Raw genomic sequence first — 56,096 nt, forward strand, 5'->3', positions numbered from 1 at the left:
CTGGGCGGCAGCTCCTCGATCAACGGCACCATGTATATTCGCGGCCATGCGGCGGACTATGATCGCTGGCGCGATATGGGACTCCCCGGCTGGGGCTTCGACGACGTGCTGCCCTATTTCCGCCGCTCGGAGACCAATTGGCGCGGCGCGGGAGCCGACCATGGCGGTATGGGCGAACTGCACGTCACCGCGATGAAGCCGGACCCGGTGCTGTTCCCGGCGTTCATGCGCACCGCGCGCAATCTGGGCTATGACGAGGAACCGGATTTCAACGTGCCGCGCCCGGAGGGGTTCGGCATTCCCGATTGCACGATCCGCGCGGGGCGTCGGCACAGCACGGTGCGGGCGTTCATCGACCCGGTGCGTGGCCGCCCCAATTTGCGGATCGAGACCCATGCGCTCGCCTCGCGCGTCATCATGGAGCATGGCCGGGCGGTCGGGGTCGAGTATCGCAAGGGCGGGACCGTGCGTCAGGTGCGGGCGCGCCGCGAGGTGATCCTGTGCGGCGGCGCGATCAACTCGCCGCAACTGCTCATGCTCTCCGGCATCGGCCCGGCGGCGCATCTGGCTGACATGGGCGTGCCGGTGCTGCGCGATCTGCCGGGCGTGGGCGCCAATCTGCAGGATCATCCGATCGCGCTCAGCTTCTGGCAGGCCGCCGCGCCGGTGACCTTTGACGACCAGTTGCGGCTCGACCGGATCGCCCTGCACGCGGCGCGCTGGGCCCTGTTCGGCACCGGCAATATGGCGCAGAGCCCCATGTCGGTTCAGGGCTTCCTGCGCTCTGGGCCGTTGCAGGATCGGCCGGATCTTCAGTTTCAGATCGTCCACGCAAGCTACGCGGCGCGGCCCTGGTTCCCCGGCTGGCGAAAAGGCGCGGGGCATCAGTTCTCGGCCGGCACGCTGCTGCTCAATCCGCAGAGCCGGGGCAGCATCGCGCTCCGCTCCGCCGATCCAGAGGCGCTGCCGAAAATCCACCTGAATTTCTTGAGCGAACAGGGCGATCTTGATCGGCTCTTATGGTCGATGCACTTCATGCGCCGTTTCTTCGCGACAGCGCCGGCGCGGGATCTGGTCGCCGCAGAAGTCGCGCCCGGCTCGGATGCAGCGGATGATGCGGCGCTGGAAGGCTGGCTGCGCGCAACGGCGCGGAGCGGGGGCCATCCCGCCTGCACCTGCGCCATGGGGACCGACGATGCCGCCGTACTGGATGCGCAGTTGCGGGTGCGCGGCATCGAGAGCCTGCGGGTGGTCGATGCCTCCTCCATGCCGGCGCTGATCCGAGGCAATACCAACGCCCCCGTAATCATGATCGCGGAAAAGGCGGCTGACCTCATTCTGGGCAAGACGGCGCCGGCCGAGCCAGCGCAACGGTGATGGACGAGCAAGAACGGCCAGACCGGATGAACCGGCGGCGACAGGGTGAGAGGATGGGACCGAGATGAGCCAGAGCGATGCAATTCTGCCGGCGGATGCACAAGCGGGCCCGCCGGTGCCTGCCAGGACGGCCAGCGGATTTCAGATCTACATCGTCGGCCTGCTGAGCTTCATCATCATGGTCATCGATGGCTATGATATCGGGTCGATGCCCGTCATCGTGCCGCATCTGGCGCAGCTTTGGGGGGAGTCACCGGCCTTGTTCGCACCGGCCCTATCCGCCGTGGTCATTGGCTTGGGTCTCGGCGCCTTCTTTCTCGGACCGCTGGGCGACAAGGTCGGGCGGCGCACGACGACCGTGGTGGCGCTTGGCGTCATCAGCTTCGCGACGCTCGGCACGTCATGGTCGCAGACGGTCAGTCAGCTCTTCTGGTGGCGCTTGCTCACCGGCACGGCGCTGGGCGCCTGTCTGCCCAATGTGCTGGCGATCCTCGCGGAGGTGATGCCAGCCAAGCGGCGGGCGAGCGCGATGACCATCGTCGGGTGCGGCATCCCCGTCGGGGCAGCCGGCGCCGGTATCGTGGTGCCGTGGCTCACGACCGGGCGCGGGTGGGAAGCGGCGTTCACCGTCCCGGCGACCTTCATGTTCGTGATCACGATTCTTCTCGCGCTGTTTCTCACGCGCCTGCCGGCGGCTCCCGTAGCGGCCAAACCGGCGCGTGAGCGGGCATGGCACTGGACGGACATTCCCATCTTGGCGCCGCTAGGGCGCGGCTATCTGCTTCGCACCACGCTGTTTTCCGCGCTGTTCTGCTTCAACGCTTTGTCCATGTACATGCTGGCGAGTTGGCTGCCGACGGTGCTGCGCGGGGTGGGCTTCAGCTTCGAGACCTCGGCCCATATGGCTTCCATCGTGCAGATCGGTGGGCTGGTCGGCGGCCTCATTCTGGCTACGCAGATCGACCGTCACCGCACGATCCCGGCGCTGCTGGCAGGCTATGCGCTGGTGTCCCTCGGCTTGGTGGCGCTGGCGGTGCTGGCGCCGGCGTTCGCCACCTGGGGCCTCCTCATGCTGATTATCGGCATGGGCGTCGGCGGCGCCCATATCGCCCTGACGGCCGTGGCCGCGAGCATCTACCCGATCACGATGCTGTCGGCCGCCATCGGTCTGGCAGTTGCTGTCGCGCGCGTGGGTGCCATGGCGGGGCCGCTTGTGGGCGGGGCGCTGATCGCTGCCAACATGTCCGCCGGCATGTTCTTTCTGGCGCTGCTGGTGCCGGTCGGCTGCTGCATCCTGTGCGTGCTCGCCTTCTCCAAGGCGCGGATCGCGACCGCGCCCTCCGCTCAGGAGGAGGCTGCAGCCTGAGCGGCCTCTTTCGTATCTGCGCCTTCTGAACTCTCAGAGGCCTCGGCAGCGCTCCCTCGCGGCGGGTGTTCGCTCGTCAGCAGATCGAGGAAGCGCTTGAGCCACCAGCGGATGTCCTGCGTTTCTACGCTGTCCATCATCGCGCGCCAGCGGCTCTTGCGCTCTTCAAGCGGCATGAGCAGCGCCTGGTGCAGCGCGTCGGCCAGTTCTTCCGGGCTGAACGGGTTGACCAGGAGGGCATCCTGCAATTGCTCGGCGGCGCCCGCATAACGCGAGAGGATGAGGACGCCGGGATTTTCCGGGTCTTGCGCCGCGACATATTCCTTCGCGACAAGGTTCATCCCATCCCGCAATGGTGTCACGAGCGCAGCGCGCGCGGAGCGGTACATGCCGGAGAGGGCAAGCCGGTCATAGCCACGGTTCACATAGCGCAACGGCACCCAATGGGCGGTGGCGAACTCGCCATTGATATGGCCCGAGAGCGCATCGAGTTCGCGGCGGATGTCCTGATAGCTGGCGACCTGCTCGCGCGATGGCGGCGCGATCTGGAGGAAGGTGACCTTTTCCTGAAACTCGGGATGGTCCTGCAACAGGCGGCTGTACCCGTGAAAACGCTGCTCCATGCCCTTGGAATAGTCCAGCCGGTCGACCCCCATGATGAGGTCGCGGCCTTCGAGACTGCGCAGGATGCTTTCGCGCGCTTCATCGGCTTCCGGGGTGGTCGCGCTTTTGGCAAAGTCCCCCGCATCGATTCCGATCGGGCAGGCAACGACCCGCACGGTCCGGTCGCCGATGCGGATCACACCGTCCGATATTTCCGCCTCGGGGAACTGGTCGTGGACGTAATAGAGAAAGGAATCGAGCCAGGCCTGGCACTGGAAGCCCAGCAGATCATAGGCGAACAACGCATTCACCAGCTTGGCGTGGCTCGGCAGGGAGGTCAGCAGGCGCGCAACGGGCCAGGGCGTGTGGAGGAAGAAGCCGGTGCGGTTGGTGACATCGCGCTTGCGCAGTTCCGCGCCGAGCGGGATGAGGTGATAGTCGTGGACCCAGATCAGGTCTTGAGGCGTGACCAAAGGCATCAGGGTGTCGGCAAACCGTTCGTTCACCCGCGCATAACCGCCCGCGAAGTTGCGCTCGAATTCTGCCAGATCGGTCCGGTCGTGAAAGAGCGGCCAGAGGGTGCGATTGGCAAAGCCGTTATAATATTCGTCGATATCCTGCGGTTCGAGATCGACGGTGGCAGTGGTGACGCCATCGCTCTTGCTGAAATTCACATGACCGGTGAACGTCTCGGTTTCATTGCCCGACCAGCCGAACCAGATGCCGTTTGTCTCGCGCAGCGCCGAGGACAGCGCGACCGCAAGGCCGCCCTGATTGGCTTGTCCTTCCCCCGTCGGCGGGCTGACGCGGTTCGACACGATGACGAGGCGAGTCATCTGATGGTACTCCACGGCTTACTGAGCAGAACGGCGCAGTTGATTAATCCAACCAACGAATAGGTTTGGGGATAGTTGCCCCACAGCTCACCCGTGGCTGGGTCGATATCCTCCGAGAGCAGGCCGGCGGCGGTGCGGCGGCTGAGCATTTCCTCGAACAGCACCCGCGCCTCGTCCACCCGTCCGGTGGCGTGCAGCGCCTCGATCAGCCAGAAAGTGCAGACGTTGAAGGCGGTCGAGGGCAGGCCGAAATCGTCTTCGGTGGCATAGCGCAGCATGTGGCTGCCGCGCCGCAGCCCCTGCTCGACGGCCTCGAGCGTGGTCTTGAACCGCGGGTCGCCGGGCGAGAGAAACCGAAGGTCCAGCAACTGGATGATGCTGGCATCCAGATCGTCGCCCCCGAATGTCGCGGACATGCGGCCCGTGTCTTCCCGCCACGCCGCATCGATAATGGTCTGGCGCATGCTATCGGCCCGGCCCTGCCAGAAGGCGGCCCGTTCCGGCAGATCGAGTGCGGCGGCGGCATTGGCCAGCCGGTCGCACGCCGCCCAGCACATCGCGGCGGAGTAGGTGTGGACATGGCTGCGGGTGCGCAGCTCCCACAGGCCGGCATCGGGCTTGTCATAGACGTCCCACGCGCGCTCGCCGACAGCTTCGAGCGCGTGGAAATCATCCGTCCCGCCCATGCGCAGCAGCCGCCGGTCGAAGAAGCTCTGGGTGCTGGAGAGGACGATCTGGCCATAGGCATCGTGCTGGATCTGCTCGGCCGCCTGATTGCCGACGCGCACCGGCCCCATGCCGCGATAGCCGGCGAGCCCCGGCGCGATCCATTCGGTCAGCGTGGCTTCGCCGCCCACGCCGTACAGGGGCTGAATATGGCCCCCGCGCGCGTTGTCGACGAGGTTGCGCAGATATTCGAGATAGCTCTCCAGAACATCGAGCGCCCCGAGCCGGTTGAGCGCCTGCACGGTGTAATAAGCGTCGCGAATCCAGCAGTAGCGATAATCCCAGTTGCGCCCGCTATCGGCATGTTCGGGCAGCGATGTGGTCAGCGCCGCGACAATCGCGCCGGTTTCCTCATGCTGGCACAGCTTGAGCGTGATCGCGGCGCGAATGACCGCTTTCTGCCACTCCACGGGCGTGGCGAGGCCGCGCACCCAGCCTTGCCATTCACGGATCGTCCGGTCGAGCATGGTGTCCAGCGTGATGCGCAGGTCGTCGGCAAAGCTCTCGTCCGGCCCCAAGAAGAAGTGCAGCGGGCGTTCGACCCGGAACAGCCGCTCGTCCTCGATCCAGCCGACCGGCGCCGTCGTCGTCAGGCGCAGGGTCATGTCCGAGAGCATGTAGCGAATGTGATTGGTGCCGCGCGTGCGGTGCGGGTCGCGCGCGCCCCAGTCGCGCGCCGGGCGCAGGCGGATGCGGATCCGCGGACTGCCCGCCACCGGCTTGACGATGCGGGCATAAGCGACCGGACGGAACATGCGCCCGCTCCGGTGGAAACGCGGGCAGAAGTCGATGACCTCAATGGCGTTGCCATGCTTGTCCTCATGCCGCGTCACCAGCACCGGTGTGTTGCGGACATAATGCTGCGCAGTCTCCACGCAGTCTTCCAGGTCGATTTCCCAAAAGCCGCGTGCGCCCTCGGCAGCGCGCGGGGCCGGGTCGAGCAGGGAGGAGAAGGCCGGGTCGCCATCCACCCGGGGCACGCAGCCCCAGACAAAGCGGCCAGCCCGGTCGATCAGGGCGGAGACCTGGCAATTGCCGATGGGCCAGAGGTCGAGTGTAGCAGTCATCAAAGCAGGTCCTCCAGCCAGGCATGTACGGCGCGCGGATTGGCAAGCTTGTATTGGGCTGCGGTCGGCCGCCGATCGCCCACGATCACCCCGATGCCGCCAAGCGCTTGCGCGGCGAGAAACGCGGCCTCGTCTGTCTCGTCATCGCCAAGGAACCACGGCGAGGTGCCTGCCATGGGCGCGCGGCTCATCAGGGTGCGCACGGCCTTGCCCTTGTCGCCGCCGGGCATCCGCAGTTCCGTCATCATCTTGCCGGGCTGGTAATGGAGGCCGAGGTCGTCAGCGAGGCGGGTGGCGAGGGCGGTGGCTTCCGCCTCGATCTGCGGCGCCATGCGGAAATGCAGCGCGACGCCATAGCTCTTGTCCTCGACGATCACGCCCTCATGCCGGCCGGCGAAGGCGCGAAAGTCCGCAGCGGCCTCGTCCAGTCCCTTGGGCCGCACCGGATGCGCCGCGACGCCGCGCCAGCGATGCTCGCTGCCATGGCTGCCGGAAACCGCGAGATCCTGCGCGATGGGGCCGAGAATGGCATCGATCTGGGCGATGGAGCGCCCACTCACGACCGCTAGACGCCCGTCGAGCCGCGTCGTCAGCCGGGTGAGCAGGCTGCGCAGACGCTCGTCTGCGATCACCTCTTCGGGATGGTCGATCAGCTCGAAGAGCGTGCCGTCCAGATCCAGAAACAGGCTGAGATGGTCGAGGGTGTCGATTGAGGGCGCTGGAAGATCGACTGCGGACGGATGCGAAATGGTGATTCCCCTGTCATGCTTTGCGTCATGGTTTGCGTCATGGTTGGGTCCGCCGTGATTGGGTTCGGCGTAGCTCTCGTTGCGAACGCCCGCACATGGGGGCGGGTTCCGGTCTCGCGGCCTGGCCGAAGCGCGGCCGGGTCGCGTTCGTCGTCCGCGCATGATAGCGAGGCGCATGCTCAAGCCAACCCCATCCGCCATTTTGTTCGTCTGTCTCGGCAATATCTGCCGGTCGCCCTTGGCCGAGGCGGCCTTCCGCCACGAGGCGTCGCTGGCCGGCCTCGATGTGACGGCGGACTCGGCGGGCACGGGCGACTGGCATGTCGGGCGGCCGCCCGATCCGCGCGCGCAGGCCACCGCGCTGCGCCATGGCATCGACATCTCGACCTACCGCGCGCGGCAGATAGCCCCGGCGGATTTCCAGCGCTTCGACATGATCCTTGCGCTGGATGCGGACAATCTCGCCAACATCCGGCGCCTCGCGCCCGCAGGGCATCGCGCTCATGTCGGCCTGTTGCTGGACATGGTGCCGGCGCGGGAGGGGCAGGCCGTGGCCGACCCCTATTTTGGCGATGAAGCCGGGTTCGATGTGACCTGGCGGGATGTGCAGGCGGCGGCGCGCGCGCTGGTCAGCCGGTTTTGATCTGCGCGTAGAGGCGGTCGATGTCGGCCGGGCGGGCAAGGTCGGTGCCCGGCGTCAGCACCGCCGCAGTGCCACCGGCAATGCCATAGCGAAAGGCGTCCTCCACCGGCCAGTCGCTGGCCAGCGCATAGACCATCGCGGCGACGAAGCTGTCCCCGGCGCCGACCGCGCTTTTCGCGTCGATGGGGATGGCGGGGTGATAGAGGGTGCTCTCTGCCGTCGCCAGCACCGCGCCTTCATGGCCAAGAGTGACCGCGACATAGCGCGCGCGGCCCGATCGCACGATTTCCTGCGCTGCCGCCGCAATGGCGTCCGGACCTTTCAGGTCGCGCCCGACGAGCTGCTGCAATTCCCCCTGGCTCGGCTTGATCAGCAGCACATGCTCGCCGCTCAGGCCGCCGCGCAGACCGGCGCCTGAACTGTCGAGCACGAAGCCGATGCCGCGCGGCGCCAGCGCGGCGGCAAGCTGCCCGTAGAAATCCTCCGGCACCCCGGGCGGCAGCGACCCGCTGGCCACGAAATAATCGCACGCCACCTGACTGAGCTGGTCGAGCGCCAGCCGCCATTCGGCTTCCTCCACCACCGGTCCCGGCGGCGTGAAGCGATATTCCTTCCCGCTGTCCTTCTCCAGCACCGATGTCGCGACGCGGGTCTCGCCTTGAATGGGGATTCGCGCGCGCACCAGTTGATGCCGGTCGAGCAAGCCATCCAGCGCTACGCCCGTCGCCCCGCCGGACAGGTAATGCACCCGCGCATTGCCGCCCAGCCGCACGAACACGCGGGCGACGTTGATGCCGCCACCGCCGGGATTATGATATTCGCCAGCCGTCCGCATCTTGTGCGTGGCGAAGACCTTGTCGACCTCGTAGGCCACATCGATGGTGGGATTGAGGGTGAGCGTGGCGATGTTCTTCATGCGCATGGGCTAGCAGGATGCGCGCGGCGATCAAAGCCGTGCCGCGCTGTGCGGCAGCCGGTTGCATTGGCGGAGCAGGCGCGGCACGATGACGAGCAGGGCGTTTACGTGCCTGGCAGCGCGAATTATGACAAGATAAGTTCGATTCGAATTGTTAGTTAGGTCAACTAAAGTTAGACATTGAACCAACGGAGCGGGTGAGGCGACATTCGGCGCAAGATCGAATGAGCATCACCGGTTTGCTGGACTCCATCTGGGGTTCGGAAGGGAGAGTATGGCTGGAGATGCTGCGGACGGCCCGAATGACCATGGCCTGGATGATGGCGGCCCGCCACCACCTGCCGGGCCGGTGAGGCAGCGCCTCGGGGTGCTTCGGCAACTCCTGCTGGCGCTTCTCTGCCTTCCGCTGCTGCTGACGATCAGTTCCGCCAGCGTTCAGGCCGTGCCGGGCGGCAATGAGCTGATCTCCAGCCATGCTTATGCGGTGTTCGGCACGCCGAAATACGGCCCCGGCTTCAAGCATTTCGACTATGCCGATCCCAAGGCGCCCAAGGGCGGCACGCTGCGGGTGGCCTATATTGGCGGCTTCGACAGTCTCAATCTCATGGCCCTGCTTGGCACGCCGCCCATCGGCATGATGCAGGTCTATGAGCCGCTGATGCGGCGCAGTTCGGACGAGCCGGCGATGCGCTACGCGCTGGTCGCCGAGTCGATCACCTATCCCAAAGATATTTCATGGATGGATTTCCATCTCGATCCCCGCGCGCGCTGGCATGATGGCGTGCCGATCACGCCCGAGGACATCATCTTCACCATCGATCAGGCCAAGGGCCTGGTGACGCCCTCTCTCAAGCGCCTTGAACAGGCCGTGACGCGTGCGGAAAAGCGTGGGCCGCACACGGTGCGCGTCTATTTCACCCAGCCCAATAATCCCACACTGCCGACGGTGGTGATGGATATGTGGCTGCTCCCCCGCCATTATTACGCGAAGCACGCGCTCAACGCCGCCTCGCTCGACCGCCCCTTGGGCAGCGGCCCCTACAAGGTCGGCCGCTTCAGCCAGGGGCGCTGGATCGAATATGAGCGCGTGAAGGATTATTGGGCCAAGGATCTGGCGGTCAACAAGGGCCGCTACAATTTCGACATCATCCGGCACGATTATTACCGGGACCAGACGGTGGCCTATGAGGCCTTCCTCGCCGGCAATGTCGACTTCCGGCAGGAAACGAGCGCAGTGCGCTGGGCGAGCGAGAAGCAATTGCCGGCCTTCCGCGCGGGCCAGATCAAGCGACAGGTCATCGATTACCGCAGCCCATCCTTCTATCTGGGCATCGTCATGAACACGCGGCGCCCCGCGCTGGCGGATCGCCAATTGCGGCGCGCGCTGATGCTGGCCTATGATTTTGAGTGGGTGCGCCGGACCCTGCTCGCCGGGCATCATGGCCGCCTGCACAGCTTCTACACCAACAGCGAGTTCGCGGCCGAGGGCCTGCCCCAGGGGCGGGAGCTGGAACTGCTCCAATCCGTGCGGGACGAGGTGCCGGGCGAGGTGTTCACCAAGGCGCCGGACTTGCCGGTCGGCGGGAACTGGCGCAATCGCCGGGCCAATCTCATCGAGGCGGTGCGGATCCTGCGGGCGGCGGGCTATCGCTATCAGGACGGCCGGCTGATCGACAAGACAACCGGTCGCCCCATGGCGCTCGAGCTGATCAGCTATTCCCCACTGATGGACCGGCAGGTTTCGCTCTTTGTCGAGAATGCGCGGCAATTGGGCATCGCCATCAGTTTCCGCTCGTTCGACAGTGCGCAATTCCGGCATCGGCTGCGGCATTATGATTATGACCTGCTGCTCAACATCCCGATGTTCCCCGGCCATGAAACGCCGAGCATCGGCCAGACATTGATCTGGGGGTCGCACGCTGCGGATCAGCCGCAATCGCTGAACTATCCGGGCGTCAAGAATCCCGCAGTCGACAAGATGCTGGCGCAGATGATCACCGCGACGGACCGGGAGACCGTGGTCGGCGCCATGCGGGCGCTCGATCGCATCCTGCTGTGGAATTTCTATGCCATTCCCTTCCAGCATGATTACCCGGCGCCGGTGGGGCAGATGCCGATCACCTATTGGGACCGGTTCGGCATGCCGAAAAAGCAGCCCGCCTATAATTTCCCGATCATGACGCTGGACACATGGTGGGCCGACCCCGGCAAGACGGCCGGGCACGCACAAGGACAGTCCTCATGACGGCGCTCTGGTCCTATGTCGCCCGCCGGCTCCTGCTGATGGTGCCAACGCTGATCGGTATCGTCACGATCACCTTCATCATCATCCAGTTCGTGCCCGGCGGCCCGATCGACCAGATTCAGGCGCGGTTCGCCGGCACCGCGATGGACGCGACGGCCACCATCGGCGGCAGCGTGGACACCGGGGCGAGCAGTGGCATCATGCCCACCGGCGAGCTGGACCCGGCGATGGTGAAGGAGCTTGAGAAGCTCTACGGTTTCGACAAGCCCGTGCTCTATCGCTACTTCAAGATGCTCGGCGATTTCGCGCGGTTCGAGTTCGGCAACAGCTATTACAAGGACCAGCCGGTGATCGATCTGATCATCGAGAAACTGCCGGTTTCGATCTCGCTGGGCCTCTGGACCACGCTCATCACCTATCTCGTCGCCATTCCGCTCGGCATCCGCAAGGCCGTGCGTGCGGGCACTGCGTTCGATGCCTGGTCGAGCTTCTTCGTGACCATCGGCTATGCCATTCCGGGCTTCCTGTTCGCGGTGCTGCTGGTCGTGCTGTTCGCGGGCGGCACGTTCTGGAGCATCTTCCCGGCGCGGGGCCTTGTCTCGGACAATTGGGAGGAGCTCTCGCTCATCGGCAAGGTGCTCGATTATCTCTGGCACATCACCCTGCCGGTGGCCGCGATGGTCATCGGCGCCTTCGCCAACCTCACCATGCTCACCAAGAATTCGATCCTCGATGAAGTGGGCAAGCAATATGTGACCACGGCGCGAGCCAAGGGCCTCTCCGAGAACGGCGTCCTCTATGGCCATGTCTTCCGCAACGCGATGCTCATCGTCATCGCCGGCTTTCCGGCCGCCTTCGTCAGCGTGCTGTTCACCTCCTCGCTGCTGATCGAGGTGATCTTCTCGCTGGATGGCCTCGGGCTGCTGGGCTTCGAGGCAACGATCAACCGGGATTACCCGGTGATGCTGGGCTCGCTGTTCATCTTTTCGCTGCTCGGCCTGCTGACCAATCTGCTCGGTGACGTCACCTATGTGCTGGTCGACCCCCGCATCGATTTCGAAAGGCGGGACGTCTGATGAACGCCGAAACGCCCGTCGCAGCCCCGGCCGTTCATCCCCGGCCTGTGCGCCCGATCAGCCGGATGAGCCCGCTCACGCGCCGGCGCTGGGCCAATTTCAAGGCCAACAAGCGCGGCTATTGGAGCCTGTGGATATTCCTTGCGCTCTATGTGGTGACGCTGTGCGCCGAGCTGATCGCCAATGATAAGCCCATCTTGCTGAGCTATCGTGGCGAGATCTATGCGCCCGTTCTGCGCGCCTATCCGGAGACCACGTTCGGCGGCGTGTTCGAGACGGAGGCCAATTATCAGGACCCCGCCGTGCGGGCGATGATCGCTGAGGGCGACGGCTGGGCGATCTGGCCGATCATCCCCTACAGCTACCGGACGATCGATTACGATATCCCCGTCACCGCGCCGTCGCCGCCCTCCGCACGCCATTGGCTGGGCACAGACGACCAAGCGCGCGATGTGCTGGCGCGCATCATCTACGGCTTCCGCCTCTCGGTGACCTTCGGCCTGCTGCTCACCTTTTTCAGCTCCATCATCGGCATCACCGCCGGCGCCATACAGGGCTATTTCGGCGGGTGGACCGACCTCATTTTCCAGCGCTGCATCGAGATCGTGCAGAGCCTGCCGATGCTCTACCTGCTCATCATCATGGCCAGCTTCCTCACGCCCAGCTTCTTCACGCTGCTCGGTGCGCTGCTGCTGGTGAGCTGGATGACGCTGGTGCACGTCGTGCGCGCCGAGTTCCTGCGCGCGCGCAATCTCGATTATGTCCGCGCCGCCCGGGCGCTTGGCCTTGGTAACCGCACGATCATGTTCCGGCACATCCTGCCCAATGCGATGGTGGCGACCATTACGTTCCTGCCGTTCATCGTCTCCTCGTCGATCACGATCCTCACGGCGCTGGATTTTCTCGGCTTCGGCATGCCGCGCGGATCGCCCTCCATTGGCGAACTGCTCAACCAGGCGAAGAACAATCTCTATGCACCGTGGCTCGGCATCGCGGGGTTCGCCGTCATGGCCACCATGCTCTCGCTGCTCATCTTCATCGGCGAAGCGGCGCGGGATGCCTTCGATCCAAGGAAATCGACATGAGCGCCACGGACACGCCCCTGCTTGCGGTCGACAGGCTGTGCTGCTCGTTCCGCTCGGAAGGCCGCATCGTCGAGGCGGTGAAGGACGTGTCATTCACGCTGGAGAAGGGCCAGACGCTGGCGCTGGTCGGCGAGTCCGGCTCGGGCAAGTCCACCGCTGCCATGTCGATCCTGCAATTGCTGCCTTATCCGGTGGCGTTCCATCCGTCCGGCTCGATCCGGCTGGACGGGCAGGAGATCGTCGGCGCCAGCGAACGCACGATGCAGACGCTGCGCGGCGCCCGCATCGCACTGATCCCGCAAGAGCCGCTGACTGCGCTCAACCCGCTGCACACCATCGACCGGCAGATCATCGAGGCGATGAAGCTGCACGATCCCGCGATCAGCCGGGCGGCGGCGGTTTCCAAGACCATCGATCTGCTCAAGCTGGTTGGCTTGCGCGATGCCGAGAACCGCCTCAAATCCTATCCCCACCAGCTCTCCGGCGGGCAGCGCCAGCGCATCATGATCGCGATGGCGCTGGCCAACGAGCCGGACCTGCTGATTGCCGACGAGCCGACCACCGCGCTCGACGTGACCGTGCAGGCGCAGGTGCTCGATCTGCTCAAGGATCTGCAGCAGCGCCTCGGCATGGCGATGCTGCTCATCACCCATGATCTGGGCGTCGTGCGGAAGATGGCCGAGCGCGTCTGCGTGATGACGCAGGGCGAGGTGGTGGAAGCGGGTGACACCAGCGCAGTGTTCGACAATCCCCAGCATGCCTACACCCGTAAGCTGCTGGACGCGACGCCGCGCGGCGAACCGCTTAAGATCGAGGGCGATCCCGCGCCGCTGGTGCGCACCGAGGATCTGAAGGTCCATTTCCCGATCAAGGGCTGGTTCGGCAAGCCGCGCGCCTTTGTGAAAGCCGTGGATGGCGTGACGCTCTCGATCCCGCGCGGGCATACGCTCGGCGTCGTCGGCGAGTCCGGCTCGGGCAAGAGCACGCTCGGCCTTGCGCTGCTGCGCATTAGCCGCTCGGAAGGGCCGATCTGGTTCGAGGACGAGCCGCTGCACGAGCGCAACTGGAAGCAGATGCGCCCCCTGCGCAAGCGGATGCAGATCGTCTTTCAGGACCCCTTCGCCAGCCTCAGCCCCAAGATGACCATTGGCCAGATCGTCGGCGAGGGGTTGCCGATCCACCGACCCGACCTGACGCCAGCGGAGCGCTACGAGGCCGTCGCGACGATGATCGAGGAAGTCGGCCTCTCGACGGCGGTGCTGGATCGCTACCCGCACGAATTCTCCGGCGGCCAGCGCCAGCGCATCGCCATCGCCCGCGCGATCATCCTGCGGCCCGATCTCGTGATCCTCGACGAGCCCACCTCCGCGCTCGACATGTCCGTGCAGGCCCAGATCGTCGACCTGCTGCGCAACCTGCAGGCGAGCCATGGCCTGACCTATCTGTTCATCAGCCACGACCTCAAGGTCGTCCGCGCCCTCGCGCACGAAGTGGTGGTGATGCGCAACGGCAAGATCGTGGAGCAGGGCTCCTCGCAGCAGATCTTCAACGCGCCGCAGACGGACTATACCCGGGACCTGATCGCAGCCGCGCTGGAGTTGCGGGCGCGGGCGGCGTGATCGGGTTAGCAAGCCCGAGCCAGATGAATGTCCGTTTTGAAGTGTGGGGCTCGCATACTTGAATGAGCGCTTTGGCGTGGTAGCAGACATTTAGCGCAGAAATAAAGGCGCACTATTGTGTTTTGAGTTCCTGCGAGAGGCATAAATGTTTAGGCGCCCCCTACTAGCAATCGCTTTATCGATGTCCCATGCCCCCAGTGCGCAGGCTGGCGTCGCATCGCCTGTGCAGCGGGCAGGCTCAGAGAATTCCGAACAGATTTGCGTATCAATATTAGTTATTGAGGAGACGCTCACTGTTGGTCGAGGTCCAGATCAACTAAAAATCACCATGGGGCGAGGAGCTTGCGAGCCTAAAGAACCGGGAGTGTCTTCTCTTCATGTCAGTTCTGCAATCGCTGAAGAAGGAAGCGACGCGGTCATAGGCGAATTCTGTCCGGTATTTCTGACGAAGATAGAGCAGCTTTGGGCGGGACGTGCGCAACATCAAAATGGCGGGATGAATAAGCACGTTCAAACAGGACCTTTTAGAATTAGCGGCCAGAGCGATCTATTTAGCTTACACAGTAGCGCCGGACGCCGAGAGGCGATCCGGTGGCTAAAAGAGACCTTAAATGCAGTTCGACCGTGCTGGAATAATTTTCGCGATGATCGCTCGCTGGGCGCTGCCGTGCGGCTTTATGACAAGCTGGGCCTCGCCCCTCTTAGATTGACCAAGTGAAAGCGAGCATTTCAAGGGGCTTCGAGTCCGGAATACCGCGCTTAACGGGACACCCTCCAAACCCAGCCGTTCGAACTCCCCCGCCACCCCAGGCAAGGATCAATGCCGTTCCGTGCATTGTTGGCAGCGCCGCCGCTCGCTAGCCTCCCGCCGTCAAAAGCGATGTGAGGGAGAAGAGGATGTCGGCATTCAATCGGGCGATGAGCCATGGCCATGCGCGTCGGCGTGGGCGCGGCGTCCTGTTGGCCGGTCTCTCGCTTCTGCTTGCCGGCACCTCGGCCTGCACCCAGACGGATACGCCCGTGGCATCGGCGTCGGCGGCTTCCGCGACTGTCGCGCAGGCAGGTCCGATCCGCGCGTTCGGCAATCTCACCGTGTTCGAATTCGCCCCGCTCTTTATCGCCGCTGAATCCTATTATCCGGCTCCCGTCACGGTCGGGCGGGGGAGCGTTGCCAATCTTGTCGGCGAGCCCGGTGCGACGCCGGATGACAGCAGCGCGCCAGCCGACATCGCGACCAATGCCGAAACGCAGGCGCTGCGCTATTCGCTGCGCAATCCGGACATGCGGATCGTCATGACCGTCACCGAGGGGCTGTACCGCATCGTCGCGCGCAAATCGGCCGGCATCAACTCGCTGGCGGATCTCAAGGGCAAGCGGATTGCGACGATTTCCGTCACTTCGTCCGGCTTCTTCACCCAGAAGATGCTGAAAACCGTCGGCCTGTCCAGTGACGATGTCACCATGGTCGGCATGAAGCTGCCCGACATGCCGCAGGCACTGGCGGATCGAAAGGTCGATGCCGTGGCGATCTGGGAGCCGGAAGTCGAGCGCGCCGCGCAGGCGATTGGCGATGATGCCATCGAGTTCAGCGGCAAGGGCGTCTATCGCGAGCTGTTCAATCTCAACACCACCGCCGGTGCGCTGGCCAACCCGCAGATGCGGCGGAACATCGTCGTGATGGTCCGCGCGATCATCGATGCCACGCACGAGGTCCGCCGCGATCCCACACGGGCGCAGGAGCTGGTGGCGCAGAACAGCGGCTATCCGCTGGAGCTGGTCAAGCAGAGCTGGTCCCACCACAACTGGCTGGCGGACTGGACGGGCGACCTGCTCGATGTGCTGGAGGAAGAAGAAGCCTGGCTCGCCAAACAGGACAAGCGCACGCCCCGCACCCGCGCGCAACTCGCGACGCTGATCGACACGAGCGTGCTGGAGGAAGCCAAGGCTCTGCCACCGCTGCCCAAGCGGAAGTGACGTAGCCAGGGCCGTGGCCCTCAGCGCGACCGCTTCAGCCGCACGATCGTCTCATCCAGCGCCGAAAGAAAGCGTGAACGGTCGGCTTTGCTGAACGGTGCCGGGCCGCCGATGATGTCGCCGCCGGCGCGCAGATCGGCCATGATGGCGCGGGTCGCGATGGCGCTGCCGATGGAGGCGGTGGTGAAGGGCTTGCCGGTCGGAGCGATCACGCTCGCGCCGGCTTTCAGGCAGCGATCGGCGAGCAGAATGTCCGCGGTGATGCAGATTGTCGTCGGGCTGGCCTGCTCGGCGATCCAGTCATCGGCCGCATCGAAGGCGTCGGACACGACCACCCGCTCGACCAGCGGATGATCGGGGATGCGGATGCGCTGGTTGCTGACGATTTTGACCGGCGTCTCATGCCGAAACGCCACCCGGTAGATTTCTTCCTTCACCGGGCAGGCATCGGCATCGACGAGGATCGCGATCATCTATCCTTGCCGGGCTTCTTGTGCGCGAAGGGCTTGGCGCCACCCTTCCACTTGTTCGGGCCCTTCTTCTTGCCGGCGCCATGCGGGCCGGGCTGGGCCTGATCGGGGCGGCCACCATGCGGCCCGCGCGCGGCGGGTGCGCGATAGGGCTTGGGCGCATGGACGGGGCGGGCATTGTCGCGGCGATTGCGGCGCGCTTCCTCGCGGGGCTTGCCGTCGGTCGGCTGGATGTCGACCTCGTCATCCTCGCTGGCGGTGCGGCGCACGGCATCGAGGAAGCGCGCAGCGACGCCGCCCGCGACCTCGAACAAGGTTTCCTGCGCGGCGATGCGGATCGCGCCGATCTCTGTGCGGCTGATGTGGCCGCGCCGGCAGAGCAGCGGCAGGATCCAGCGCGGATCGGCATTCTGATTGCGGCCGACATTCAGGCGGAACCAGGCGCTCTGCTCGAAACCGGGGCGGGGACCGCGCGGTTCGGCGGGGGCATCGCTCCCCAGCAGATCTTCGGGCTCGGGCAGGCGGGCGCGATAGGCATGGGCCAGCATCGCGGCGACATCTTCCGGGCTGCGCTCGGCGAGCAACTGGCGGCCCAGCTCATGATCCTGCTCGCTCAGCTCGACCGGCGCGCGCAGCGTATCGAGCAGGCGCTGGGTATCGGCGCGGCGAATGTCCTCGGCGGAAGGCGGCGAAATCCAGTCCGCCTGAATGCGCGCGCCGCGCAGCATCGATTCCACCCGGCGGCGGCGCGGATAGGGCACGATGAGCACGGCGGTGCCCTTCTTGCCCGCGCGCCCGGTGCGGCCGGAGCGGTGCTGCAGCGTCTCGGCATCGCGCGGAATCTCGACATGGACAACCAGGCTCAGCGTCGGCAGGTCGATCCCGCGCGCGGCCACGTCGGTTGCGACGCACACGCGTGCCCGCCGGTCGCGCAAGGATTGCAGCGCCTGATTGCGCTCATTCTGGCTATGCTCGCCGGAAAGGGCAACGACCGCGAAGCCGCGCTCGACCAGCCCGGCATGGAGGTGGCGCACATTGTCGCGCGTGGCGCAGAACAGCATCGCCGTCTCGGCTTCGTGGAAGCGCAGCAGGTTCACCACGGCATGTTCGATGTCGGCCGGCGCCACAGCCATCGCCTGATAGCTGATGTCGCCATGGCCGCGCTCCTGCGTCACCGTCGAGATGCGCAGCGCGTCGCGCTGATAGCGCCGGGCAAGCGCCACGATGGGGGCCGGCATGGTCGCGGAGAAGAGCAGGGTGCGGCGCTCCTGCGGCGTGCCGTCGAGAATTTCTTCCAGATCCTCGCGGAAGCCCATGTCGAGCATCTCGTCGGCTTCGTCCAGCACCACCGCGCGCAGGGTGGAGAGGTTGAGGGCGCCGCGTTCCAGATGGTCGCGCAGGCGGCCGGGCGTGCCGACCACGATCTGCGCGCCATGCGAGAGCGCGCGGCGCTCCTTGCTCGCATCCATGCCGCCGACGCAGGTGGCGATGCGCGCGCCGGCCTTGCCATAGAGCCAGATCAGCTCGCGGCTGACCTGCAGCGCCAGTTCACGGGTAGGCGCGATGATCAGCGCCTGCGGCAGTCCGGGCGGCGCCATGCGCTCGCCATCTTCGAGCAGGTCGGTGGCAATGGCGAGGCCGAACGCCACGGTCTTTCCCGATCCGGTCTGGGCTGAGACGATAAGGTCGCGGCCATGCGCCTGCGCCTCAAGAACTTCGGCCTGAACGGGCGTGGGGTCGGCATAGCCGCGCTCGGCAAGGGCATTGGCGAGAAGAGGGGGGAGTGTGGAAAAGGGCATGTATCTCGCTAATCAAAAAAAGAGTGGAGCGGTGGACCATCCTCGCCGCAAAACCTGTTTCAAAGGCCTCATCTGCGCGCGTCATCCTGTTTGGTGGTCCGCCTTATGCGCCCCCCATACAGATATGGAGGGCATCTGGCTTGCAAAGTTTTGCGTAGCCGGGCCGATGGCCCCTGCGGGCCGGGCTGAGGGCTAGATTTCCTCGCGGTCGAGCTTGCGGATGAAGCCGATGATACCGGTCTGCCGGTGGCGCTTGAGCCGTTCGGCCTGCAGGATCGTGAGCACCTTGGCGAAGCAGGCTTCGGCATCGTCATTGACGAGCACATAATCATAGCCGTCCCAGTGCGCGATTTCGCTGTGCGCGCGCGCCATACGCCGCTCGATGACGTCGTTGCTGTCCGTGCCGCGTCCGCGCAGCCGCGCTTCCAGCTCGATCATCGAGGGGGGCAGGATGAACACGCGGACCACATCGCCGCCGGCCAGCTGGTGGAGCTGCTGCGCGCCCTGCCAGTCGATATCGAACAGCACGTCGTGCCCGGCTTCCAGCATCCCTTCCACCGGCGCGCGCGGCGTGCCGTAGCGATGATCGAACACATGCGCCCATTCGAGGAACTGGTTGTCCGTCACCATGGCGCGGAACCGCTCGAGATCGACGAAATGATAATCCTTGCCGTCGACTTCGCCGGGCCGCATCGGCCGGGTGGTGGCGGAGACGGACATGGTCAGGCCCGGATCATGCGCCAGCAGCTTGCGCGAGATGGTGGATTTGCCGGCCCCGGAAGGGGAGGACAGCACGAAAAGCATTCCCCGGCGCTTGAAGGATGCGGGCTGGGCAAGTGGATCGGCGGAAACGGGATCGGTCATGTCGGCCATGCTTGCTCCTGCCGTGAGTCTGCCGCCACGTCAATTGGCGGACTGAGACTTGGGCGGAGGAATCGCCTCCGCGCGCCCAGTCTGAAGGGATTTTGTGCAGATCGGTCGTCTTCCAGCGGCTTCGTTAAGCGCCCGTAAAGCCAGCGGTTGCTATGGGTTATGTCATTGGAGGATGACATGATTATGCGGATTCTCCGCACCGAGCGCGGAGCAAAGGCTTTGGAACTTGGGCTGGTAACCAGCCTCACCGGTATCGCGGCATTGATCGCCGTGGCCTCACTCGGTTTGGGCTGACGAGCCTTCCGCGCTCTTAGTCCAATGTCATCTGGCGCCTTCTCTTTACCACCTCTCCACCATTTGCGGCGACGTTGAACCGACAAATGTGAGGAGTGCCCCATGCCGCGTCAGATATCACCTGCCGTTGACCGTGAGCTGACGCTCTTTGATCGGCTGCCCGCAAATGAGCGGGGCGCGACGGCGGTGGAATATGGGCTGATCGCGGCGCTGGTGTCGCTGGCCTGCGTCATGGCGTTCCTGTCGCTCGGTATCAATCTCTCCGAGCTTTTCTTCGGCATCAGCAACAGCCTGTCGGGCCGATAAGGCGCGAGAAGCGGCAGCCTGCCGGATATTTTCCACCTTCGCGCGACGAGCAATTGCGTGGCGCGAGAATGCGCTTAGGCTGTCCCCAATCATAAGCAGGAGAGCGTGCCCATGTTCGTCAAGTTCACCAGCCCGGACCGCGCCCCCGTCGCCGTCAATGCGACGCAGATTTCGTTCATCTCCAATGTCGGCGAGGGCACGCGCATTCGCTTTGGCGAAGGCCGTAGCGTGACGGTCGTCGAGCCGCTCGATGAAGTGATCGACCGGCTGAACCGGACCAACCAGCTACCCGAAAGCTAGGGGACTAGCGCGCCGAGACTTCAGCTGCCCGCGTTGAGATTGATCGGGGGAGCAAGCGGATTAGTCTCATCCGGGTTGGCTTGGTTTGCACCCGCACCGCTCGCTTCGCCCGACAAAGCGGCCGCGATCATCGCTTCCCAAATCTCTTCATTGCCTGCGCTGGCCATTGCCGCGTCCGGCTCGCGCATCGTGCGGAGCACCGCGCGCGCGTCCTCAAGGCAGTCTTCCCATTCCAGGTCCACAGACCGGCTGGCGCTCGGCTCCGTGCCATCGGCATTCTCGCTCAGCCGCAGTCCGGCGAGCACGCGCGCAATGCGCTCTATCAGGGGCGTATGGGAAATGGGCATGGGGACGTCCTCCAGCATGGTCTCGCACAGGGGCACGCGGCCGCCGCGGACGCGACATGCCCACAACAGCTTTGTGCCACTTCCATCTCGCTTGGGAGCTGGCCCTGATGAGACGCTTGTGCGCCCCGAAGGTTGCCGGACGCTCGCTCGGACGGGCGCCATTTGCTGCTGGCAGGATTAGGGGCCGCGCCTTAACGCAGTTTCGCGATCGTCAGCCCGTCCGCCTTGGCGCGGTCCTTCACCGATTCCTCGCTGCGGGTCAGTGCCTTGGCGATGGCTTTCAGCGCCATGCCCTTCTTCGCCAGCGTGTGCAGCTTGTCGATCTCGGCGGCGGTCCAGGGCTGGCGATGCCGCTCGAAGCGTCCGCCTGCGTCAGTCTTTGCCATCAGGCTGCACTCCTTTGCGATGGGCGGCCCGGTACCGCGCTCACCGCTTCTTCACGAACTCAGCGCGCAGCACCAGCCCCTTGATGCCCTCGTAGCGGCAGTCGATTTCCTGCGGGTCACCGGTGAGGCGGATCGACTTGATCAGCGTCCCGCGCTTGAGCGTCTGCCCCGCGCCCTTCACGGTCAGATCCTTGATCAGCGTGACCTGATCGCCATCGGCCAGCAGATTGCCGACCGCGTCGCGCACTTCCACCGCATCGGCCGCGCCCTGCTTGGCGGCCAGTTCGGAAGCCGGCAGCCACTCGCCGCTGGCTTCATCGAACACATAATCCTCGTCGCTAGTCTGCTCGCTCAACTGTCGTCCCCCATTTTGAGCGCGGCGATGAAGGCTTCCTGCGGAATTTGCACGGAGCCATATTCGCGCATCCGCGCCTTGCCCTTCTTCTGCTTCTCCAGCAGCTTCTTCTTGCGGGTGATGTCGCCGCCATAGCATTTGGCGGTCACGTCCTTGCGCATCGCGGCGATGGTTTCGCGCGCGATCACCTTGCCGCCGATCGCCGCCTGAATGGGGATCTTGAAGAGGTGGCGGGGGATGAGGTCCTTCAGCCGCTCGCACATATGGCGGCCGCGCTCCTCAGCCACGCCGCGATGGACGATCATGCTGAGCGCGTCGACCGGCTCGTTGTTGACGAGGATGCTCATCTTCACCAGATCGCCCTCGCGCAGGCCGATCTGCTCATAGTCGAAGCTGGCATAGCCCCGGCTGATTGACTTGAGGCGATCGTAGAAGTCGAACACCACTTCGTTGAGCGGCAGTTCATAGCTCACCTGCGCGCGGCCGCCCACATAAGTGAGGCCGGTCTGGATGCCGCGCCGGTCCTGACAGAGCTTGAGGATGCTGCCGAGATATTCGTCCGGCGTGTAGATCGTCGCCCTGATCCAGGGCTCGTCGATCTGCTCGATGCGGCTGGGGTCTGGATAGTCCGCCGGATTGTGCAGCAGAATCTCGCGCGCGTCCTCGGTCTTCGATTTGCGCAGCTGGATGCGATAGACGACCGACGGCGCGGTGGTGATGAGGTCGAGGTCATATTCCCGCGTCAGCCGCTCCTGGATGATCTCGAGGTGCAGAAGGCCGAGGAACCCGGCGCGGAAGCCGAAGCCCAGCGCCGCGCTGCTCTCCATCTCGAAGGAGAAGCTGGCATCATTGAGCCGCAGCTTGGCGATGCTCTCGCGCAGCTTCTCGAAGTCCGCCGCATCGACGGGGAAAAGCCCGCAGAACACCACCGGCTGCACTTCCTTGAAGCCGGGCAGGGGCGTGGTCGCGCCGTTCTTCACCGTGGTGATCGTGTCACCCACGCGGGTCTGCGTGATTTCCTTGATCTGCGCGGTGATGAAGCCGATCTCGCCGGGGCCAAGCTCGGGCAGCGTCTCGATCTTGGGGCGGAAGCAGCCGACGCGGTCGACCAGATGCTCGGTGCCGCCGATCATGAACTTGATGTTCTGGCCCTTCTTGAGCACGCCGTTGATGACGCGCACGAGGATGACGACGCCGAGATAGGGGTCGTACCAGCTGTCGACCAGCATCGCTTCCAGCGGCTTGTCCCGGTCGCCACTGGGGGCGGGGATTTTCTTGACGATCGCTTCCAGAATCTCGTCAATGCCGATGCCGGCCTTGGCGGAGGCGAGCACCGCTTCGCTGGCGTCGATGCCGATCACGTCCTCGATCTCCGCCTTCACCTTCTCCGGTTCGGCGGCGGGCAGGTCAATCTTATTGATGACCGGCACGATTTCATGGTCATGCTCGATGCTCTGGTACACATTGGCCAGCGTCTGCGCTTCCACGCCCTGCGCGGCATCCACGACCAGCAGCGCGCCTTCGCACGCGGCGAGGCTGCGCGAGACTTCATAGGCGAAGTCGACATGGCCCGGCGTGTCCATGAGGTTGAGCTCATAGGTCTTGCCGTCGCTCGCGGTGTAATCAAGGCGCACGGTCTGGGCCTTGATGGTGATGCCGCGTTCCTTCTCGATATCCATGTTATCGAGCACCTGCGCGGTCATCTCGCGATCCGAGAGTCCGCCAGTGCGCTGGATCAAGCGGTCGGCGAGGGTCGACTTGCCATGGTCGATATGCGCGATGATGGAAAAGTTACGGATGTGGGCGAGGTCAGTCATTGCGCGCCGATAGCAGGCGGAAGGGTTCCGGCAAAGCCTTCTGAAAGAGGGCCCGCCGCGACCATTTCATACAAGACATGAGGAGCGCCGCCTGTCATGCGCCGCCGCCGTGCAGTCGTTAACCTTGTGCCGCCATTTTGCTGTGATAAACAGCGGGCCTTGTGGTTCGGCAGGGGCGTCGACTGCATAATCCTTGTGGGTGAGGTAATACATGAAACTATCGATCAAACTGGCGCTGGCGCTGTCCGCGATCGGCCTGGTGGTGCAGCCGGCCATGGCGCAATCCTCGGGGCGCAAGGCGCAGGACAAGGGCACGCGCGACATCCCGCGTTGCACCAAGAATCTGGGCACCGTCGCCATCGTCGAGCCGGACACGCAGTGGTGGCGCGAGCTGAGCCTCGGCAGCCCCGAAGCGATCCTGCGCATCTTCATCCAGCAGTCCGGCTGCTTCACGCTCGTTAACCGCGGGCGCTCGATGCAGAACCGCGCGATGGAGCGCGCCCTGGCCGATCAGGGTGAGCTGCAAGCCGGCAGCAACATCGGGCGCGGTCAGGTGAAGGCGGCGGACTATTTCCTCCAGCCGGATATCGTGACCTCCAACAAAAATAGCGGCGGCAACGCTCTTGGCGGCATGCTGGGCGGCTTCCTGGGCCGCAGCACGTTCGGCGCGCTGGCCGGCGGCATCAACATCAAGAAGAGCGAAGCCAATGTGACGCTCTCCATCGTGAACGCGCGCACCACGGTCGAGGAAGCGATGACCGAGGGCTATTCGCGCAAGTCGGATCTGAGCTTCGGTGCCGGCGGCGGCGCGGGCTGGTGGGGCGGTTTTGCCGGCGCGGCCGGCGGCGGCTACCAGAACACGGATATCGGCCAGGTCATCGTGCTGGCCTATCTGGATGCCTATACCAAGCTGGTGACCCAGCTCGGCGGTCTGCCCGCCAATGCCTCGGCAGCGGCGCCCGCTGCACGCTGAGCGGCATCGGTACATCGATCTGAAAGGGCGGGCCGAATGGTCCGCCCTTTTCGTTTGGGCGCGCCTATCTCTCCACGGGCGTCGCTCTCCTGCGCACGGCCCTTGCCTCGCGCGCAGCCTCGGTTAGGCTGCCCTGTGCAAGACACATTTTCTGGAGAGGCCGTTCCATGCGTCATATCGCCATCATCGGGTCTGGCCCTGCCGGCTATTATACCGCGGAAGCCTGCCAGAAGCAGTTCGGCGAGGATGTGGCGATCGACATCATCGACCGGTTGCCCGTTCCCTTCGGCCTTGTTCGCACCGGCGTCGCGCCGGATCACCAGTCCATCAAGGCCGTATCCCGCCGCTATGAAGCCGTGGCTTTGACCGACACGGTGCGCTTCGTCGGCAATCTCGTCATCGGGCGTGACGTGTCGATCCCGGAGCTTCAGGGCCTTTACGATGCGGTGATCCTCGCCACCGGCGCGCCGTCGGATCGCCCGCTGGGCGTGCCCGGCGACGATCTGCCCGGCGTCATCGGCAGCGCGGCCTTTGTCGGCTGGTATAATGGCCATCCCGATCATGCCGATCTCGCACCGCGGATCGACGAGCGGGATGTGGTCATCATCGGCAACGGCAATGTCGCCCTGGATTGCGCGCGCATTCTCGCCAAGACCGCGCGCGAGCTTGAGGAGAGCGATGTCGTCGCTCATGCCTATGACATTCTCAAAAAGGCGCAGCCCCGCTCGATCACCATCTTGGGTCGGCGCGGCCCGGCGCAGATTGCGATGACGCCCAAGGAGCTGGGCGAACTCGGCCGGCTGGAGCGCGCCTCCGTCCATGTCAATCCCGCCGATCTGCCGCCGACCTCGGTGGATGAGGCGCTGGAGCCGGGGCAGCGCAAATCGCTGGCGCTGCTCCGCCAGTTCGCCGAGCCATCGCCCGAGAAGGTGGTGGCGATCCGGTTCGATTTCTTCGTCGTTTCCGAGCGGGTGGAAGGGGAGGGCCGCGTCGAGCGGCTGGTGCTGGAGCGAACCCGGCTCGATGCGCAGCAGCAGAGCATCGGCACCGGCGAGCGCGTGACCATGCCGGCCGATCTCATCATCAGCTGCATCGGCTATCGCACGCCGCCCATTCCCGACGTGCCTTATGACGAGGCGCGCGGCCGCTTCGCCAATGAGGAGGGCCGCATTCGCCCGGGCCTTTATTGCGTCGGCTGGGCGCGGCGCGGGCCGAGCGGCACCATCGGCACCAACAAGCCCGATGGCTTCCTGATCGCCGAAGCCATCGCCGCCGACCAACCCACCGCCGCCGGCAAGCAGGGCCGGGCTGGCCTGGACGCGCTGATCGCCGAGCGCGATCTGGAGATCGTCACCTTCCGCGACTGGCAGAAGATCGACGAAGCCGAAATCGCCCAAGCCCGCTTGGGTGCCCCGCGCGAGAAGTTCGTACGGATCGCGGATATGGTGAAGGCGGGGCGGGGGTAGGGGGCGCTCTCCGGCCGCCGCTTCTTTGATCCCACTAATTATACATGCCCGCACCGGTCTCACCGTTGCGGCGACTCGGCTCGCGCATACGTCGCGCCACGGCACTTCGATTTGATCCTGCGGTCGCCGCCTGCTTTGGGTCGTGATCGTTCCGTTCTCGTGAAACCCCAATAAATCCGCCCTTTGAAGGTTGATCCACTCAGGCGCCGCACATTTGAGCCTCTGTCAAAAAATCGTCACGACCCTCTTTACATAAGTAAGCACGCTCTGCATACATACCAACGCCGAACGGGGAGGGCTCAACAGGATAAACATCGCTCACGCTGCGCGTGGGCTCGAGGCGGTAACCGATGTGAGCTCTGGCCTGCGGGCATGACAGGTTTATCTGGAGGAAGCCCACAATGTTGTTTGCACGCAAGCCCGAGGCATCTTTGGCGATGTCCCAAAAAGCGTTTCTCGCCCTTCTTCTGGCTTCGACGAGCGCGCCGCTGATGGCTGCCGATGCCGCAGACACCGCCGAAGGTGGCGACATCATCGTCACCGCCCAGCATCGCGAGCAGCGCGTCACCGAAGTGCCGATCAGCCTCAGCGTCGTGTCCGGCGCGCAGGCCGCTGAATCCGGCGCGTCGAGCACGCTCGATCTCGCCCGCTTGGTGCCCGGCCTTTCCATCGGCCAGAACTCGGGCGACGGCGACTTCCCGTTCATCTCGTTGCGCGGCGTCGCCATGCGCGACTTTGCCGACACCAATGAGAGCCCGTCCGCCGTTTATGTGAACGAGTTCTACAAGGCGAACCTGATGGGTCTCGATTCCCAGATGTTCGACATCAGCCGCATCGAGGTGCTGCGCGGTCCGCAGGGCACGCTTTATGGCCGCAACGCGACCGGCGGCCTCATCCACTTCATTGCCGCAGCGCCGACCGAGCAGCTGGAAGGCCATGTGTCCGTCACCTTCGCCGAGCGCAATCGCGTTCAGGCCGAAGCGGCGATCAGCGGCCGGCTGTTCGGCAACCTGCTGGGCCGCGTCAGCGTCTTCCGCCACCGTTATGATGGCTACATCAAGAACAATTTCCCGGGCGGGGAAGACGGCAACGCGCTCAACGCCAGCGCCATTCGCGGGCAATTGTCGAACCAGTTCGCGGACAATCTGAGCGCCGAGCTGTTCGTGCAATATTACAAGAACGACAATGAAGCGGGTAACATGTTCACCCACATTGCTGTGACGCAGGACCCGGTGACGGGCCTCTCCACCCGCAATCCGGGCGGCGTCGACTCCTTCGGCTATGGCGACAGCAAGCCGCTGGAGACGAACACCAACTTCGATGCCTATATGCGCTCGGAGCAGTTCACCGCCATCGGCAAGATCAAGGCGGACCTCGGCTTTGCCGAGCTGACCTCCATCACCGGCTTCGAGAAGGGCAAGAAGGACGCGGCGTTCGACAGCGACTCCACGCCCGGCGCACGCTCGACCGAAGTTCACCCGCGCGCCGAGCAGTTCTCGCAGGAGCTGCGCCTGGCGGGCGTGAACGGGCCGCTCACCTGGGTCACCGGCCTCTATTATTTCGACTATAATGTGAACGGCTATCAGCGCCGCACCACCTCGGCCGCCGCCGGTCCGCGCCGTCCGGTCTATTATGATCTGGACAGCGAGAGCTGGGCGATCTTCGGCAATGTCGACTATGCGCTGACCTCGACCCTCACCGCGACGGGCGGCGTGCGCTATACCGAGGAAGACAAGGAATACGACCTCAACAACACGGACACCGGACCGGTGTTCAACACCACCACGGTCGGCGATCTCGCCAAGCGCAACGATGACAGCACGAGCTTCACGGCGCGGCTGAGCTGGGCGCCGCAGCGCGGGCAGCTGTTCTATGCGGGTGTGGCGCGCTCGTTCAAGGCCGGCACCTTCAACGTCGGTTACACGTCGCTTCCGCTCTCGGCCATCTCGGTCCGCCCCGAACGGCTGACCAGTTACGAAGCCGGCGCCAAGTTCGCCACCTACGACAATCGCTACAGCATCAGCGGCGCGGTGTTCCATTACCAGTATAAGGACAGCCAAGCCTACCAGTTCGATGGCGTGTCGCTCTCCTCGACCACATTCAACCGCGATGCCGAGATCACCGGTGCCGAAGCCGAGTTCGCGGCAGAGCCGGTGCAGAATCTGCGCCTGCGTGGATCGCTGACCTATCTGGATGCCAAGCTGCTCGACGTGCAGCTGCCCGGCCTCGCCAATAACGGCCCGGTGGTCGATCGGCGGATGCCGTTGGCCCCCAAATGGTCGTGGAACCTGACGGCCAATTATCGCGTGCCGAACGTGCTTGGCGGCACGCTCGGTCTGCAGGGCGACATCGCCTATAAGGGCGTGCAGTATTTCGACGCCTTCAACAGTCCCAGCCAGCGTGAGGCAGCCTACGCCTTGTCAAACGTCCGCCTCTCCTGGACCGATGCAAGCGACTCGCTGACCCTCGCTGTCTTTGCCGAGAATGTGACGGACAAGCGCTATCGCACCGCCGCGTTCGACCTCGCATTCCTCGGCATGGCGACCGAAGTCTGGGGCCGTCCGCGTTGGATTGGCGGCAGCATTTCCTATCGCTTCGGCAGCTAGAGCCTCGGGTCGCATCCGATCGCTCAATCGCCGTGGTGTCAGTGCAAGCCGACACCACGGCGATTTACTTTTGGGGCAAGACGCCCGCACATGGAGCGGGCCAAAACAGCGGCAAGGGAACCAAGGCATGAGGATCGTCCGAGCATCGCGCAGCCGCTGGGTCTGTATCGCGGCCGCCTGCGCGGCCCTGTCCCCGATGCCGGCCATTGCCGAGCAGGCGGCTCCCGCAAAACCCAGCGTCATCTACACCGGCAAGATGGAGGCGCGCGGCACGACGCGCGCGCAATATCAGCGCCTGATCCTCGATCTCGCGCATGTCTGGGCGGATTGTGACGCGGACCTGATGCGCCGCATTCTGACGGACGATGTCGATTTCTCCTATCCCGGCCGCCGCCTGATCGGCCGCGATGCCGCGCTCGCTGACCTCGAGGGCTTCTGCAAGGTCGCGACGGACCGCAGCATCTACTTCCCCGCCGACGCCTTCTATATCGATGTGCGCAATGGTCGCGTGGCGGCGGAAGTCCAGTTCCGCGTCACCCAGAATGGCGAGAAGCAGGTCGTCAACGACGTGTGGATCGCCACGGTGCGCAAGGGGCGCATCGCGATCATCAAGGAGTATCTGGATGGGCGCGTGCGCCTCCTCCAGGCCGAGGGCAAGCTCACTTATGGCGAGGACGCGCCGTTCCTCACGCCCTGGCCGCCCCGCGTGGAGCAGCCGGCAAAGCCTTGAAGGTTACCCCTGACGCTCAGCCCCTGATGCCCAAGGCCTGAGCTTCAGGCGTTTTCCGATACCGGCGCGCAATGTGCCACGCTGGAGACGGCCACGCCGGCTGCTTCCAGCCGCGCCGCGATCTGGAAAATCTTGGCCTCGGCCCAAGGCGCGGCGATGATCTGGACGCCCACCGGCATGGGGCCGCTGGTCATCACCGGCGCGGTCAGCACGGGCAGGCCGATATAGCTGATCGGCTGGGTGTAGATGCCGACATGCGCGCGGGCGAGCATCTCCTTGCCGCCCAGATTGAGGGTCTGCTGGCCTAGCTTGAGCGCGGCGCAGGGCGTGGCAGGCGCGAGCAGGACGTCATAGTGCGCGAAGGCCCGGCGCGCCGCCTCGCGGAATCGGTAGCGGAAGCGCTGGGCCTGCACGACGAGGGTGGAAGGGAGCAGCGCGCCGGCGAACAGGCGATCGCGCGTCGCCGGATCGAACTGGTCCGGGCGCTGGCGCAGGGCATCGATGTGCAGATTGCCGCCCTCGGCCGCCGTGATGACGAAGGCCGCATAGCGAGCGATCTCGGCTTCATCGAGCTCGACATAGCGATCCGCATTCAGGGCGTCGGCAACCTTGTCCACGGCTTCCAGCGCGACATCCTCGGCATTGCCCCGGAACCAGCCGCCCAGAACGCCGACGCGGAACGCATCGGTGTCTTCGCCAAGTCGGTCCAGAACCGGCTCGGGCGCGGCCGTCGAGCAAACGGGATCGCGTGGGTCCGGCCCTTGCAGCACGTCATAGGCCAGCGCGAGATCGGCCACGCTGCGGGTCATCGGCCCGATATGATCGAGGCTGGACACGAACGGGAAGGTGCCCGCACGCGAGAGGCGACCATAAGTTGGCTTGAGCCCGAACAGGCCGCAGAAGGAGGCGGGTACGCGGATCGACCCGTTGGTGTCCGATCCCATGCCGATATGCGCGAGGCCCGCTGCGACGGCAGCGGCTGCCCCCCCCGACGAGCCACCGGCGAGCCGCTCGAGATCATGCGGATTGCGGGTCGGGCCGAAGAAATCATTCTCGGTCGTGAAGCCGTAGGCGAACTCATCCATGTTGGTCGATGCGACGATGATCGCGCCGGCCTCGCGCAGCAGCCTTACGGCGGTTGCGTCTTCGGTGGCAGGCGGGGCCTCGCGGCGCATCTTGGCGCCGGCCAGCGTCACCTCGCCAGCAATGTCGAACAGGTTTTTCACCACGACCGGCACGCCCGCCATGGGGCCGCCGGACTCGCCGCCCGCAATCGCGGCATCGAGCGCCGCTGCCGCAGCCAGGGCCGACTCGGAAAAGACGGCTGTGCAGCTGTTGATCAGCGGATCGAGCCGTTCGATCCGCGCCAGCATGTCGCGCACCACATCGGATGCGCTGAACGTCCCCGCATTCACCCCGGCGGCGATCTGCGCCGCGCCCATTGCTGCAAAATCGGTCATGGCCGGAACACCGGCGCGGCTTCCAGCGCGGGATCAAGCTCAAGGGCGAGCAACGGGGCGCTCTGGACGAGGATGAGGTGAAGATTGTTAATGACGCCCTCGCGATATTCGGCCGGCACCGGCAAGCCGATGATTTCCGGCGCGGCCGCCACATAAATGGCCACTCCGTCCCGATCGCTGATCTGGTTTTGCTTTTGCGTATTCGTCATTTGATCCTTGTCCGGACGACCGGCGGGCTGAAATCTTTGGAAATCAGATGTTTCCTGGTGCCGGTCGGCGCCGGCAGAATCTTTTATGCATAATTTGCTCACTTAGGCAATTGTGCAGTTGCTGCATCGCGATTAGCCTTTGGGTTAAGACAGGCGCGGCGCTGCCCCGCGCCGGACCGGAATGCTGGATCGAAAATGATGATGGATACGCGCCCCCCTGAACTCCTCTCCATGACGACGCGTGACGGCGTGCGGCTGGATGCGGACGTGTATCGGCCCGCGCCAGCGGGAGATTATCCCGTGCTGCTGATGCGCCAGCCTTATGGGCGGCGGATCGCGACGACGGTCTGCTTCGCGCATCCGGCCTGGTATGCGGCGCAGGGCTATATCGTCGTGATTCAGGATGTGCGGGGCCGAGGGACATCTGAGGGCGCGTTCGCGCTGTTCGAGCAGGAAGCGGCGGACGGCGAGGATGCGATCAACTGGGCGGCGGGCCTGCCCGGATCGACCGGTGCGGTCGGCATGTACGGCTTCTCCTATCAGGGCGTGACCCAACTCCTCGCTGCGGCGACGCTGCCGCCTGCGCTCCGGGCGATCGCCCCGACGATGGTCGGCTGGGATTTGCGGCAGGACTGGGCGTATGAGAACGATGCCTTCTGCCTCGCCGCCAATATCGGCTGGGCGGTACAGCTTGCGGCGCAGAACGCCAAGCATGCCGGGGATGCCGACGCCTTTGCCGATCTGGCGCAGGCCGCGCGCTCTCTTGCACTGGGGCACAGTAATCACGCGCGGCCCGACATTCTGCATCGCCACGCGCGCCACGTGCCATTCTATCGCGACTGGCTCGACCGGGATTTTGCGGACCCTTATTGGGCGCGCATTTCCCCCTCTGCCCATGCGGATCGCCTGACAAAGAGCGGGCCGCCGGCGCTGTTCGTGACCGGCTGGTACGACACCCATCTCCCCGGCACCGTCGCGGCCTATCGGGCCTATGAGCAGGCGGGACGTGCCGACTCTGCGCTGGTCGTGGGGCCGTGGACGCATTTCCCCTGGGGGCGCCGGCTTGGCGGCAAGGACTTTGGCGAGGCGGCCATCGGAGAGATCGACCAGTTGCAGCGGGCATGGTTCGACCAGCACCTCAAGGGGGAGGGGGAAGCGATTGCGCCCGCCCGCGCCGTGCGGCTGTTCGACATGGGTCGCGAGGTCTGGCGGGATTTTCCGGCATGGCCCGGCGGTCAGCAATGCTGGCAGATCGGCAGCGCCGGTCGCGCGGCGCTGGACGAGCGCGACGGCGTTCTGGCGCCGGGCTGCGAGCCGCAGGCACCGGCGGATTATCTGGTCCACGATCCCTGGCGCGCCGTGCCGACCACCGGCGGGGCCTTCGGTGCCGTGCCGGGACCGGTTGACCGCACCGATGTGGATGCCCGGCCGGATGTGCTCACCTACACCAGTCCGCCGATGGCGGCGCCCGTAACGCTGGCGGGCGAGACGGTCGCTGCGCTGGAGGTAACAGCCGATTGCCCGAGTTTCGACCTGAGCTGCATCCTCACCATCGTCGATGAAGCCGGGCGCAGCCAGCATCTGACGGAAGGCTACGCCCATTTCGCGGTCGCGCCCGACGGCCCTACCACTGTGCGCTTGCGCCCGACTTGTGCGACGATCCCCGCCGGAGCTCGCGTGCGGCTGGCGGTTTCGGCAGCGTCCTTCCCGGCCTATCCCATCAATCCCGGCACTGGCACGCGACCGGTGGATGCCGGCGTGGAAGAAGCGGGCGTCATCACCCTTCGATTAAACCTGCCCGAGAGCCGGTTGCTGCTGCCCATGCTGGAGGACACGCTATGATGCCCCAAGATCTGCCCCCGCATGATCTCGCTCCGGGCGAGCCGTTCGTCCTGCGCGGGGTGCATGTACCGGCCACCTTCACGGCCTTTGAGGGCGGCGCGGAGATCGTGACGGCTGACATCGGCATCGAACAGGGGCGGATCGCCTTTGTTGCGCCGTCGCTGGCCGAGACGCCGAGCGCGTGGCGCGATATCCGGCTCGATCGCATGATGGTCTGGCCCTGTTTCGTGGAAGCGCATACCCATCTCGACAGCACGCAAATCTGGGCGCGCTCCCCCAATCCCGATGGCACGTTCGGCTCTGCGGCCAGCGCGATCATCGCCGACCGCGAAACCCACTGGACGGCGGATGACATGCGCCGGCGCATGGATTTCGGCCTGCGCTGTGCCTATGCCCATGGCGTACGCGCGATGCGCACCCACCTTGCATCCCAGAACGAGCAGATCGAGCAGCGCTGGGAGATTTTCTCTGAAGTGCGCGCAGCCTGGGCCGGGCGGATCGAGCTGCAGGCCGTGCCGCTGATTTCCACCGATGTGCTGGCGGACGATGTCTGGTTCGCGCGGGTGCTCGATGTCGTGCGCCGTCATGGCGGCGTTCTGGGCGGCTTCGCGCATGTCTCGCCGCTGGTCGATGCCAGCCTCGAACGACTGTTCGACGCGGCAGACAAATACGGCCTCGCGCTGGACTTCCACGCCGACGAGACGGACGACGCCACCTCGGACATCGTGCGCCGGGTCGCAACGCTTGCCGACCGGCGGGGCGGGGCGATGCAGGTGATGGTCGGCCATTGCTGCAGCCTCGCCGTGCAGGACGAGGCAGAGGTGGACCGCACGCTGGACCTGATGGCGCGCGCCGGGCTTTCCGTGGTCAGCCTGCCGGGCTGCAACCTCTATCTGCAGGCGCGGTCGCCGGGTCGCACGCCGCGTTGGCGCGGCGTCACCCTGCTGCACGAGATGGCCGCGCGCGACATTCCCATCTGCATCGGCGGCGACAATTGCCGCGACCCCTATAATCCCTATGGCGACTTCAATCCGCTCGAATCCTTTCAGGATGCGGTGCGGATCGCGCATCTCGATCATCCGGTGGGGGACTGGCCGCGCAGCGTCACCACCACGCCCGGCGCGCTGGTTTCGCAGGCGCAGGCGATTGTCGCCGGTGCGCCTGCCGATCTCGTTCTCTATCGCGCGAAGAGCTATAATGAGCTGTTCGTGCGCCATGGCGCGGGCCGTCTCGTCATGCGCGACGGCGTCTTCATCGATGCCCCCCTCCCTGACTTTAGCGAGCTGGACTGATGCTGGATCATGCGCTCGAAATTCTGGAAACGCTGGTCGCGTTCGACACGACGTCCAGCAAATCCAATCGCGCCCTCATCGATTGGGTCGCCGCGCGGCTCGCCGAGCGAAACATCCCCTATTGGCTGGTAGAGGATGCGGATGGCGGGAAGGCCAATCTGCTCGCGCGGATCGGGCCGGATGTGCCGGGCGGGATCGTCCTGAGCGGGCATAGCGATGTCGTGCCGGTCGATGGCCAGCCGTGGACCAGCGATCCCTGGACGGTGACCCGCAGGGAAGGCCGGCTCTACGGGCGCGGCGTGGCGGACATGAAGGGGTTCATCGCGCTGGCGCTCGCGCTGATCGACACGCCGGCGGTGCAATCCCTGCAGCGCCCGCTGATCCTCGCGATCACCTATGATGAAGAGGTCGGCTGCCTTGGCGCGCCACATCTGCTCGATCAAATGGCCGGGTTCGTGCCCGCGCCGGCCCTGGCGATCATCGGTGAGCCGACCAGCATGAAGATATTGTCGGTCCACAAGGGCATGCGGGTGTTCGACGTCACGGTGACCGGGCGGGAAGCGCACAGCAGCCAGCGCGATCAGGGGGTCTCCGCAATCGCAGCTGCTGTCCAGCTGATGAGCCTGATCGGCCAGATGAATGCGCAGGCGCAGGACGCGATCCGGGCCGACGATCCATGCAGCCCGCCGGGTACGACGCTTTCGGTCGGCATCGTCAATGGCGGCACGGCGGCGAACATCCTCGCGCGCCAGTGCACCTTCCGCTGGGATCTGCGCTCGCCCAGCGAGGCCGAAGCCGACGGCTATGAAGCGCGCTTTCGGGCCGCGGCGCAGGCGCTGGATGCCCGCATTCGCGCGCGTGCGCCGGAGGGCGGGATTGTGATCACCCAACTGGCCAGCGCGCCGCCGTTGGAGCTGGATCGGGACAGCGCCGCTGAATCCTTCGTGCGGTCGTTGACCGGCGATAATGGGCTGAGCGGCGCGGCCTTCGTTGCGGAAGCGGGGCTTTATCAGAAGATCGGCATCCCGGCGGTGCTGTGTGGGCCGGGCTCCATCCTCCAGGCCCACCAACCGGACGAGTGGATCGAGATCGACCAGCTGCGCGCCGGTGCGGACTTCCTCATGCGTCTCGCGGATCGTCTGTCGGGCGAGGCCAAAGGTTAACGAAACTGGCCCGGCTTATTTGCAAAACATGCTTACTTATGTAAGGGTTCTGGCCGTGCAGAGCCCTCTGCGCGTCCGGCGGTCGGATCGATCCAGCCGGAAGAAGCCGATGATGTGCAGGTGGATCGTGAGACGCCGAACCCTTAACCGCTCCGGGCCCGCGCCAAGGACCACCGCGCGATGACGCGGATTGTCGATGGCCACGCTGCCGCCCGGCGCCTGCTGGCGCAAACCGCGCAAAATTCGGCCCTTGCCCGGGCAAGCCTGGGTCGCGCTCCGCGTCTCGCGCTGCTCATGATGGGGGAGGCGGCGCCTGCCCGCGCATATGCCGCGCGCATCGAAGAGTTCGCCGGGCTGGCCGAGGTCGACGCCATGATCGTCTCCGGCCCCGCCGATGGCTCATTGGCGCAGATGCAGGCGCTGGTGCGCCAGTTGAATGCCGATCAATCGGTCGATGGTATTCTGCCGCTCACACCCTTCCCGTCCGGCATCGCGATGGCGGACATCGCTGCAATTCTCTCGAGCCAGAAGGACGTCGATGGCTTGACTCCGCTTAACGCCGGCCAGCTAGCGGCGGGGCTGGAGGGCCTGTTCCCCTGCACGCCACAAGCCGCAGTGCTGCTCGCGGAGGAGGTGCTGGGCGATCTGCGCGGACTCAATGCCACCGTCGTCGGCGCCTCGGCCAGCGTCGGGCGCCCGCTCGCGCAATTGCTGCTCCAGCGCGGTGTGACCGTGACGATCGCGCATATCGATACGCGCGATCTGGTGGCAGCCTGCCAGACGGCGGACCTGCTGTTCGCCGCGGCCGGCCGGGCGGGGCTGATCGGCGCGCGCCATGTGCGGCCGGGCGCCACGGTTATCGATATCGGCATCAATCTCGTGACGCAGGCAGATGGCAGCCGGCGCATTCTGGGCGATGTCGATCTTGCCGCCGTCGACGGGGTTGCAGCCGTGATCTCGGCCGTTCCCGATGGTGTCGGCCCGCTGACGACGGCATTCCTGCTGGCGAATACCGTGCTGGCAGCGCAAAGGCGGCACGCAGGGGCTTGAGGGGCAAGCGGCGATAGGGTCAACAAGGGGCCGGCGTGGGCCGGGTCATATGAAGAGGATGGGACGTGGCGAGACAACCGAGCGTAAGAGGACCGAAAGCAGCGGTGCGGAAGACTGTCGGCGCGCGTGCCGCCAGGACGCAGGTCGCTGAACCGGCCGACGATGCGAAGGGTCTGCGCCGCACGCGGGATGCGGCTGGCACGCGCAAGAAGATTCTGGAAGCCGCCATCGAGGAATTCGCCGAGCGCGGGCTGAGCGGCGCGCGCATCGATTCGATCGCACAGCGCTCCGGTGCCAACATGCGGATGATCTACCATTATTACGGCAATAAGGAGCAGCTTTACGTCTTCGTGCTCGACCATGTGTATGAGGACATCCGCAAGAAGGAAGCGGCGCTGAATCTCGCGAACCTCGAACCGTATGAGGCGATGATGAAGCTGTTCAACTTCACCTACTCGCACTTTGCGGCCAACCCGCATGTCATCTCATTGTGGACCGGGGAAAACCTGCAGCAGGGTGCCTATCTCTCCACCTCGATGCGCGCGCCGACGCTGAGTTCACCGCTGATGGACGCCATCAAGGAGACGCTCGCGCGGGGCGTGGAGCAGAAGGTGTTTCGCGAGGATATCGATCCGCTGCAACTCTATGTGTCGATGGTTGCGCTGTCCTATTTCCACCTGTCCAACGTCTACACGCTCTCGGCGATCTTCAGTGCCAACCTGCACAGCGAGCGCTGGAAATCGGAACGCCGGCGCCACGCCCAGGAGATGCTGAGCGCCTACCTCCTGTCCAGCGCCAAGCCGGACACATGAGGACGACGCGGGAGACTCATCGGCGCTGTCGGTGTATTTCCGTCTTAGTGCCGGCGCATGTCTCAGCGGTATGAACAGATAAGTCATTGAATCATAACACTGAAAAATAGCAGAGCGGCCAAGTGTCAGTCTTGTCTTAGTAAGCAGTTTATGTATAACTATCGGCATGAAAGTTCATGTCATATATGCCTATCCGCTGAAGACGGGCCTCGCGGTCGACATTCACAACACGGTTGTCTCCAGCCTCATCGAGGCGGGGCACGAGGTCGATGATCTGGATCTCTATGCAGAGAATTTCGATCCGGTCCTCAATGAGGAAGACCGGACGATCTATCATGACGTTACGATCAACCAGCGCCGCATCAAGCCCTATGTCGACCGGCTGCAGGCCGCCGATGCCGTGGTGCTCTGCCATCCGGTCTGGAACTTCGGCTGGCCGGCGATGCTCAAGGGCTATTTCGACCGGGTGTTCCTGCCCGATGTCTCGTTCAAGATGGTGGACGGCAAGCTGACGCCGGGCCTCGCCAATATCCGCAAGCTGACCAGCGTGACGACCTATGGCGTCGACCGGCTGCGGGCGCTTTACCTGTTCGACCCGCCGCGCTCGAATGCCACGCGCTTCCTGCGCGTTGTGTGCAACAAGAAGGTGAAGGTGGATTATCTCGCCCTCTATGGGATCAATAACATGACGGAAGCGCGCGCGGCCAAGTTCCTGGCGAAGGTCCGCAAAGAAATGCTGGCTTTCTGATCATGGGCGATCGCCGCGTTGACCCGAATCAGGGCGCGGCCGACGCCGCCGCGCCGATCGTTTCCTTCCAGGACGTCTCGCTGACGTTCGGGACAGGCGTCGAGGCCCTGCGGGGCATTAATCTCGATATCCGCCCCAGCGAATTCATCAGCATTTTGGGGCCCTCGGGCTGCGGCAAGTCCACCTTGCTGCGCATCGCCGCCGGGCTGATCGACTATACCGACGGGGCGCTTCATGCGGATCGCTCTCACATCGCCTTCACCTTTCAGGATGCGACGCTGCTGCCCTGGCGCACGGTGCGCCGAAATGTCGAGCTTCTGCTGGAATTGCGCGGCGTCGGGCGGGAGGAGCGGCGCCGGGTGGCGCAGGAGAAGATCGCGCTGGTCGGCCTGAGCGGCTTCGAGGAGCAATATCCCAAGCACCTTTCGGGGGGCATGAAGATGCGCGTCTCGCTGGCCCGCGCCCTGACCCTCGATCCCACGCTGTTCATGTTCGACGAGCCCTTCGGCGCGCTGGACGAGATCACCCGCGAGCGGCTCAACGATGAAGTGCAGACCCTGCAGTTGCGTCAGCAGTTCGCGGCGATGTTCGTGACGCACTCCGTGTCGGAGGCGGTGTTCATGTCGTCCCGCGTCATCGTGATGTCTGCGCGACCGGGCCGCATTGTCGGCACCTACGACATCCCGTTCCCGTTTCCGCGCGACGATGCGGTGCGCTTCTCGCCGCAATTTGCGGAACTGTGCGGCACGCTCTCGGCGGCGCTGCGGGATGCATCGGGAGGCGTGGAATGACCAAAGCGACCTATTTTCCGCCCCGCGCCGCTCGCACTAAGGCCAGTCCTGCTGCTCGCTGGGTCGCGCGACTGCTGCCCCCGCTGCTGCTCGGCCTCCTGCTCGCGGCCTGCTACGCTTATGCGCGCGCTGGCCTTGAGGAGTATCGCCAATTCCTGATGCCCGGCCCCAGCGAAATCTGGGAAGGCGCCTTCGCTTCAGCCGCCGTGCGCGCGGAACTGCTGCGTGCGGCTGGCGTGACGGCGCAGATCGCGCTCACGGGTCTGGCCGTTTCGATTCCCGGCGGCATGCTGCTCGGCGTCCTCATGTTCCGCTCCTTCTGGATCGAGCGGGCCGTCGCGCCCTATCTGGTGGTGCTACAGTCGATCCCGGTGCTGGCGATCATTCCGCTCATCCAGTCGCTGCTTGGCTTTGGCTTTTTGCCCAAGGTGCTGATCGTCGCCCTGTTCACCTTCTTCGCCATTCCCACCACGCTGCTGCTCGGCCTCAAGAGCCTCGACAAGGGCATCGGGGAGCTGTTCCGGCTGGAAGGGGCAGGCTGGGGCACGACGTTGCTCAAGGCGGGCATCCCCTCCGCGCTGCCATCGCTGTTCGCCGGCATTCGCATTGCGGCGAGCCTCGCGGTGATCGGCGCCATCGTCTCCGAGCTGTTCTTCGTTTCGGGCGATGGCGGGCTGGGCCAGATGCTGGTGAACTCGAAGATCGATTTCCTCTACGAGCAGATGTATGCGGCGCTCATCGTCTCGGCAGTGATGTCGATCGGCGTCTATCTGTTCTTCGGCTGGCTCGGCGACCGGCTCTTCTCTCACTGGCATGATTCGGCCGGGGCGAAGGGATGATGCGGCGGGCACGTCATGCCGTGTTGGCCGCGCTGGCCTTGCTCGGCGCGGGCGCGCAGGCTGCGCCGGTCGCGCCGGGCGCCTTCGCCCGGGAGCATTACCGCACACCGTTGGCCAGGGTCTGCCCCAATCCGGTCGTCGTGCAGCTCGACTGGTTGCCGCAGGCCGAGCATGGCGGGCTGTTCCAGCTGATTGGCGGCGGGGGCAAGATGAGCCAGGGGCGCTACCAAGGCCCGCTCGGCGCGACCGGGATCGACCTGCTGATCCTGGTGGGCGGCAAGGGCATCGGCCTTGGCGATGCTGAGACGCCGTTTTCCGCGCTCTACATGGGCAATAGCCGCGCGGGCCTGCGTCCGCATCTGGCGCTGGTCGATCAGGATAATGCCTTCATCTTCTCGCGCCGCTTCCCCGCTACGGGCGTGGTGGCGATGCTCGAGAAATCGCCCATGGGTCTGTTCTGGGACCGCGCGACCTATCCGCGCGGCTTCCGGTCGGTGGCGGACCTGCGGGCGTTCGTACGGTCAGGGAAAGGCAAGATCTACCTCTCCACCACGCGACGCACATTCGGGCGCTATCTCATCAATAACGGCCTGCCCAAGGATGCGGTGCAGGAAGGCTATAATGGCGACGCCGAAACCTTCGTGCTGAACCGTGGGCGCTGGCTTAATCAGGGCAGCGTCACCAGCGAGGGCTATCAGTTCGCTCATGGCAAGCGCTGGAACAAGCCGGTGGATTTCCTGCTGCTCTCGGACATGGGCTATCCGCTTTATCCCGGTATGGTCTCGGTCGCGACAAACCGGCTCAACGAGCTGGCCCCGTGCCTCAAGGGGCTGGTGCCGCTGCTCCAGCGCGCGCAGGTGGATTACATCCGCGCGCCGGGCGAAGTGAACGACCTGATCTACCGCTTCAACGAGGGCGGCTTCGCGGCGCCCTGGTGGAAGACCTCGCGCGAGTTGCTGGCGGCGGCCTCTGCCGTTTCGCTCTCGCGCGGCATCGTCGGCAACGGGCCGAACAAGACTTTGGGCGATTTCGACATGACCCGCAGCAATGTGCTCCTCTCCCGGCTCAAGCCCTATCTCGACATCCGCGCCAAACCGAATGTGAAGCCGCAGGATGTGGTGACCAACCGCTTCATCGATCCCTCGGTCGGCCTGCGCTGATGCCCGTGATTCTCGATGGCGATGCCACCGCGGCAGCATGGCGCACACGGATCAAGGCGCGGGCGGACGAGAGCGCATTCATGCGGTCGGGGCACAGGCCTTGCCTCGTCACGGTGCTCGTGGGCGATGATGAGGCAAGCCGGGCCTATGTCTCGCGCAAGCATCAGGATTGCGAGGCGCTTGGCTTTGCCTCCCGCCAGATCGATCTCCCCGCCAGCATCCCGCAGGCCGATCTGCTGGCGCTGATCGACATCCTCAACCGGGACGACGCCTGTCACGGTCTGATCGTCCAATTGCCGCTGCCTGCGCACCTCGATGCCGGCGCGGTGATCGAGGCGATCAGCCCGGACAAGGATGTGGACGGGCTCCACCCCCTCAATCTGGGGCGGATGTTGGCCGGTCAACCTGCGTTGCGGCCCTGCACGCCAAGCGCGATCCTCGCTCTGCTGCGTGAGTATGACGTACCTCTCGCCGGGCGCCGCGTCGCGATCATCGGGCGCGGGCTGCTGGTCGGTCGGCCGCTCGCGGCGATGCTGACGGATACGGATGTCGATGCGGTCGTCACCGTGCTTCATCGCGGCACGGCGGATTTGGCACCCGTGCTGCGCGAAAGCGATGTGATTATCTCGGCAGCCGGCCAGCCCGATCTTGTGCGCGCCGACATGGTGCGGCCCGGCGCCTGCGTCGTCGGCGTCGGGATCACCTATGTCGATGGGCAGATGGTGTCGGACATTGCCGATAATGTCGCGCAGGTGGCCGGCTGGGTCACGCCGCGCCACGGCTCCGTGGGGCCGATGACCCGTGCAATGTTGATGCGCAATCTGCTGGACGCGGCGCTCAGCCTGAGCTGAGCGCCGCCGCCGGTTTTCCGTCGTTCGATTATCCCCGCGCCGGGCCGATGGCCGCGGCAAGCTGGGCCTTATACTCTTCCATCCAGTCCGCATCGGCCGGCGCATCATAGGCACCGCCGCGTGCGCCGTTGACGATCTCGGGATCGTCCACGCCGGGGGGCATTGTGCCGGCATCCTGCAGCGCGCGGGCTGCCTTGATGATGCGCTTGCGGGTCTGCATGATCATCAGATCGCTGGTGACGAGATGCTCGGTCGAGCGGTCCACGATGTCGCCCATGCTCTCGGTGATATACTGGTCCTGCAGGGTGATGCCGGTCACGCCAGTGAAGCTCACCTCATTCTGCGCAGTGCGGTCGACCTCATAGTCATTTTCGGCATTCTGGGCGAGCTTCCAGCGGCCGAACCAGTCGCTGCTGTTGGGCAGGAAGTTGTGGCGGAATTCCAGGCCCGCAATGGTGTTGCCATCCACCGTGGTGCGCAGCGGCTGGGTGCGTTTCACCCAGGCGAAGTTGATCACCATGGTGTGGCTGTCATCCATCGGCACCCAGGCATTGGCGGTGACGTTGTCCGAGAAGGTGCCATCCGGGAACAGCGCCCAGAAGGGGAAGATATACTGGCAGATGCGCCAGTAGAGGCCTTCGCCATTGGCAGACGGACGATAGGCGCCGGCCATCGTGCCCCAGTCGGTATCGGCGACCTTGAAGTCGGGCGCGCGCTTGGTCACCGCGACGCTGTGCATGTTGGTCGCGTCGACGTCCTCGTCGGCCACGCTGCCGACATGCAGGAAGCCGAAGTGGCTCGTGTCGATGTCGCCTTCCAGCGCCTGCAGCCAGTTGCACTCGCGCTGGGTGAGCGTCACGCGCAGTTCGGTATCCGGCAGCATCGTGGCTTCGATGCAGGGGAGGGGCGGCGGCGTTTCGCGCTCGCCCATATACACCCACACCACGCCGGCACGCTCGGCCGTGCGATACACCTTGGCGTGGACGCGCGGCTGGAACTTCGCGGCGTCGGCTTCCGAGACGTTCGGCATGTCCAGGCACTTGCCGTTCACGTCGAACTTCCAGCCATGGTACACGCAGCGAATGCCGCCCTTTTCGTTCCGCCCGAAGAAGAGCGAAGCGCAGCGATGCGGGCAACGATGATCCATCACGCCGACGCGGCCCTCGGTATCGCGGAAAGCGAGCAGCTTCTCGCCGAGCAGCATCAGGCGGAGCGGCGCGCCGTCGGCAGCGATCTCCGATGAGGCGCAGGCCGGAATCCAATATTGGCGCATGACGGTGCCCATCGGCGTGCCGGGGCCAACGCGCGTCATCAGTTCATTATTCGCAACCGAAACCATGCAACCTTCCTTCTTTCAGATGTCCGCAAGCGCGTCTTGATTGTCCCAGGCCAGCATCTTGCCGGGGTTGAGCAGGCCCTTGGGGTCGACTTCCCGCTTGAAGGCCAACTGGACGTGGTTGACCTGCTTCATGCCGCCTTCCTCAATGGTGTAGACATGCGGGTTGAACTGACGGCAGCCGCGCTGCTCATGATAGGCCATGATCTCGTTCAGCCGCTCCTCGGTGGTGAAGCGCACCATCTGGATGGCCGAACAGCTCACGGCCGGGCCGCTGCGGGTGAACTCGAGGTGGAACATCACCTCCTCGCCGAAATGGCGCTGGAGTTCGTCGGCCAGTTCCACGCCATTCTGGGCCGGCAGCAGCGTTTGCAAATAAGTGAGCGTCGGGTCGACCTTGAGCGCCTGCAGCGTCGTATGATTCCAGCACAGCTCGTAGAGCGGCACGCGCTTACCCGTGGCCGGCGCGGTGCGGCTATCGTGCGCGATGCGTCCGCCATGAGCGGCGACGAGCGTCTCGAAGCCTTCCCAGGACTGGCTGGCGACCATCACCAGCGCGCAGGCTTCATCGGCGCGGACATATTGCGCGATCGGGCGCAGATAAGTGTGAGCAATCGGCGGGGCCATCACCCCGCACTGCTTCTTCACCAGGCCCGGACTTTCGGCGAACGCCTTGCCAAAGCGGGCGGCGCTCAGCAGATCGTCGAACGTGACGACCGCATCGATCCACAATTGCGCATTGGCGAGCGGCAATTCCAGCTCGGTGATGATGCCGGTGACGCCATAGCTGTGGTTGAACTTGGCAATGTCGGCGCCGCGCAGCTCCAGCACCCGCGGCTCGGCTTCGAGCGTCACGAGCCGGGCGCCGAGGATGTTGCCGGTCTCCCGCAGCATCCCCCAGTTGATCGAGCCGACGCCGCCCGATCCGCCGGCAATGAACCCGCCCACGGTCGCGACAGTGCGGGTGGAGGGGTGCAGCCGCATTTCATAGCCATGCTCGGCCAGTTCCTGATCGAGCGTGATGAGGCGCTTGCCGGCCTGCACGCGGCACACGCCGTCCTTCACCCAGAGGAGCTTGTCCATCGCGCGCATGTCGAGCAGCGCGCCGCCCCGGATCGGCATGGCCTGGCCGTAATTGCCGGTGCCGCCGCCGCGCACCGTCAATGGCACGTCATGGGCGTAGCAGGCAGCCCCGATTTCCAGAATGTCGGCTTCGGAATGCGCTTCCAGCAGCACGTCGCCGGTGACGTCGGCGAGCTGGCGCTTGAGGATGGGGCTATACCAATAATAGTCCCGGCTCATCCGGCGCACCGCTGCGGCATCGGTGATGACCTTCGGCCCCTTCAGTGCGGCGATCAGACCATTCAAGTTCATAGGCTTCGATTCCGTTTCAATCCTGCGCGGCGCCGGGGCGGATCGCGATCATCCTTGCGCTCGGTCGAGCAGTAGTTATACATAAACTGCTTACTAAGAGAAGAGGGGAATCTCGGATTTGCGCGTGCGGGTCGTAGATTGGGTCGCCGAAATAGGGCAGAAACGCAGCGGTGGGCGCGATTGCGGCCGGCCGCGTTCCTGCGGTTTTGAGGAATAAAGGCAATGCTTGAATATTGGCAGGATATGACGACGCGCGACTTCCAGTCCGTGGATGCCGCGCGCGATATTGCCCTCATGCCGGTCGCTGCTATCGAGCAGCACGGGCCGCATCTGCCGGTCTCTGTCGATGCCGATATCAATGTGGGTGTCGTCGCGGCAGCAGCGCGTCACCTGGCGGACGGCGTGCGCGTCGTGGCGCTGCCGATGCTCGCCATCGGCAAGAGCAATGAGCATATGGCCTTCCCCGGCACGCTGACCGTCGGGACTGAGACGCTGCTGCGCTACTGGATCGATATCGCCGAGTCCGTGCTGCGTGCCGGCTTCCGCAAGATCGTCGTGCTGAACTCGCATGGGGGCCAGCCCCAGCTTGTCGAGATTCTGGTGCGCGAGCTACGCGTGCGTCACGGTGCGCTGGCTGTCTCCGCGAGCACCTATGGCTTTGGCGTGCCGGAGGGCCTGTTCAGTGAGGACGAGCTGCATCATGGCATTCATGCCGGCGCGGTGGAAAGCTCGATGATGCTCCACCTGCGCCCCGAGCAGGTGAAGCGCGATCTGCTGGCGGATTTTCCCTCCACCGGCCCCGCGATTGCGCGCGATTATGATGAGCTTCGGCTGGAAGGCGCGGTGGGCATCGGCTGGATGACGCAGGACATCAATCCGGACGGGGCAATCGGCAATGCCAGCCTCGCCAATGCCGATCACGGCGCCCAATGCCTCGACCATGCCGGGCGCGGCCTCGCGCGCCTGCTTGCCGATGTCAGCCGCTACCCCTTGCCGGAGTCCCGCGCATGAATCCCGCCGTCTATCTTTCCCGCGCCACTGAGTTGCAGGCGTTCCGCATCGCGCCGACCGACACCAACTATTTCGTCATCCTGCATGACAAGGCCGTGCCCGGCTTCGAGCATGTGTGCGTCGTCGAGATTTTCGAGCCCGGCGGCAAGACCCCGCCGAACAGTCACAAGGCCGCCTTCGAGTTCTTCTATGTGCTGGAAGGGGAAGGGCGGGCGACCTGCGATGGAGCCAGCGTGTCGCTCAGCCGGGGCAGCGCCATGCTCCTGCCGCCCGGCGGCCTGCATGTCATCGAGAATACCGGGCCGGGCAAGCTCTACACGCTCACTGTCATGACACCCGATGAAGGCTTCTCCGACCTGATCCGCTCTGGCGTGCCGGTCGATCTCGATGCCAGCGATATCGCTCTTCTCTCAGGAAACGCATGATGCCGGACCAGACAGCCTACTATCATCGCCTTGGCAGCTCGCCGCGCCGCGCGTGGCAGGTGAGTGCGCAGGAGGCCATTCTCGCGCAGCCGGAGCAGCCGCGCCATGTGATCGCCTGCGAAGCCGCGCCGCAGAATCTGCAGATCGATCTAACGCGCACGGCGATTGTCGTGGTGGATATGCAGAACGACTTCTGCCACCCCGATGGCTGGCTGGCCTCGATCGGCGTGGATATTTCCGCCGCGCGCGCGCCCATCGCGCCGTTGCAGGCGCTGCTGCCGCGTCTGCGCGCAGAGGATGTGCCAGTCATCTGGCTCAACTGGGGGAATCGGCCGGACCGGATGAACCTCAGCCCCTCGATCCTCCATGTCTATAAGCCGGATGGCACGGGAACGGGGCTGGGCGATCCGCTGGCGAATGGTGCGCCGGTGCTGGAGGAAGGAAGCTGGGCGGCGGCCGTGGTCGACGAGCTGCCCATCGCGCCGCAGGACGTGTGCGTCTCCAAATATCGCATGTCCGGCTTCTGGGACACGCCGTTGGACAGCATCCTGCGCAATCTGCGGGTCGATACGGTGCTGTTTGCGGGCGTGAACAGCGACCAGTGCGTGCTGGCGACGCTGATCGACGCGAATTGCCTGGGCTATGACTGCGTGCTGCTCACCGATTGTGCGGCGACCACCTCGCCCGCCTTCTGCGCCGAGGCGACGCTCTACAATGTGAAGCAGTGCTTTGGTTTCGTGACCGATTCGGCGGCGCTTGTCGCGGGCATGGATGCGGCGAGGGGGCAGGAGCGCGCGTGATGGAGATCAACAAGCCCGCCATTCTCGCCGAAGTGACCGCGCTGGTGGATCGCTACGAACACGCGCTGGGGGAGAATGACATCGCCATGCTGGATAGCATGTTCTGGCAGTCGGACCGCTCGGTGCGCTATGGCGTTGGCGAATGCCTGTACGGGATCGAGGAGATCCTCGTCTTCCGCAAGGCGCGTGCGGGTGGCTCGCCGCCTCGGACCATCCGGCGGATGGAGATCACCACCTTCGGCGATGATTTCGCGACGGCCAATGTCGAGTTCCAGCGGATCGGCGGCGAGGTCATCGGCCGCCAGAGCCAGAGCTGGGCGCGGCTGTCGGAGGGATGGCGCATCGTCTCCGCCCATGTCTCGCTGCAGGGAAGCGGCCACTGACGGCACGCCCCCGCGCGGACTGACTTCAGAAGCCCGTCGCCTTGCCGTCGCTGCGCGGATCGCTCGCGCCTTCCAGCTGCCCATCGGCATGGCGGACGATGGCGCCGGCATGGCCCATCATCGCCGTCATCGGTGCGACCAGCTCCACCTCATGCCCCGCCGCGCGAAGCTGCGCATAAAGCGCCGGGTCGAAGCGGTCCTCCAGCTTGAGTGATGTGCTCTCTTCCCCCCATGTCCGGCCGAGCAGCCAGCGCGGTGCGGAGATCGCCTGCTGCAGCGGCACGCCGAAGCGGGCATAGCGGCTGAACAGAGCGGCCTGCGTCTGCGGCTGGCCTTCGCCACCCATGGTGCCATAGGCCATCACCCGGCCGTCATGGAAATGCGCCAGCGCGGGATTCAAGGTGTGGAACGGCTTGCGGCCGGGCTTGAGGGCATTCCAGCCCTCGTCGGCGAGGCGGAAAGAGCAGCCGCGATTCTGCCATGTGATGCCGCTCTGCGGGAGCACCAGGCCCGAGCCGAACTCGAAATAGGTGCTCTGGATGCAGCTCACCACCTGCCCGCGGGCATCGGCGGCGGCGAACCAGCAGGTATCTCCGAGGGCCGAGGGGCGCGGCCACGGCATGGCCTGCGCTGGGTCAATCGCCTGCGCCATCTGGTCCAGACCGGCCGCGTCATTGAGCAGCGCCTGCGGGTCGATCTCCATGAAGGCCGGGTCGCCGACATGCGCATCGCGGACCAGGAAGGCCTGCTTGGTCGCCTCGACCAGCCCGTGCAGATGGGCGAAGCTTTCGGCCTGTTCCGCCGGCAACCGGTCGAACAGCGCGAGGATCAGCAGTGATGCGAGGCCCTGCGTCGGTGGGGCGGTATTGTAGAGCGTGGCGTCGCGCAGTCGCACGGAGAGTGGGGCAGGCGAGGTCGCGCGGTGGACCGCCAAATCCTGCGCCGTCACCGGACTGCCGAGCCGGGTGAGATCGTCGGCGATTCGCTCGGCCAGCGCGCCGCGATAGAAGCTGTCCAGCCCGTCCTTGGCCAGCATCCTCAGCGTTTCGGCCAGTTGCGGCTGGCGCAGCGTGTCGCCCTCGCGCAGCGGGCGGCCCTCCGGCTCGAAGATCGTGCGATAGGCGCCCGGTACGCATGTCAGTTCGTCCGATTTGCTCGCGGCCAGTTCGGCGCCGCCGGCGGTCACCGCCACGCCCTGTTCGGCACGGGCAATGGCGTCCGCGAGCAGGCGATGCAGGGGGAGGGGAGAGGCCAGCGAGGACCGCGCCAGATCCCATCCGGAGACCGTGCCCGCCACGGTATTGGCGGCGAGCGGCCCGCGCCAGGGAATGGCCGACAGGCCGGCATAGGCATCGCCAAGCGCCCGAGGACTGCGCCCGCAGGCGTCGATGGCCCAAACCCGGCCGTCTGGCTCGTGGATCAGCCAAAAACCGTCCCCGCCGATTCCCGTCATGTGCGGATAGACCGCGGCGAGGCACGCGGCGGTGGCAATCGCCGCCTCGATCGCCGTGCCGCCGTCCCGCAGGATGGACAGGCCGGCTTTGCTGGCCAGATGATGGGGCGCGGTGACCATTCCGTGGCTGCCGTGGGCACTCTCTTGCATGGTCATGGTCCTTTCCGCTCAGCGCATCCCGTCCGCTGCGGATGCACTAGTATGCATCTTCTGCATAACTTTCAACTTCACCTCGCCCAGACCCATGTCTATGCTCCGGCCCGGTTCGTGCCACCCAGCCTCCTGCTTTCCGGAGAGATGCCATGCTCAAATCCCCTCTCGCGTTCCTCCTCGCCCTGTCGGCGCTGGCCGGTCCGGCCATGGCCGCGACCGTGGATGCGCGGGCGACCGGTGCCATCGAGCAATCCATCAAGCAGAGCACGCCGGACCTGATCGCGCTCTATCGCGATCTGCACGCCAATCCCGAGCTGAGCCTGGCGGAAACCCGCACGGCTGCGCGGCTGGCGCAGGAAATGCGCAAGCTGGGGCTGGAGGTCACCGAAAAGGTCGGCGGGACCGGCGTCGTCGCCGTGCTGCGCAATGGCGAGGGGCCGGTGGTGCTGATCCGTGCCGACATGGATGCCCTGCCGATGAAGGAGCTGAGCCAGTCGCCCTTCGCGAGCACCCGTGAGGCGCAGTATCAAGGCAAGACCACGTTCGTCGCGCACAGCTGCGGCCATGATCTGCACATGGCCTGGTGGGTCGGCACGGCGAAAGCCATGCTCGCCATGCGGGACCAGTGGCGCGGGACGATGCTGTTCGTCGCGCAGCCGGGCGAGGAAAGCGGGCAGGGCGCGCGCAAGATGGTCGAGGACGGCCTGTTCACGCGTTTCCCCAAGCCCGATTACGGCTTTGCGGCCCATGTCGGCAATGATCCGGTGGGGCGCATTGTGGTCAAGCAGGGCGCCTTTACCAGCAATTCGGACACCATCCGGATCACTTTCAAGGGCAAGGGCGGTCACGGCTCGATGCCGAGCCGCACCATCGATCCCGTCGTGATGGGCGCGCGCTTCGTGATGGATGTGCAAACCGTGGTCAGCCGGCAGAAGGATCCGTTTGAATTTGGGGTCGTGACGGTCGGCTCGTTCCAGGCGGGCTCGGCGGCCAATATCATCCCGGACACGGCATCGCTGGCCCTGACGCTGCGCTCCTTCTCGCCGGAGGTTCGCGAGCAGCTGGTCGAGGGCGTGAAGCGCACGGCGCTCTCCGTCGCGGCGATGTCGCAGGCGCCCGAACCGGTGATCGATCACAGCCGGGGCGCGGCATCGGTCATCAATGACGATGATCTCGCCGCGAAAACCGCAGCTGCCCTGCGCACGGCGGGGTGGGACGACATTACGCTGATCCCGGCCAGCGCGCCGGGCGGTTCTGCCAGCGAGGATTATTCTGAACTGGTGTCAGCCAGCGGCATGCGCTCGGTCTATCTGGGTGTCGGCGGCTATCTGTCGTCGGTCATCGCGGATTATGCCAAGCGTGGCGAGCCGCTCCCGACAAACCACTCGCCCTACTTCCTGCCGGACGCCGAAAGCGCCATCCCAACGGCCATACGCAGCCTGTCGGTCGCGGCCCTCTCGGTGCTGGGCAATCCCAAATAAGCCTGGTGCGCGGGATCAGACCCGCATCGGCATGAGCACGTAAAGCGCCGGCGCCTTCTCATTCTCGCGGATGAGCGTCGGCGCGGCGGCGTCGGCGAGGTGGACTTCAACCGAGTCGCCCTCGACCTGTCCGAGAATGTCGAGCAGATAGCGGGCGTTGAAGCCGATCTCGATGGGCGCGGCGCTGTAGTCGCCGGGCACTTCCTCGGCGGCAGTGCCGTTTTCCGGGCTGGTGACGGAGAGGGTGATCTTGTCCTTCTCCAGCGCCATCTTCACGGCACGGGTCTTCTCGGTGGCGATGGTCGCGACGCGGTCCACGCCTTCCTCGAAGCTACGCGGATCGATCTTGAGCAGCTTGTCGTTGCCGGTCGGGATCACGCGGCTGTAATCCGGGAAGGTGCCGTCGATCAGCTTGCTGGTCAGCACCGCATTGCCAAGGTCGAAGCGGATCTTGGTGGGCGAGAGGTCGATGCGCACGCTGCCATCCACTTCGTCGAGCAGCTTGCGCAGCTCGGCGATGCATTTGCGCGGAATGATGATGTCCGGCATGCCCTCGGCGCCATCGGGGCGCACGACCGTCACGCGGGCGAGGCGGTGGCCGTCGGTTGCGGCGGCCTTCAGCACCGGGGCGGGGTCTTCCGCGACGTGCAGGAAGATGCCGTTCAGATAATAGCGCGTCTCCTCGGTGGAGATGGCAAAGCGCGTCTTGTCGATGATCTGGATGAGCGAAGCGGCCGGCAGCTCGAAGCTGGTGGGCAGCGCGCCTTCCGCGATGATCGGAAAGTCGTCGCGCGGCAGCGTCTGCAGGTTGAAGCGCGCACGCCCGGCCTGCACCAGCATCTTGCCCTCGGCGGCTTCCAGGCGCACCTGGCTGCCCTCGGGCAGCTTGCGCGCGATGTCGAACAGGGTGTGGGCCGAGACGGTGGTGGCGCCCGGCGTTTCCACCTGCGCCTGCACATTCTCGACGATCTGCAGATCGAGGTCGGTGGCCATCAGCTTGATGGCGCCGTCGCCGGTGGCGTCGATCAGCACGTTCGAGAGAATCGGGATCGTGTTGCGCCGCTCCACGACCGACTGGACATGGCCGAGGCTCTTCAGGAGCGTCGCACGTTCGATGGTGGCCTTCATCCCTCTGGTGTCCGTTTCTTATCCGGTTGATGGAGTCGGAGCGAAGGAGTCCGCTCTTGGAGCCTCATTCCTTATCGAAATTGCCGCATGGGGCAAGTCGCCCCGAGAAAAAAGCGCGTGTCCACCCGGCGCCGTCTTGTGTTCGCGGGCGCGTTACGCTTTGTCCGGCGGCATGACGCTCACCTGCCCTGTCCGCGCGCTCGCTCTGCTGCTGATCGGCGCCGCGCTTGCCGCGGCCGGGAGCGCGCGGGCGCGGGATGTGCTCGGCGTGTTCGGGGGCTGGGGCGCGTTCCGGGATCCGCACGCCCAGCGCTGCTTTGCCATGGCCCAGCCGATGGCCGGGGGCTGGGAAGCATCGCCCTGGCGCCCGTTTGCCGCCATTGGCTACTGGCCCCGCGCCGGGCTGCGCGGACAGGTGAATATTCGCCTCAGCCATCAACTGGCCAGGGATACGCACGCGGTTCTGTCCCTCGGCGGCAGGGAGTTCGTGCTGGTCGGGTCCGAGGCGGATGTCTGGGCGTCGGACCCAGCAAGCGATGCGGCAATCATCGCCGCGATGCGCACCAATCGGACGATGAGCATCTCCGGGCGGGCGCGGGCCGGCGGCCGCTTTACCGATCGCTATGCCCTGAGCGGTGCCGCCACCGCCATCGATGCGGCGGCGCTGGGCTGCGCGCGGCGACGTTAAGCGCTGCTTTCCCGGTCCCGCCACGCGTTGACAGCGCTCTTGTTGCATTGCAGCATGCGGCGCATCGTCCGGGGAGACCATGCTTCATGTTCTATCGCCACGCCCTAGGGGCAGTCATTGGCTGCCTGATCGCCACGCCACTGGCTGCGCAATTGCCCGAACCATCGCCTGACCGGATCAATGCCTGGTGGGGCCATGTCGAGGAACTTGCCAGCGACGCCAATGAAGGGCGCGGAGCCGGCACGCCGGGCTATGATCGCGCGGCCGATTATGTCGTCGCGTCCTTTCGCAAGCTTGGGGCGCGGGCGGCGGGAACGGACGGCTATTTTCAGCGTGTCGATCTGGTCGAGCAGCGCTTCGATCAGCCGGCGAGCACGGCGGTGCTCAAGCGCGCGTCGGGCGATGTGGTTCTGGCGACCCCGCAGGATCTGTTCTTCCGTGGCAACACGCCCATGCCGGCCAGCATCGACGCGCCACTGGTCTTTGCCGGCTATGGCCTCTCCATAGCTGAGGCCGGTCACGACGATTTCGCGGGGATCGACGTCAAGGGCAAGGTGGTGGTCGTGCTGTCCGGCGGCCCGGCCGACATTTCGGGCGCGCTGAAGTCCGATGCGCGCTCGGCGCGCGCGAAGCTCCTCGCTGAGCGTGGCGCCCTCGGCATGATTGCGCTCACCACCCCCAAACAGGTCGAGATCCGATGGGAGCGGCAGGTCGGCAATGCGAGCCTCTCCTCCATGTTTCTGGCCGATCCGGCCCTGCGCGATGTCTCGGTGCCCTTCATGATGGCGACCCTCTCGCCGGAAAAGGCCGGCTTGCTGTTCGAGGGCACGGGGCAGAGCTTCGAGGCGCTGTCCGCCCTGTCGGACGCATCGGCGCCGCTGCCTGTCTTCGATCTGCCGGGCCGTTTTGCCGCGACGATCCAGGCGACCCAAAAGCCGCTCAGCAGCAACAACATCATCGCGGTCCTGCCCGGATCGGACCCGGCACTGGCCTCGGAATATGTCGTCCTCTCGGCGCATCTGGACGGCTATGGCATCGGAACACCGGTCAATGGCGATGCCATCTATAACGGGGCGTTCGATAATGCCGTCGGCGTCGCCAGCATGATCGAGGCGGCCAGGGCATTGGCGGCGGCGCCCCGGAAGACCCGCCGCTCAATCCTGTTCGCCATCATCACCGCAGAAGAGAAGGGCCTGCTCGGCTCGCGCTATTTCGCCAATCGTCCGACGGTGCCGGCCGGCTCGATCGTGGCGAACATCAATCTGGATATGCCGCTGCCGATCTTTCCGCTGACCAGCATCACGCCCATCGGCTATGAGGAGAGCACGCTCGGCGCTCATGCGCAGGCGGTGAGCGAGGCGATGGGCCTACCCATCGTCCCGGACCCCAAGCCGGATCGCAACGTGTTCATCCGGTCGGATCAATATAGCTTCATAAAGCAGGGCATCCCGGCGCTCTTCCCCAAATATGGTTTCAAGCTCGGGACGCCGGAAGAGGCGGTGGAGGCCGCGTGGCGCGCGAATATCTACCATTCTCCCCAGGATGATCTTCTGCAGCCGGTGATGAAGGCCGAGGGCGTGAAGCTGACCGACTATGTCATCGCGCTCACCCAGCGCGTCGCCAATGCGCCGGAGCGTCCGCGCTGGCTGCACAGCAGCTATTTCAAGCGCTTTGCGAACTAGTCCGCCCGCCGTCAGTCTCGTTCGCGGCGGACGATCGCGTAGGTTTTCGGGGCGAGATGGAGATCCCACTGCTGGCCCTGCGCATCGCGCGCGTCATCGACCTCCCAGCGGTTGTCGTCGATGTCGAACTCGATCTCGTCCCAGCTTTTAAAGCCCGCGTCGTGTAGCACAGCCGTGATGGCCTTCGCCTCCCCCGCGGTCGGGGCACGGTCCGCGGCGAGGGCGGGCGTCGCGCAGGCGAGCGAGGCCAGGGCGGCGAGGGGGAGCGGGAACGCGAACTTCATGGATCAATCCTCCGATAGGCGCCGAAGGATTCCACGGGAATGGCATATGTGGAATGATGTGCCTCGGGCGCGATGGGGCGTCCGACATCACGCTTGTGAGCAAGCGCCAGAGGGGCCCGGACGACCAAAGCGTAACGGCTCCTCGCTCGCCGGGTTCCCGCAACGACGGGAGATCCGGTTTCGTATGGGGATGCTCTGCCGGGATCGGCGTTAGTGAACGCCACTGGCGCAAGCTCCAACATGCGATTATATGCGCCCCCATGCCCCACACTGCGACGCCCCTCATGCCGATCCCCGGCCATGTCGATCCTGTGCCGGTCCCCCGCGCGATCACGCCGCGCGAGGACGGGCGGGTCGATCTCGTTGGTCTCTCCCGCGCCCAGATCAAGGCCGAACTGAGTGCGGCCGGTCTCGATGAGAAGCAGGCGAAGCTGCGCGCCAAGCAGCTCTTCCACTGGCTCTATCATCGCGGTGAGACCGACTTCGAGCGCATGACCGATCTGGCCAAGCCGATGCGGGGCTGGATGGCCGAGCGCTTCGTCGTCGGGCGGCCCAATGTGGTAGAAGCGCAGATCAGCTCGGATGGCACGCGCAAATGGCTGCTGCGTTCCGACGACGCGCAGGATTATGAAATGGTCTTCATCCCCGATGCGGACCGGGGGACGCTGTGCGTGTCCAGCCAGGTCGGCTGCACGCTCAATTGTCGCTTCTGCCACACCGGCACGATGCGGCTGGTGCGCAATCTGACGCCGGGCGAGATCGTCGGGCAGGTGATGCTCGCGCGCGATGCGCTGGGCGAGTGGCCAAAGGGCAGCATGGCCGGCTTCGGCGAGGTCGAAGAGGATGAAGACGACGACGCGCCGCAGTACAGCCCGGACGGGCGCCTGCTCACCAACATCGTGATGATGGGCATGGGCGAGCCGCTCTACAATTTCGAGTATGTCCGCGATGCACTCAAGGTGGTGATGGATGGCGACGGGCTGGCGCTCTCCAAGCGTCGCATCACGCTCTCCACCAGCGGGGTGGTGCCGATGATGGCGCGCGCCGGCGAGGAGATCGGCGTCAATCTGGCCGTCTCGCTCCACGCCGTCACCAAGGAGGTGCGCGACGAGATCGTGCCGCTCAACCGCAAGTTCGGGCTGGAAGAGCTGCTCCAGGCCTGTGCCGACTATCCCGGTGCCAATAATGCCCGTCGCATCACGTTCGAATATGTGATGCTCAAGGACAAGAATGACAGCGATGAGGATGCGCGCGAACTGGTCCGTCTGCTCCGCCAATATCGTCTGCCGGCCAAGGTGAACCTCATTCCCTTCAACCCGTGGCCCGGCGCGCCTTACGAATGCTCCACCCCGGAGCGGATCAGGCGCTTCTCCGACATCGTGTTCGAGGCGGGTATTTCCGCGCCGGTGCGCACGCCGCGCGGTCGCGACATCATGGCCGCCTGCGGGCAGCTCAAATCCGCCAGCGAAAAGAAGAGCCGCGCCGAGCTTGATCGGCTCGCGGCCGAGAAGCAGGCCGCGCTCGGCTGAGCCGAGCGTTCAGCCGGGGCGCTTCATCAGGAACTGCGTGTCGGGCCGGATCTCGTAATAATCGGCCGGACCTCCACCCCGCGCCACCGGCACGGCATCGGTGGTGCGATAAATGCCGTCATGCAGGCAGGCCGGATCGATGTGGATGTGGACCACTTCGCCAAACACCATCACATTGCCGCTTTGCGCGCCGGAAAGGCCACGCAGCGGCATGATGTCTGTCACCCGGCATTCGAACTGCACCGGACTGGCCGCGACGCGCGGTGCCGCGATCTCCACCGAGGCCAGCGGTTCAAGCCCCGCGAGCGCGAATTCGTCGATGTCCGGCGCGACCTCTGCCGATGTGGCGTTCATCGCCTCGGCCAGGGAGCGGCCGACCAGGTTCCAGGTGAAGACGCCAGTCGCGCGCGCGTTTGTCAGGCTGTCCTTCACGCCGCTGGATGAGAAGCCGATGATCGGCGGGCTGTAGGCGAAGAGATTGAAGAAGCTGTAGGGCGCGAGATTGGGCACGCCGGTCGCGCTGACCGTCCCGATCCACCCGATCGGCCTCGGCGCGACGATGGCATTCAGCGGATTGTGCGCCAGCCCATGACCATCGGCCGGGCGGTAGCTGTGGAAGCTGGGGGTGGTCATGATCGTCTCATCTCCGATGGGCCGAGACAGCGGAATAGCAGATGGACCGGTCAGGGAAAGCGCCCGCTCTTCGTGAAAGGGGGTGACCGAACGATCCGCCGCGCTATAAACGCGCGCCATGAGAATATTGGGTCGCCTGCTCGGCAAGATCATCAGTCAGGGCACATTGACCATCCGCTATGCGGATGAGTCGCAGGAAGTGTTGGGAACAGCCGTGAGGGGTTGGCCGGACGTCGCCATCCGCTTCACCGACGATGCCGCCGCACGCGCCATCCTGACCAATCCCGCGCTCGGCGCGGCCGAAGGGTTCATGGATGGCAAGCTCATCATCGAGCAGGGCAGCATCTGGAACCTGATCATGCTCGTCGCGGCCAATTCGCCTTTGGAAAGCGGCAAGACGCTCGATGAGCCGAGCCTGCTCGGCTGGCTGGGAGAGCGGATCAAGCACTGGCGCGACAATTACAACAAGCGCAGTCGCTCCAAGGCCAATGTCGCGCATCACTACGACCTGTCGG

Annotated in this window: 53 protein-coding genes (2 of these 53 only partly in view); 34 read left to right on the forward strand and 19 right to left on the reverse strand. The window is 65.2% G+C overall.

The window, feature by feature from the left end; translation table 11 throughout:
- Positions 1-1,377, forward strand: the 3' portion of a protein-coding gene (locus tag M2331_RS02330; protein WP_181558798.1) for a GMC family oxidoreductase. 249 nt of this gene lie to the left of the window's left edge; the window shows 1,377 of its 1,626 coding nt (coding positions 250-1,626); its start codon lies off the left edge, out of view; the stop codon is at positions 1,375-1,377.
- 64 nt (positions 1,378-1,441) lie between these two features.
- Positions 1,442-2,743 (forward strand): MFS transporter, encoded by a 1,302-nt coding sequence (locus tag M2331_RS02335; RefSeq protein ID WP_181558799.1) that lies wholly within the window; start codon positions 1,442-1,444, stop codon positions 2,741-2,743.
- Here M2331_RS02335 and M2331_RS02340 read toward each other — a convergent pair.
- The 3 genes from M2331_RS02340 to otsB are packed head-to-tail and all read right to left on the reverse strand — an operon-like array spanning position 2,722 to position 6,886.
- A complete protein-coding gene (locus M2331_RS02340) occupies positions 2,722-4,182 on the reverse strand; it encodes an alpha,alpha-trehalose-phosphate synthase (UDP-forming) (RefSeq protein WP_181558800.1) in 1,461 nt (486 codons plus the stop codon). The two genes, M2331_RS02335 and M2331_RS02340, sit on opposite strands and share 22 nt — an antisense overlap.
- Entirely contained in the window at positions 4,179-5,975 is a 1,797-nt protein-coding gene (locus tag M2331_RS02345) for a glycoside hydrolase family 15 protein (protein ID WP_181558801.1), read from the reverse strand. The genes M2331_RS02340 and M2331_RS02345 overlap by 4 nt, the downstream gene beginning before the upstream one ends.
- Positions 5,975-6,886 (reverse strand): trehalose-phosphatase, encoded by a 912-nt coding sequence (otsB, locus tag M2331_RS02350; RefSeq protein ID WP_181561311.1) that lies wholly within the window; start codon positions 6,884-6,886, stop codon positions 5,975-5,977. The genes M2331_RS02345 and otsB overlap by 1 nt, the downstream gene beginning before the upstream one ends.
- 13 nt (positions 6,887-6,899) lie before the next feature.
- Between otsB and M2331_RS02355 the strand changes: the two genes are divergently transcribed.
- Complete coding sequence (locus M2331_RS02355; protein ID WP_181558802.1) at positions 6,900-7,367, forward strand: low molecular weight protein-tyrosine-phosphatase; 468 nt, start codon at positions 6,900-6,902, stop codon at positions 7,365-7,367.
- Here M2331_RS02355 and M2331_RS02360 read toward each other — a convergent pair.
- Entirely contained in the window at positions 7,354-8,283 is a 930-nt protein-coding gene (locus tag M2331_RS02360) for a 1-phosphofructokinase family hexose kinase (RefSeq protein WP_181558803.1), read from the reverse strand. The two genes, M2331_RS02355 and M2331_RS02360, sit on opposite strands and share 14 nt — an antisense overlap.
- A gap of 274 nt (positions 8,284-8,557) precedes the next feature.
- Between M2331_RS02360 and M2331_RS02365 the strand changes: the two genes are divergently transcribed.
- From M2331_RS02365 to M2331_RS02390, 6 genes are all read left to right on the forward strand, one after another.
- A complete protein-coding gene (locus tag M2331_RS02365; protein WP_181558804.1) occupies positions 8,558-10,528 on the forward strand; it encodes an extracellular solute-binding protein in 1,971 nt (656 codons plus the stop codon).
- On the forward strand, positions 10,525-11,604 hold the full coding sequence (locus tag M2331_RS02370) for a microcin C ABC transporter permease YejB (protein WP_181558805.1): 1,080 nt from the start codon (positions 10,525-10,527) through the stop codon (positions 11,602-11,604). Before M2331_RS02365 ends, M2331_RS02370 begins: the two co-directional genes overlap by 4 nt.
- A 65-nt stretch (positions 11,605-11,669) precedes the next feature.
- The gene (locus tag M2331_RS02375) at positions 11,670-12,689 is read left to right on the forward strand and encodes an ABC transporter permease (protein ID WP_413716078.1); all 1,020 of its coding nucleotides are present in this window, start codon (positions 11,670-11,672) and stop codon (positions 12,687-12,689) included.
- Entirely contained in the window at positions 12,686-14,308 is a 1,623-nt protein-coding gene (locus M2331_RS02380) for an ABC transporter ATP-binding protein (protein WP_181558807.1), read from the forward strand. Before M2331_RS02375 ends, M2331_RS02380 begins: the two co-directional genes overlap by 4 nt.
- A gap of 181 nt (positions 14,309-14,489) precedes the next feature.
- Positions 14,490-15,026 carry a hypothetical protein gene (locus M2331_RS02385; protein ID WP_181558808.1) on the forward strand — a complete coding sequence of 179 codons (537 nt, stop codon included), beginning with the start codon at positions 14,490-14,492 and terminating at the stop codon, positions 15,024-15,026.
- A 179-nt stretch (positions 15,027-15,205) separates the two neighbouring features.
- Positions 15,206-16,282 (forward strand): ABC transporter substrate-binding protein, encoded by a 1,077-nt coding sequence (locus M2331_RS02390; RefSeq protein ID WP_264592255.1) that lies wholly within the window; start codon positions 15,206-15,208, stop codon positions 16,280-16,282.
- Positions 16,283-16,302: 20 nt separating this feature from the next.
- On the opposite strand, the gene M2331_RS02395 is transcribed toward M2331_RS02390, so the two are convergent.
- The 3 genes from M2331_RS02395 to gmk all read right to left on the reverse strand — a co-directional run bounded on the left by M2331_RS02395 (position 16,303) and on the right by gmk (position 19,424).
- Complete coding sequence (locus M2331_RS02395; protein ID WP_181558809.1) at positions 16,303-16,755, reverse strand: YaiI/YqxD family protein; 453 nt, start codon at positions 16,753-16,755, stop codon at positions 16,303-16,305.
- A complete protein-coding gene (locus M2331_RS02400) occupies positions 16,752-18,551 on the reverse strand; it encodes a DEAD/DEAH box helicase (protein ID WP_181558810.1) in 1,800 nt (599 codons plus the stop codon). The genes M2331_RS02395 and M2331_RS02400 overlap by 4 nt, the downstream gene beginning before the upstream one ends.
- Before the next feature lie 192 nt (positions 18,552-18,743).
- A complete protein-coding gene (gmk, locus tag M2331_RS02405; RefSeq protein ID WP_181558811.1) occupies positions 18,744-19,424 on the reverse strand; it encodes a guanylate kinase in 681 nt (226 codons plus the stop codon).
- A 396-nt stretch (positions 19,425-19,820) separates the two neighbouring features.
- Here gmk and M2331_RS02410 point away from each other — a divergent pair, with 396 nt between their 5' ends.
- Positions 19,821-20,024 carry a Flp family type IVb pilin gene (locus M2331_RS02410; RefSeq protein WP_264592256.1) on the forward strand — a complete coding sequence of 68 codons (204 nt, stop codon included), beginning with the start codon at positions 19,821-19,823 and terminating at the stop codon, positions 20,022-20,024.
- Between the two features lie 111 nt (positions 20,025-20,135).
- Positions 20,136-20,324 carry a flagellar FlbD family protein gene (locus tag M2331_RS02415; protein WP_181558812.1) on the forward strand — a complete coding sequence of 63 codons (189 nt, stop codon included), beginning with the start codon at positions 20,136-20,138 and terminating at the stop codon, positions 20,322-20,324.
- 20 nt (positions 20,325-20,344) lie between these two features.
- Here the strand turns inward: M2331_RS02415 and M2331_RS02420 are convergent, their stop codons facing one another.
- The 4 genes from M2331_RS02420 to lepA form a co-directional block, all read right to left on the reverse strand.
- Positions 20,345-20,671, reverse strand: coding sequence for a hypothetical protein (locus M2331_RS02420; protein ID WP_264578258.1), 327 nt, complete (start codon positions 20,669-20,671; stop codon positions 20,345-20,347).
- 191 nt (positions 20,672-20,862) lie between these two features.
- Positions 20,863-21,057, reverse strand: a complete 195-nt coding sequence (locus M2331_RS02425; RefSeq protein WP_181558813.1) for a hypothetical protein — start codon at positions 21,055-21,057, stop codon at positions 20,863-20,865.
- Positions 21,058-21,097: 40 nt separating this feature from the next.
- Complete coding sequence (locus tag M2331_RS02430) at positions 21,098-21,412, reverse strand: alkylphosphonate utilization protein (RefSeq protein WP_181558814.1); 315 nt, start codon at positions 21,410-21,412, stop codon at positions 21,098-21,100.
- Positions 21,409-23,229 carry a translation elongation factor 4 gene (lepA, locus tag M2331_RS02435; RefSeq protein WP_181558815.1) on the reverse strand — a complete coding sequence of 607 codons (1,821 nt, stop codon included), beginning with the start codon at positions 23,227-23,229 and terminating at the stop codon, positions 21,409-21,411. The genes M2331_RS02430 and lepA overlap by 4 nt, the downstream gene beginning before the upstream one ends.
- Before the next feature lie 211 nt (positions 23,230-23,440).
- Between lepA and M2331_RS02440 the strand changes: the two genes are divergently transcribed.
- The 4 genes from M2331_RS02440 (at position 23,441) to M2331_RS02455 (ending at position 29,004) form a co-directional block, all read left to right on the forward strand.
- A complete protein-coding gene (locus M2331_RS02440) occupies positions 23,441-24,202 on the forward strand; it encodes a CsgG/HfaB family protein (RefSeq protein WP_181558816.1) in 762 nt (253 codons plus the stop codon).
- Between the two features lie 167 nt (positions 24,203-24,369).
- Entirely contained in the window at positions 24,370-25,668 is a 1,299-nt protein-coding gene (locus M2331_RS02445) for an FAD-dependent oxidoreductase (RefSeq protein WP_181558817.1), read from the forward strand.
- Between the two features lie 437 nt (positions 25,669-26,105).
- The gene (locus tag M2331_RS02450) at positions 26,106-28,274 is read left to right on the forward strand and encodes a TonB-dependent receptor (protein WP_181558818.1); all 2,169 of its coding nucleotides are present in this window, start codon (positions 26,106-26,108) and stop codon (positions 28,272-28,274) included.
- 127 nt (positions 28,275-28,401) lie between these two features.
- Positions 28,402-29,004: a nuclear transport factor 2 family protein gene (locus M2331_RS02455; protein ID WP_220128500.1), complete on the forward strand. Its 603-nt coding sequence runs from the start codon at positions 28,402-28,404 to the stop codon at positions 29,002-29,004.
- 44 nt (positions 29,005-29,048) lie between these two features.
- Here the strand turns inward: M2331_RS02455 and M2331_RS02460 are convergent, their stop codons facing one another.
- Positions 29,049-30,464, reverse strand: a complete 1,416-nt coding sequence (locus M2331_RS02460; protein ID WP_264592257.1) for an AtzE family amidohydrolase — start codon at positions 30,462-30,464, stop codon at positions 29,049-29,051.
- Positions 30,461-30,673: a DUF4089 domain-containing protein gene (locus tag M2331_RS02465; protein ID WP_181558819.1), complete on the reverse strand. Its 213-nt coding sequence runs from the start codon at positions 30,671-30,673 to the stop codon at positions 30,461-30,463. The genes M2331_RS02460 and M2331_RS02465 overlap by 4 nt, the downstream gene beginning before the upstream one ends.
- 231 nt (positions 30,674-30,904) lie before the next feature.
- Here M2331_RS02465 and M2331_RS02470 point away from each other — a divergent pair, with 231 nt between their 5' ends.
- The 10 genes from M2331_RS02470 (at position 30,905) to M2331_RS02515 (ending at position 41,221) form a co-directional block, all read left to right on the forward strand.
- Positions 30,905-32,515, forward strand: coding sequence for a CocE/NonD family hydrolase (locus M2331_RS02470; protein WP_220128501.1), 1,611 nt, complete (start codon positions 30,905-30,907; stop codon positions 32,513-32,515).
- Positions 32,512-33,807, forward strand: a complete 1,296-nt coding sequence (locus tag M2331_RS02475) for a cytosine deaminase (RefSeq protein WP_181558820.1) — start codon at positions 32,512-32,514, stop codon at positions 33,805-33,807. The genes M2331_RS02470 and M2331_RS02475 overlap by 4 nt, the downstream gene beginning before the upstream one ends.
- Positions 33,807-34,970 carry an acetylornithine deacetylase gene (argE, locus tag M2331_RS02480; protein WP_181558821.1) on the forward strand — a complete coding sequence of 388 codons (1,164 nt, stop codon included), beginning with the start codon at positions 33,807-33,809 and terminating at the stop codon, positions 34,968-34,970. Before M2331_RS02475 ends, argE begins: the two co-directional genes overlap by 1 nt.
- Positions 34,971-35,150: 180 nt before the next feature.
- Positions 35,151-36,020, forward strand: coding sequence for a bifunctional 5,10-methylenetetrahydrofolate dehydrogenase/5,10-methenyltetrahydrofolate cyclohydrolase (locus tag M2331_RS02485; protein ID WP_181558822.1), 870 nt, complete (start codon positions 35,151-35,153; stop codon positions 36,018-36,020).
- A gap of 104 nt (positions 36,021-36,124) precedes the next feature.
- Positions 36,125-36,832: a TetR family transcriptional regulator gene (locus M2331_RS02490; protein WP_181558823.1), complete on the forward strand. Its 708-nt coding sequence runs from the start codon at positions 36,125-36,127 to the stop codon at positions 36,830-36,832.
- 166 nt (positions 36,833-36,998) lie between these two features.
- The gene (locus M2331_RS02495) at positions 36,999-37,580 is read left to right on the forward strand and encodes an NAD(P)H-dependent oxidoreductase (protein WP_181558824.1); all 582 of its coding nucleotides are present in this window, start codon (positions 36,999-37,001) and stop codon (positions 37,578-37,580) included.
- Between the two features lie 2 nt (positions 37,581-37,582).
- Positions 37,583-38,371 carry an ABC transporter ATP-binding protein gene (locus M2331_RS02500; RefSeq protein ID WP_181558825.1) on the forward strand — a complete coding sequence of 263 codons (789 nt, stop codon included), beginning with the start codon at positions 37,583-37,585 and terminating at the stop codon, positions 38,369-38,371.
- Positions 38,368-39,210 carry an ABC transporter permease gene (locus tag M2331_RS02505; RefSeq protein ID WP_181558826.1) on the forward strand — a complete coding sequence of 281 codons (843 nt, stop codon included), beginning with the start codon at positions 38,368-38,370 and terminating at the stop codon, positions 39,208-39,210. Before M2331_RS02500 ends, M2331_RS02505 begins: the two co-directional genes overlap by 4 nt.
- Complete coding sequence (locus M2331_RS02510) at positions 39,207-40,370, forward strand: hypothetical protein (RefSeq protein ID WP_220128502.1); 1,164 nt, start codon at positions 39,207-39,209, stop codon at positions 40,368-40,370. The genes M2331_RS02505 and M2331_RS02510 overlap by 4 nt, the downstream gene beginning before the upstream one ends.
- Complete coding sequence (locus M2331_RS02515) at positions 40,370-41,221, forward strand: bifunctional 5,10-methylenetetrahydrofolate dehydrogenase/5,10-methenyltetrahydrofolate cyclohydrolase (protein WP_181558827.1); 852 nt, start codon at positions 40,370-40,372, stop codon at positions 41,219-41,221. Before M2331_RS02510 ends, M2331_RS02515 begins: the two co-directional genes overlap by 1 nt.
- Before the next feature lie 28 nt (positions 41,222-41,249).
- Here M2331_RS02515 and M2331_RS02520 read toward each other — a convergent pair whose 3' ends face one another.
- Positions 41,250-42,560 (reverse strand): Rieske 2Fe-2S domain-containing protein, encoded by a 1,311-nt coding sequence (locus M2331_RS02520; protein WP_181558828.1) that lies wholly within the window; start codon positions 42,558-42,560, stop codon positions 41,250-41,252.
- Positions 42,561-42,575: 15 nt separating this feature from the next.
- Entirely contained in the window at positions 42,576-43,931 is a 1,356-nt protein-coding gene (locus M2331_RS02525) for an FAD-binding oxidoreductase (protein ID WP_181558829.1), read from the reverse strand.
- Positions 43,932-44,153: 222 nt separating this feature from the next.
- Between M2331_RS02525 and M2331_RS02530 the strand changes: the two genes are divergently transcribed.
- Genes M2331_RS02530 through hpxZ form a run of 4 tightly spaced genes read left to right on the forward strand, consistent with a single transcriptional unit; the run spans position 44,154 to position 46,550 of the window.
- Positions 44,154-44,942 (forward strand): creatininase family protein, encoded by a 789-nt coding sequence (locus M2331_RS02530; protein WP_181558830.1) that lies wholly within the window; start codon positions 44,154-44,156, stop codon positions 44,940-44,942.
- Positions 44,939-45,367, forward strand: coding sequence for a cupin domain-containing protein (locus tag M2331_RS02535; RefSeq protein ID WP_181558831.1), 429 nt, complete (start codon positions 44,939-44,941; stop codon positions 45,365-45,367). The genes M2331_RS02530 and M2331_RS02535 overlap by 4 nt, the downstream gene beginning before the upstream one ends.
- Positions 45,364-46,167: a cysteine hydrolase family protein gene (locus M2331_RS02540; protein ID WP_264592258.1), complete on the forward strand. Its 804-nt coding sequence runs from the start codon at positions 45,364-45,366 to the stop codon at positions 46,165-46,167. Before M2331_RS02535 ends, M2331_RS02540 begins: the two co-directional genes overlap by 4 nt.
- Complete coding sequence (hpxZ, locus tag M2331_RS02545) at positions 46,167-46,550, forward strand: oxalurate catabolism protein HpxZ (protein ID WP_181558832.1); 384 nt, start codon at positions 46,167-46,169, stop codon at positions 46,548-46,550. Before M2331_RS02540 ends, hpxZ begins: the two co-directional genes overlap by 1 nt.
- Before the next feature lie 25 nt (positions 46,551-46,575).
- On the opposite strand, the gene M2331_RS02550 is transcribed toward hpxZ, so the two are convergent.
- Positions 46,576-48,153 carry a gamma-glutamyltransferase family protein gene (locus M2331_RS02550; RefSeq protein WP_181561319.1) on the reverse strand — a complete coding sequence of 526 codons (1,578 nt, stop codon included), beginning with the start codon at positions 48,151-48,153 and terminating at the stop codon, positions 46,576-46,578.
- Between the two features lie 152 nt (positions 48,154-48,305).
- Between M2331_RS02550 and M2331_RS02555 the strand changes: the two genes are divergently transcribed.
- On the forward strand, positions 48,306-49,637 hold the full coding sequence (locus tag M2331_RS02555) for an amidohydrolase (protein WP_181558833.1): 1,332 nt from the start codon (positions 48,306-48,308) through the stop codon (positions 49,635-49,637).
- Positions 49,638-49,652: 15 nt separating this feature from the next.
- On the opposite strand, the gene dnaN is transcribed toward M2331_RS02555, so the two are convergent.
- Positions 49,653-50,765 carry a DNA polymerase III subunit beta gene (gene dnaN / locus M2331_RS02560; protein WP_181558834.1) on the reverse strand — a complete coding sequence of 371 codons (1,113 nt, stop codon included), beginning with the start codon at positions 50,763-50,765 and terminating at the stop codon, positions 49,653-49,655.
- Positions 50,766-50,937: 172 nt separating this feature from the next.
- Between dnaN and M2331_RS02565 the strand changes: the two genes are divergently transcribed.
- Positions 50,938-51,453: a hypothetical protein gene (locus M2331_RS02565; RefSeq protein WP_181558835.1), complete on the forward strand. Its 516-nt coding sequence runs from the start codon at positions 50,938-50,940 to the stop codon at positions 51,451-51,453.
- An 86-nt stretch (positions 51,454-51,539) separates the two neighbouring features.
- Entirely contained in the window at positions 51,540-53,135 is a 1,596-nt protein-coding gene (locus M2331_RS02570) for a M28 family metallopeptidase (protein ID WP_181558836.1), read from the forward strand.
- Positions 53,136-53,146: 11 nt separating this feature from the next.
- Here M2331_RS02570 and M2331_RS02575 read toward each other — a convergent pair whose 3' ends face one another.
- Complete coding sequence (locus M2331_RS02575; protein WP_181558837.1) at positions 53,147-53,419, reverse strand: PepSY domain-containing protein; 273 nt, start codon at positions 53,417-53,419, stop codon at positions 53,147-53,149.
- A 260-nt stretch (positions 53,420-53,679) separates the two neighbouring features.
- Between M2331_RS02575 and rlmN the strand changes: the two genes are divergently transcribed.
- Positions 53,680-54,948: a 23S rRNA (adenine(2503)-C(2))-methyltransferase RlmN gene (rlmN, locus tag M2331_RS02580; RefSeq protein ID WP_181558838.1), complete on the forward strand. Its 1,269-nt coding sequence runs from the start codon at positions 53,680-53,682 to the stop codon at positions 54,946-54,948.
- 9 nt (positions 54,949-54,957) lie between these two features.
- On the opposite strand, the gene M2331_RS02585 is transcribed toward rlmN, so the two are convergent.
- Positions 54,958-55,581 (reverse strand): flavin reductase family protein, encoded by a 624-nt coding sequence (locus tag M2331_RS02585; protein ID WP_181558839.1) that lies wholly within the window; start codon positions 55,579-55,581, stop codon positions 54,958-54,960.
- A 118-nt stretch (positions 55,582-55,699) separates the two neighbouring features.
- Between M2331_RS02585 and M2331_RS02590 the strand changes: the two genes are divergently transcribed.
- Positions 55,700-56,096: the 5' portion of an SAM-dependent methyltransferase gene (locus tag M2331_RS02590; protein ID WP_181558840.1), read on the forward strand. The gene runs 839 nt beyond the window's last position; the window shows 397 of its 1,236 coding nt (coding positions 1-397); the start codon lies at positions 55,700-55,702; its stop codon lies off the right edge, out of view.

This window comes from Sphingobium sp. B10D7B, assembly GCF_025961955.1.
Classification (GTDB): domain Bacteria; phylum Pseudomonadota; class Alphaproteobacteria; order Sphingomonadales; family Sphingomonadaceae; genus Sphingobium.

Excerpts from the sequence above, each read along its gene's own strand:
- M2331_RS02365 (WP_181558804.1), top strand. The coding sequence starts at position 8,558 with ATGGCTGGAGATGCTGCGGACGGCCCGAATGACCATGGCCTGGATGAT.
- M2331_RS02400 (WP_181558810.1), bottom strand. The coding sequence starts at position 18,551 with ATGCCCTTTTCCACACTCCCCCCTCTTCTCGCCAATGCCCTTGCCGAG.
- M2331_RS02455 (WP_220128500.1), top strand. The coding sequence starts at position 28,402 with ATGAGGATCGTCCGAGCATCGCGCAGCCGCTGGGTCTGTATCGCGGCC.
- M2331_RS02415 (WP_181558812.1), top strand. The coding sequence starts at position 20,136 with ATGTTCGTCAAGTTCACCAGCCCGGACCGCGCCCCCGTCGCCGTCAAT.
- M2331_RS02390 (WP_264592255.1), top strand. The coding sequence starts at position 15,206 with ATGTCGGCATTCAATCGGGCGATGAGCCATGGCCATGCGCGTCGGCGT.
- M2331_RS02565 (WP_181558835.1), top strand. The coding sequence starts at position 50,938 with ATGACGCTCACCTGCCCTGTCCGCGCGCTCGCTCTGCTGCTGATCGGC.
- rlmN (WP_181558838.1), top strand. The coding sequence starts at position 53,680 with ATGCCCCACACTGCGACGCCCCTCATGCCGATCCCCGGCCATGTCGAT.
- hpxZ (WP_181558832.1), top strand. The coding sequence starts at position 46,167 with ATGGAGATCAACAAGCCCGCCATTCTCGCCGAAGTGACCGCGCTGGTG.
- M2331_RS02335 (WP_181558799.1), top strand. The coding sequence starts at position 1,442 with ATGAGCCAGAGCGATGCAATTCTGCCGGCGGATGCACAAGCGGGCCCG.
- M2331_RS02445 (WP_181558817.1), top strand. The coding sequence starts at position 24,370 with ATGCGTCATATCGCCATCATCGGGTCTGGCCCTGCCGGCTATTATACC.
- otsB (WP_181561311.1), bottom strand. The coding sequence starts at position 6,886 with ATGCGCGGACGACGAACGCGACCCGGCCGCGCTTCGGCCAGGCCGCGA.
- M2331_RS02540 (WP_264592258.1), top strand. The coding sequence starts at position 45,364 with ATGATGCCGGACCAGACAGCCTACTATCATCGCCTTGGCAGCTCGCCG.
- M2331_RS02410 (WP_264592256.1), top strand. The coding sequence starts at position 19,821 with ATGCCGCGTCAGATATCACCTGCCGTTGACCGTGAGCTGACGCTCTTT.
- dnaN (WP_181558834.1), bottom strand. The coding sequence starts at position 50,765 with ATGAAGGCCACCATCGAACGTGCGACGCTCCTGAAGAGCCTCGGCCAT.
- M2331_RS02420 (WP_264578258.1), bottom strand. The coding sequence starts at position 20,671 with ATGCCCATTTCCCATACGCCCCTGATAGAGCGCATTGCGCGCGTGCTC.
- M2331_RS02530 (WP_181558830.1), top strand. The coding sequence starts at position 44,154 with ATGCTTGAATATTGGCAGGATATGACGACGCGCGACTTCCAGTCCGTG.
- M2331_RS02375 (WP_413716078.1), top strand. The coding sequence starts at position 11,670 with ATGAGCCCGCTCACGCGCCGGCGCTGGGCCAATTTCAAGGCCAACAAG.
- M2331_RS02355 (WP_181558802.1), top strand. The coding sequence starts at position 6,900 with ATGCTCAAGCCAACCCCATCCGCCATTTTGTTCGTCTGTCTCGGCAAT.
- M2331_RS02570 (WP_181558836.1), top strand. The coding sequence starts at position 51,540 with ATGTTCTATCGCCACGCCCTAGGGGCAGTCATTGGCTGCCTGATCGCC.
- M2331_RS02505 (WP_181558826.1), top strand. The coding sequence starts at position 38,368 with ATGACCAAAGCGACCTATTTTCCGCCCCGCGCCGCTCGCACTAAGGCC.
- M2331_RS02520 (WP_181558828.1), bottom strand. The coding sequence starts at position 42,560 with ATGGTTTCGGTTGCGAATAATGAACTGATGACGCGCGTTGGCCCCGGC.
- M2331_RS02340 (WP_181558800.1), bottom strand. The coding sequence starts at position 4,182 with ATGACTCGCCTCGTCATCGTGTCGAACCGCGTCAGCCCGCCGACGGGG.
- M2331_RS02470 (WP_220128501.1), top strand. The coding sequence starts at position 30,905 with ATGACGACGCGTGACGGCGTGCGGCTGGATGCGGACGTGTATCGGCCC.
- M2331_RS02345 (WP_181558801.1), bottom strand. The coding sequence starts at position 5,975 with ATGACTGCTACACTCGACCTCTGGCCCATCGGCAATTGCCAGGTCTCC.
- lepA (WP_181558815.1), bottom strand. The coding sequence starts at position 23,229 with ATGACTGACCTCGCCCACATCCGTAACTTTTCCATCATCGCGCATATC.
- M2331_RS02525 (WP_181558829.1), bottom strand. The coding sequence starts at position 43,931 with ATGAACTTGAATGGTCTGATCGCCGCACTGAAGGGGCCGAAGGTCATC.
- M2331_RS02500 (WP_181558825.1), top strand. The coding sequence starts at position 37,583 with ATGGGCGATCGCCGCGTTGACCCGAATCAGGGCGCGGCCGACGCCGCC.
- M2331_RS02550 (WP_181561319.1), bottom strand. The coding sequence starts at position 48,153 with ATGCAAGAGAGTGCCCACGGCAGCCACGGAATGGTCACCGCGCCCCAT.
- M2331_RS02495 (WP_181558824.1), top strand. The coding sequence starts at position 36,999 with ATGAAAGTTCATGTCATATATGCCTATCCGCTGAAGACGGGCCTCGCG.
- M2331_RS02485 (WP_181558822.1), top strand. The coding sequence starts at position 35,151 with ATGACGCGGATTGTCGATGGCCACGCTGCCGCCCGGCGCCTGCTGGCG.
- M2331_RS02575 (WP_181558837.1), bottom strand. The coding sequence starts at position 53,419 with ATGAAGTTCGCGTTCCCGCTCCCCCTCGCCGCCCTGGCCTCGCTCGCC.
- M2331_RS02370 (WP_181558805.1), top strand. The coding sequence starts at position 10,525 with ATGACGGCGCTCTGGTCCTATGTCGCCCGCCGGCTCCTGCTGATGGTG.
- M2331_RS02440 (WP_181558816.1), top strand. The coding sequence starts at position 23,441 with ATGAAACTATCGATCAAACTGGCGCTGGCGCTGTCCGCGATCGGCCTG.
- M2331_RS02555 (WP_181558833.1), top strand. The coding sequence starts at position 48,306 with ATGCTCAAATCCCCTCTCGCGTTCCTCCTCGCCCTGTCGGCGCTGGCC.
- M2331_RS02360 (WP_181558803.1), bottom strand. The coding sequence starts at position 8,283 with ATGAAGAACATCGCCACGCTCACCCTCAATCCCACCATCGATGTGGCC.
- M2331_RS02380 (WP_181558807.1), top strand. The coding sequence starts at position 12,686 with ATGAGCGCCACGGACACGCCCCTGCTTGCGGTCGACAGGCTGTGCTGC.
- M2331_RS02425 (WP_181558813.1), bottom strand. The coding sequence starts at position 21,057 with ATGGCAAAGACTGACGCAGGCGGACGCTTCGAGCGGCATCGCCAGCCC.
- M2331_RS02465 (WP_181558819.1), bottom strand. The coding sequence starts at position 30,673 with ATGACGAATACGCAAAAGCAAAACCAGATCAGCGATCGGGACGGAGTG.
- M2331_RS02535 (WP_181558831.1), top strand. The coding sequence starts at position 44,939 with ATGAATCCCGCCGTCTATCTTTCCCGCGCCACTGAGTTGCAGGCGTTC.
- M2331_RS02385 (WP_181558808.1), top strand. The coding sequence starts at position 14,490 with ATGTCCCATGCCCCCAGTGCGCAGGCTGGCGTCGCATCGCCTGTGCAG.
- M2331_RS02460 (WP_264592257.1), bottom strand. The coding sequence starts at position 30,464 with ATGACCGATTTTGCAGCAATGGGCGCGGCGCAGATCGCCGCCGGGGTG.
- M2331_RS02585 (WP_181558839.1), bottom strand. The coding sequence starts at position 55,581 with ATGACCACCCCCAGCTTCCACAGCTACCGCCCGGCCGATGGTCATGGG.
- M2331_RS02475 (WP_181558820.1), top strand. The coding sequence starts at position 32,512 with ATGATGCCCCAAGATCTGCCCCCGCATGATCTCGCTCCGGGCGAGCCG.
- M2331_RS02450 (WP_181558818.1), top strand. The coding sequence starts at position 26,106 with ATGTCCCAAAAAGCGTTTCTCGCCCTTCTTCTGGCTTCGACGAGCGCG.
- M2331_RS02510 (WP_220128502.1), top strand. The coding sequence starts at position 39,207 with ATGATGCGGCGGGCACGTCATGCCGTGTTGGCCGCGCTGGCCTTGCTC.
- M2331_RS02395 (WP_181558809.1), bottom strand. The coding sequence starts at position 16,755 with ATGATCGCGATCCTCGTCGATGCCGATGCCTGCCCGGTGAAGGAAGAA.
- M2331_RS02515 (WP_181558827.1), top strand. The coding sequence starts at position 40,370 with ATGCCCGTGATTCTCGATGGCGATGCCACCGCGGCAGCATGGCGCACA.
- gmk (WP_181558811.1), bottom strand. The coding sequence starts at position 19,424 with ATGGCCGACATGACCGATCCCGTTTCCGCCGATCCACTTGCCCAGCCC.
- argE (WP_181558821.1), top strand. The coding sequence starts at position 33,807 with ATGCTGGATCATGCGCTCGAAATTCTGGAAACGCTGGTCGCGTTCGAC.